Annotated in this window: 38 protein-coding genes, 1 tRNA gene, 1 rRNA gene and 1 riboswitch; of the genes, 38 read left to right on the forward strand and 2 right to left on the reverse strand. The window is 27.4% G+C overall.

The annotated features are described in order from the left end of the window. Nucleotides 1-55: 55 nt before the first annotated feature. The 29 genes from JWF52_RS03350 (at nucleotide 56) to JWF52_RS03490 (ending at nucleotide 41207) form a co-directional block, all read left to right on the forward strand. Nucleotides 56-129: transfer RNA gene (locus tag JWF52_RS03350), tRNA-Gly, on the forward strand. A 9-nt stretch (nucleotides 130-138) separates the two neighbouring features. Further along, nucleotides 139-255, forward strand: a 5S ribosomal RNA gene (gene rrf, locus JWF52_RS03355). A gap of 209 nt (nucleotides 256-464) precedes the next feature. Next, on the forward strand, nucleotides 465-3995 hold the full coding sequence (gene nifJ, locus JWF52_RS03360; protein ID WP_208331931.1) for a pyruvate:ferredoxin (flavodoxin) oxidoreductase: 3531 nt from the start codon (nucleotides 465-467) through the stop codon (nucleotides 3993-3995). Nucleotides 3996-4200: 205 nt separating this feature from the next. Further along, a complete protein-coding gene (gene murJ, locus JWF52_RS03365; RefSeq protein ID WP_208331932.1) occupies nucleotides 4201-5766 on the forward strand; it encodes a murein biosynthesis integral membrane protein MurJ in 1566 nt (521 codons plus the stop codon). A 493-nt stretch (nucleotides 5767-6259) separates the two neighbouring features. Next, the gene (locus JWF52_RS03370) at nucleotides 6260-6481 is read left to right on the forward strand and encodes a NifU family protein (RefSeq protein ID WP_208331933.1); all 222 of its coding nucleotides are present in this window, start codon (nucleotides 6260-6262) and stop codon (nucleotides 6479-6481) included. 170 nt (nucleotides 6482-6651) lie between these two features. Beyond that, complete coding sequence (locus JWF52_RS03375) at nucleotides 6652-9801, forward strand: sensor histidine kinase (protein WP_208331934.1); 3150 nt, start codon at nucleotides 6652-6654, stop codon at nucleotides 9799-9801. Between the two features lie 250 nt (nucleotides 9802-10051). After that, nucleotides 10052-10921: a YitT family protein gene (locus JWF52_RS03380; RefSeq protein ID WP_208331935.1), complete on the forward strand. Its 870-nt coding sequence runs from the start codon at nucleotides 10052-10054 to the stop codon at nucleotides 10919-10921. A 267-nt stretch (nucleotides 10922-11188) separates the two neighbouring features. Continuing rightward, nucleotides 11189-15367, forward strand: coding sequence for a hemoblobin-interacting domain-containing protein (locus tag JWF52_RS03385; protein ID WP_208331936.1), 4179 nt, complete (start codon nucleotides 11189-11191; stop codon nucleotides 15365-15367). A 78-nt stretch (nucleotides 15368-15445) separates the two neighbouring features. Further along, nucleotides 15446-16480: an FAD:protein FMN transferase gene (locus JWF52_RS03390; RefSeq protein WP_208331937.1), complete on the forward strand. Its 1035-nt coding sequence runs from the start codon at nucleotides 15446-15448 to the stop codon at nucleotides 16478-16480. Nucleotides 16481-16590: 110 nt separating this feature from the next. After that, nucleotides 16591-16772, forward strand: a riboswitch (cobalamin riboswitch). A gap of 137 nt (nucleotides 16773-16909) precedes the next feature. Then, the gene (locus tag JWF52_RS03395) at nucleotides 16910-17935 is read left to right on the forward strand and encodes an ABC transporter substrate-binding protein (protein WP_208331938.1); all 1026 of its coding nucleotides are present in this window, start codon (nucleotides 16910-16912) and stop codon (nucleotides 17933-17935) included. Nucleotides 17936-17945: 10 nt separating this feature from the next. Continuing rightward, nucleotides 17946-19037, forward strand: coding sequence for a FecCD family ABC transporter permease (locus JWF52_RS03400; protein ID WP_208331939.1), 1092 nt, complete (start codon nucleotides 17946-17948; stop codon nucleotides 19035-19037). After that, a complete protein-coding gene (locus tag JWF52_RS03405; protein WP_208331940.1) occupies nucleotides 19037-19807 on the forward strand; it encodes an ABC transporter ATP-binding protein in 771 nt (256 codons plus the stop codon). Before JWF52_RS03400 ends, JWF52_RS03405 begins: the two co-directional genes overlap by 1 nt. A gap of 86 nt (nucleotides 19808-19893) precedes the next feature. Continuing rightward, nucleotides 19894-20652, forward strand: coding sequence for a molybdate ABC transporter substrate-binding protein (modA, locus tag JWF52_RS03410; protein ID WP_208331941.1), 759 nt, complete (start codon nucleotides 19894-19896; stop codon nucleotides 20650-20652). Nucleotides 20653-20684: 32 nt separating this feature from the next. Then, nucleotides 20685-21362 carry a molybdate ABC transporter permease subunit gene (modB, locus tag JWF52_RS03415; protein ID WP_208331942.1) on the forward strand — a complete coding sequence of 226 codons (678 nt, stop codon included), beginning with the start codon at nucleotides 20685-20687 and terminating at the stop codon, nucleotides 21360-21362. Further along, nucleotides 21363-22400, forward strand: coding sequence for a sulfate/molybdate ABC transporter ATP-binding protein (locus JWF52_RS03420; protein ID WP_208331943.1), 1038 nt, complete (start codon nucleotides 21363-21365; stop codon nucleotides 22398-22400). A gap of 318 nt (nucleotides 22401-22718) precedes the next feature. Further along, nucleotides 22719-23144: an NfeD family protein gene (locus JWF52_RS03425; RefSeq protein WP_208331944.1), complete on the forward strand. Its 426-nt coding sequence runs from the start codon at nucleotides 22719-22721 to the stop codon at nucleotides 23142-23144. A 22-nt stretch (nucleotides 23145-23166) separates the two neighbouring features. After that, a complete protein-coding gene (locus tag JWF52_RS03430) occupies nucleotides 23167-24165 on the forward strand; it encodes an SPFH domain-containing protein (RefSeq protein ID WP_208331945.1) in 999 nt (332 codons plus the stop codon). A gap of 274 nt (nucleotides 24166-24439) precedes the next feature. Further along, nucleotides 24440-26458 (forward strand): 1,4-alpha-glucan branching protein GlgB, encoded by a 2019-nt coding sequence (glgB, locus tag JWF52_RS03435; RefSeq protein WP_208331946.1) that lies wholly within the window; start codon nucleotides 24440-24442, stop codon nucleotides 26456-26458. A gap of 68 nt (nucleotides 26459-26526) precedes the next feature. Further along, entirely contained in the window at nucleotides 26527-27669 is a 1143-nt protein-coding gene (locus JWF52_RS03440; protein WP_208331977.1) for a glucose-1-phosphate adenylyltransferase, read from the forward strand. Nucleotide 27670: 1 nt separating this feature from the next. Beyond that, complete coding sequence (gene glgD, locus JWF52_RS03445; protein ID WP_208331947.1) at nucleotides 27671-28798, forward strand: glucose-1-phosphate adenylyltransferase subunit GlgD; 1128 nt, start codon at nucleotides 27671-27673, stop codon at nucleotides 28796-28798. Nucleotides 28799-28814: 16 nt separating this feature from the next. Next, nucleotides 28815-30257 carry a glycogen synthase GlgA gene (gene glgA / locus JWF52_RS03450; RefSeq protein ID WP_208331948.1) on the forward strand — a complete coding sequence of 481 codons (1443 nt, stop codon included), beginning with the start codon at nucleotides 28815-28817 and terminating at the stop codon, nucleotides 30255-30257. Nucleotides 30258-30272: 15 nt separating this feature from the next. Further along, entirely contained in the window at nucleotides 30273-32723 is a 2451-nt protein-coding gene (locus JWF52_RS03455) for a glycogen/starch/alpha-glucan phosphorylase (RefSeq protein ID WP_208331949.1), read from the forward strand. Further along, nucleotides 32701-34554 carry a glycoside hydrolase family 13 protein gene (locus JWF52_RS03460; RefSeq protein WP_208331950.1) on the forward strand — a complete coding sequence of 618 codons (1854 nt, stop codon included), beginning with the start codon at nucleotides 32701-32703 and terminating at the stop codon, nucleotides 34552-34554. Before JWF52_RS03455 ends, JWF52_RS03460 begins: the two co-directional genes overlap by 23 nt. Nucleotides 34555-34703: 149 nt before the next feature. Continuing rightward, nucleotides 34704-35129, forward strand: coding sequence for a single-stranded DNA-binding protein (locus JWF52_RS03465; RefSeq protein ID WP_208331951.1), 426 nt, complete (start codon nucleotides 34704-34706; stop codon nucleotides 35127-35129). Nucleotides 35130-35420: 291 nt separating this feature from the next. Beyond that, nucleotides 35421-36689 carry a dicarboxylate/amino acid:cation symporter gene (locus tag JWF52_RS03470; protein WP_208331952.1) on the forward strand — a complete coding sequence of 423 codons (1269 nt, stop codon included), beginning with the start codon at nucleotides 35421-35423 and terminating at the stop codon, nucleotides 36687-36689. Between the two features lie 134 nt (nucleotides 36690-36823). Continuing rightward, the gene (locus JWF52_RS03475) at nucleotides 36824-37633 is read left to right on the forward strand and encodes a MerR family transcriptional regulator (protein ID WP_208331953.1); all 810 of its coding nucleotides are present in this window, start codon (nucleotides 36824-36826) and stop codon (nucleotides 37631-37633) included. Nucleotides 37634-37710: 77 nt separating this feature from the next. Beyond that, nucleotides 37711-39015 (forward strand): MATE family efflux transporter, encoded by a 1305-nt coding sequence (locus JWF52_RS03480; protein WP_208331954.1) that lies wholly within the window; start codon nucleotides 37711-37713, stop codon nucleotides 39013-39015. 151 nt (nucleotides 39016-39166) lie between these two features. Next, the gene (locus tag JWF52_RS03485; RefSeq protein ID WP_208331955.1) at nucleotides 39167-40279 is read left to right on the forward strand and encodes a YkvI family membrane protein; all 1113 of its coding nucleotides are present in this window, start codon (nucleotides 39167-39169) and stop codon (nucleotides 40277-40279) included. 58 nt (nucleotides 40280-40337) lie between these two features. Then, nucleotides 40338-41207, forward strand: coding sequence for a hypothetical protein (locus JWF52_RS03490; RefSeq protein ID WP_208331956.1), 870 nt, complete (start codon nucleotides 40338-40340; stop codon nucleotides 41205-41207). Between the two features lie 59 nt (nucleotides 41208-41266). Here the strand turns inward: JWF52_RS03490 and JWF52_RS03495 are convergent, their stop codons facing one another. Next, complete coding sequence (locus JWF52_RS03495; protein WP_208331957.1) at nucleotides 41267-42472, reverse strand: zinc dependent phospholipase C family protein; 1206 nt, start codon at nucleotides 42470-42472, stop codon at nucleotides 41267-41269. A gap of 254 nt (nucleotides 42473-42726) precedes the next feature. On the opposite strand from JWF52_RS03495, the gene JWF52_RS03500 reads away from it, so the two are divergent. The 5 genes from JWF52_RS03500 (at nucleotide 42727) to JWF52_RS03520 (ending at nucleotide 50254) form a co-directional block, all read left to right on the forward strand. Further along, on the forward strand, nucleotides 42727-43914 hold the full coding sequence (locus tag JWF52_RS03500; RefSeq protein WP_208331958.1) for a M20 metallopeptidase family protein: 1188 nt from the start codon (nucleotides 42727-42729) through the stop codon (nucleotides 43912-43914). 219 nt (nucleotides 43915-44133) lie between these two features. Then, a complete protein-coding gene (locus tag JWF52_RS03505) occupies nucleotides 44134-45156 on the forward strand; it encodes a BMP family lipoprotein (RefSeq protein ID WP_208331959.1) in 1023 nt (340 codons plus the stop codon). 222 nt (nucleotides 45157-45378) lie between these two features. Next, nucleotides 45379-47040 (forward strand): ribonuclease J, encoded by a 1662-nt coding sequence (locus JWF52_RS03510; protein ID WP_208331960.1) that lies wholly within the window; start codon nucleotides 45379-45381, stop codon nucleotides 47038-47040. 587 nt (nucleotides 47041-47627) lie between these two features. After that, nucleotides 47628-49043, forward strand: coding sequence for an MBOAT family O-acyltransferase (locus JWF52_RS03515; protein WP_208331961.1), 1416 nt, complete (start codon nucleotides 47628-47630; stop codon nucleotides 49041-49043). Nucleotides 49044-49057: 14 nt separating this feature from the next. Further along, entirely contained in the window at nucleotides 49058-50254 is a 1197-nt protein-coding gene (locus tag JWF52_RS03520; protein WP_208331962.1) for a DHHW family protein, read from the forward strand. A gap of 14 nt (nucleotides 50255-50268) precedes the next feature. Here the strand turns inward: JWF52_RS03520 and JWF52_RS03525 are convergent, their stop codons facing one another. Continuing rightward, nucleotides 50269-51024 (reverse strand): SGNH/GDSL hydrolase family protein, encoded by a 756-nt coding sequence (locus JWF52_RS03525; RefSeq protein WP_208331963.1) that lies wholly within the window; start codon nucleotides 51022-51024, stop codon nucleotides 50269-50271. A 493-nt stretch (nucleotides 51025-51517) separates the two neighbouring features. On the opposite strand from JWF52_RS03525, the gene JWF52_RS03530 reads away from it, so the two are divergent. From JWF52_RS03530 to JWF52_RS03545, 4 genes are all read left to right on the forward strand, one after another. Further along, on the forward strand, nucleotides 51518-52222 hold the full coding sequence (locus JWF52_RS03530; RefSeq protein WP_353654865.1) for an ABC transporter ATP-binding protein: 705 nt from the start codon (nucleotides 51518-51520) through the stop codon (nucleotides 52220-52222). A gap of 2 nt (nucleotides 52223-52224) precedes the next feature. After that, on the forward strand, nucleotides 52225-55473 hold the full coding sequence (locus tag JWF52_RS03535; protein WP_208331964.1) for an FtsX-like permease family protein: 3249 nt from the start codon (nucleotides 52225-52227) through the stop codon (nucleotides 55471-55473). Between the two features lie 110 nt (nucleotides 55474-55583). Further along, nucleotides 55584-55772 carry a hypothetical protein gene (locus JWF52_RS03540; protein WP_208331965.1) on the forward strand — a complete coding sequence of 63 codons (189 nt, stop codon included), beginning with the start codon at nucleotides 55584-55586 and terminating at the stop codon, nucleotides 55770-55772. Between the two features lie 332 nt (nucleotides 55773-56104). Further along, the gene (locus JWF52_RS03545; protein ID WP_208331966.1) at nucleotides 56105-57613 is read left to right on the forward strand and encodes a DUF1846 domain-containing protein; all 1509 of its coding nucleotides are present in this window, start codon (nucleotides 56105-56107) and stop codon (nucleotides 57611-57613) included. The last annotated feature ends 58 nt before the right edge of the window (nucleotides 57614-57671 follow it).

Raw genomic sequence — 57671 nt, forward strand, 5'->3', positions numbered from 1 at the left:
TTAAAATGATTAATTATTAAATGTTTGCAGTTTTCAGAGTATTAACTCTAAAATTGCGGGTGTAGCTCAATGGTAGAGTTCCGGCCTTCCAAGCCGGCTGTGAGGGTTCGATCCCCTTCACCCGCTCCATAAAGATTATGTGGTTATTATAGCAAAGAGGATACACCTGTTCCCATTCCGAACACAGAAGTTAAGCTCTTTAGCGCTGATGGTACTTGGTGGGCAACTGCCTGGGAGAGTAAGACATAGCCACGTAATCTTTTTTTATGTCTAAATTAAATATACAAAATCTGATATATAAGTTTATCAAGGGGATTTTTGTATATTTAAGAATTAGAAGTTATATTTGCAAAAAATTATAAATTAGTTTGGTAAAACATGAGTATTATATCGAATTTATGTAAAAAATAATTAGGATTTATATATTAAAAATAAATAAAATCTAAAATGAGAGGAGATATAATATGTCAAAAATAATGAAGACAGTTGATGGAAATACAGCTGCAGCTTATGTAGCGTATGCTTTCACAGATGTTGCATCAATATTTCCAATTACACCATCAACAACTATGGCTGAAATAGTAGATGAATGGGCAGCTCAAGGCTTAAAAAATATATTCAATCAAAAAGTAAATGTAGTAGAAATGCAATCTGAAGCAGGAGCAGCAGGTGCTTTCCATGGTTCATTACAAGGTGGAGCTCTTACAACTACTTTCACTGCATCACAAGGGTTGCTTCTTATGATACCAAATATGTATAAAGTTTCAGGAGAATTACTTCCAGGGGTATTCCATGTTAGTGCGCGTGCAATAGCAGCTCAAGCTTTATCAATATTTGGTGACCATCAAGATGTTATGGCAACAAGACAAACCGGATGTGTAATGTTAGCATCAGGCTCGGTACAAGAAGTTGCAGATATAGCTCCGGTTGCTCACTTAGCAGCTATAAAAGGAAGGTTACCATTTGTACATTTCTTTGATGGATTTAGAACATCACATGAAATTCAAAAAGTAGAAGTACTAGAATATAGAGATTATGAAAAATTATTAGATAAAAAAGCACTTCAAGAATTTAGAGATAGAGCCTTATCTCCAGATCACCCAGTTACTCGTGGTACGGCTCAAAACTCAGATATATATTTCCAAACTAGAGAAGCAAGTAATAAGTATTATAATCAAATAATACCAATAGTAGAAGATTATATGAAACAAATGAGCGAATTAACAGGAAGAAATCATAGTTTATTCAATTACTATGGAGCTGAAGATGCAAAAGAAATATTAGTTGCTATGGGATCAGTAACAGAAACTATAGAAGAAACAATAGATGAACTAAATTCTAAAGGAGCAAAATATGGATTAGTCAAAGTTCATTTATATAGACCATTCTCTAAAGAGCATTTATTTAATGTGATGCCTAAAACTGTTGAAAAAATATGTGTAATAGATAGAACTAAGGAACCAGGTGCAATAGGAGAGCCACTATATTTAGATGTTAGATCAGCTTTTTATAATAGAGAAAATGCACCTATGATAATAGGTGGAAGATACGGACTTGCATCAAAAGATGTAACACCTTCAGATATAAAAGCGATATTTGATAACTTAGTAAGTGAATCACCTAAAGACCAATTTACAGTTGGTATAAATGATGACGTAACTAATACATCTATCGAAGTTAAAGATGAGTTAAAATTAAGCCATGAAGGAACTATAAACTGTAAGTTCTGGGGATTAGGATCAGATGGTACAGTTGGAGCTAATAAGCAAGCAATAAAGATAATTGGAGACAATACGAAAAAATATGTACAAGCATATTTTGCATATGATTCTAAAAAATCAGGTGGTATAACTATGTCTCACTTAAGATTTGGAGACAGACCAATTAGATCAACTTATTTAATAGATAATGCCGATTATATAGCTTGTCATAACCAATCTTATGTAAATCAATATGACTTATTAAGAGGACTTAAAAAAGGTGGTATTTTTGTTTTAAATACTATATGGAATGATCAAGAATTAGATACTCATTTACCAGCAAAAATGAAAAATTACATAGCTAATAATGATATTAAATTCTATACAGTAAATGCTACTAAAATAGCTCAAGAAATAGGTCTTGGAAATAGAATAAATATGATAATGCAATCTGCATTCTTTAAATTAGCTAACATAATATCAGAAGAAGAAGCTACTGAATACCTAAAATCATCTATAAGTAAAGCTTATGGTAAAAAAGGTGAAAAAGTAGTTAATATGAACTATGAAGCAGTAGAGAAAGGGAAAAATTCAATAACAAAAATTGAAATTCCACAAAGTTGGACAAATGCAAATGATGAAGTAAAAGAAAGTAGCAATGAGCCCGAGTTTGTAAAAAATATATTAAGACCAATGAATGCGCAAGAAGGAGATGGATTACCTGTAAGTGCATTTAATGGAATCGAAGATGGTACATTCCCTAATGGGACAGCAGCATATGAAAAACGTGGTATAGGAGTTAATGTACCAGAGTGGATATTAGAAAACTGTATCCAATGTAATCAATGTTCATATATATGTCCTCATGCTACTATAAGACCATTCCTTGTAAATGAAGAAGAACTAGGAAAAGCACCAGAAGGATTTGGAACTAAAAAAGCTGTAGGTAAAGGATTTGAAGGATTACAATATAGGATACAAGTAGATACTATGGACTGTACAGGATGCGGAAACTGTGCAGATGTATGCCCGGCTAAAGAAAAGGCATTAGTTATGAAACCACTTCATACTCAAATAGAAAAAGAAATACCAAATTGGGAGTTTGCAGTAGCTGAAGTTTCATATAAAGGAGATTTAGTAGCTGGTAAAACAGTGAAGGATTCTCAATTTAGAACTCCTTTAATAGAATTCTCAGGTGCATGTGCAGGATGTGGAGAAACACCATATATTAAACTAGTTACTCAACTATTTGGAGAAAGAATGATAATAGCAAATGCGACAGGATGTTCATCAATATGGAGTGCATCAGCTCCAACTAGTCCATATACAATAAATCATGAAGGTAAGGGTCCAGCTTGGGCAAACTCATTATTTGAAGATAATGCAGAGTTTGGATATGGAATGTATTTAGCATCTAAGCAAATGAGAAGTAAAATAGAAGATGTAATGAATGAATTATTAACTATGGAAGGCACAGAAAGTTTAAAAGAAGCTTTTGAAGAATGGATAGCTAATAAGGAAAACGGTGAAGGATCTAAATCAAGTAGTAAAAAAGTACTACAAGTTATAGAAGGATATACGTTTAGCCCAGATGTACAAGTTTTAGTTGATGAGATAAAAGATAGAAAAGATTATCTAGTTAAGACATCTCAATGGATAGTAGGTGGAGATGGTTGGGCATATGATATAGGATATGGAGGCCTAGATCATGTAATTGCATCCGGAGAAAATGTTAATATATTAGTATTTGATACAGAAATATATTCTAACACTGGAGGACAATCATCTAAAGCTACACCAGTAGCTGCAATGGCTAAGTTTGCAGCGTCAGGAAAAAGATCTAAGAAAAAAGATCTAGGTATGATGGCAATAACATACTCAAATGTATATGTAGCGCAAGTATCTATGGGAGCAGACAAAAACCAGTTAATGAAGGCAATAATAGAAGCTGAAAGCTATGATGGACCATCATTAATAATAGCTTATGCACCATGTATAAGTCATGGTTTAAAAGAAGGTATGGGAAGAAGTATAGCTAATGAAGCTCAAGCAGTTTCATGTGGATATTGGCATTTATATAGATACAATCCTCAATTAAAGGAAGAAGGAAAGAATCCATTTATATTAGATTCTAAAGAGCCTAAAGAAAGCTTTAGAGATTTCTTAATGGGACAGGTGAGATACTCAGCAATTGCTAAACAATTCCCAGATATATCTGATGAATTATTTACATTAGCTGAAAAATATGCAAAAGAAAGATATGAAAGCTATAAAAGATTAGCAGAACAAATGTAGATTACAAAAGAGTGCATAGCTTATAAAACTATGCACTCTTTTTATATATTTATAATTATAAAACTTAATATAAAATAAGTCTAATTAGTAAAATATTATTTATGTAATTAAAATTTGATATAATTAGTATATAGTTGTACAATATTAGATAAAAATATTAAAATAATATAGAATATAATAGGTTTAGTAGAGAAGAGGATTATATATGGCAAAGAGAACTAAAAAGGCAGCAGTTATTCTTATGACTATAATACTAATATCAAAAATAACTGGCTTTCTAAGAGATATAGTATTAGCACAAACCTTTGGAGCTGGAGAAATAACAGATGCATATCTTACTGCGTTAAATATACCAGTAGTTTTATTTGATGGAATAAGTGCAGCTCTTGGAACAACATTTATACCTATGTTTTTTAAAGTTAAAGATAGTGATGGAGAAGAAGGAGTAAATAAATTTACTAGCAACGTATTGAATATAGTTGTAATGCTAAGTGTATTATTTATCATTGTAGGTATGATATTTGCCCCATACATAGTAAAATTATTTGCCATGGGATTTAGTGGAGAAGTATTAAATCTTACTGTAGAATATTTAAAAATATTATTATTCTCAATGATATTTATAGCAGCTAATGGGCTTATATCATCATATTTAGTAGCGTCAGGAGATGTTTACATATCAGGTCTTATAAGTATTCCATTTAATATATTTGTTATAGGAGCGATAATATTAGGATCTATAACAAACTCTTATGTTATGGTGTTTGGAACGTTAATTGCGTATATAGCTCAACTTTTATTCCAGTTACCATTTTTATTTAAAAAAGGATATAAGCATGGATTTAAAATAAACTTTAAAGATGAAAATATAAAGCAAGTAGTATATCTTGTTATACCAGTATTTTTTGGTTCATATGTAGGACAAATAAATTCAATAGTTAATAGAACTTTGGCATCTACCTTAGAAAAGGGAAGTATTACTGCACTAAACTATGCAAATAAACTAAGTATGTTTGCTGTAGGTGTAATAGTTGTAGCGCTATCTACAGTTATATATCCAGTTTTATCAAAATTAGCTAGTGAAAATAATATAAAAGGATTTAAAAGTAATTTATCTAAATCTATAAATATTATAGTGATACTAATGGTACCTATAATGATTATGATTATGGATTTTTCAACGCCTATAGTTAGAATTTTATTTGAAGAAGGATCATTTGATTCACATGCTACATACTTAACATCAACAGCGCTATCTTGCTACTCTGTAGGTATAGTAGCTTATGGACTTAGGGAAATTTTGGCTAAAGGGTTTTATTCATTACAAGATACTAAAACACCAGTTAAAAATGCTACTATATCAGTGGTTATAAATGTTGTTTTTTCTATAGTTTTAGTAAGGTATATGGGTATTGGAGGTTTAGCTTTAGCAAGTTCTATATCTGCAATATTAACTACCATGTTACTTTTTATATCTTTAAGGAAAAAAATTGGAAAGCTAGGATTTAAAAATATATTTATAACATTTATAAAAGTATCAATAGCATCAATTATTATGGGAATAACAATGAAGTTTATGTATAATAAGATACTAGGCTTAAGAAACATACTTACAATAGAAAATAGAAAATTTATAGGAGTGGACACTGTAGTTTCTGTATTTGTAGGATTAATTATTTATATAGTTTTAATATTACTATTTAATATTAAAGAAGTAAAAGAAATATCTGAAATTATTGTAAATAGAATAAGAAAATATATAAAAAAATAAAGTCTTAAAGACTTTATTTTTTATATATTTTTTATTTTAATTATTTATAAAATTTTATTTAAATAATAAATTTGTAGCAGTACCACCTACTAAAGCAGGGATTATTGATGACAATAAGCATAGTTTCATATTTATAAAGCTTATGTCTCCTTTAAAATTTAAACTATATAAAGCCACAAAAAGTATATACACAACTAAATATATAATTAATTTATTTATATACCTCATATATACTCATCTCCTTATAATAATTTATACTTTAATTATAAATTATTTTTATTAGGTCTGTAAACATTTTCCTGAGAAAAAATTATAATATTTAAAATATATAATTAAAAATAAGTTAATTGTATATAATATTTGTTTTTTATGCATAAAATGAGTTAATTAAAAATAAAATTATAAAAATGAAAAATGAGAAAAGGATATATAAATATAGCATAGAAACTTATGAATATATGCAATTATAAATTATTATTTTAGGGGGAAGTTTATGACAGATAAGGTGTCAGCAGTTATAGAAAGAATAAGGCCATTATTACAGAAAGAAGGTAAAGATTTAAGGTTGGTAGATGTAAACGATCAGGGGATTGTATTAGTAAGATTAGAAGGAGATTGCAAAAAATGCCCTGTGTCAGCAGCTACTTTAAAGTTAGTGGTAGAAAATTTATTAACTAAGGAAATTGAAGGTATTAATAAAGTAATAGGTATATAAAATCACTCATATATGAGTGTTTTTTTTATTTTTGTATATTAACCAAAATCTCTGAATATGGAAAAATATGTAAATATGTAGTATAATTTAAAAAAATGTAAAAACTTAGGGGTAACATAAGGGGAAGAGATGAAAAAATAAGCTTAATAAATATTTTAACTATTAATATTTTGAGCTTTATATTTTTTGTTATGAGTTTCTTTAATGTAAATGCATATGCACATGATATAAAGTTTAGAAATATTACCCATGAAGATGGGTTATCTCAAGCAACAGTAGAGACTATAATTCAAGATAGACAAGGATATATTTGGATAGGTACAAATGACGGACTTAATAGATATAATGGATATGATTTTAAGATATATAGACATGACCAAGATTCTGAAAATAGCATAACAAATAATTATATTGTTGATTTACAAGAGGATAAAGAAGGAAATATATGGGTAGGAACGGCTAATGGATTAAATAAAATAAATCATCAAGGTAAAATAACTAATTACTTCGCGGAAGAAGATAATGGAAACCTATCAAATAATAATATAGGTGATATATTAATAACTAAAGCAGGAGAGGTTATGGTTGCTACATCTAATGGGCTTAATGTTTATGATGAAGAGAAGAATGAATTTAAACGTATTTTAAGTGGAGAAAATGATATAACTAATCAGTTTATCCATACATTGAAGCAAGATGCCAATGGAGATATATGGATAGGAACTAAAAATGGATTAAATAAGTTAGATATTAAGAGCCAAAAAATTTATAAATTTTATAGTAATGAAACAGAAAATAGCATAAGTGGAAATAATATATATGGACTTTCATACGATGATGATGGATATATATGGATCGGAACTTTTAAAGAAGGATTAAACAGAATAGATATAAATACTCATGAAATAAAAAGGTATAAAAACGACCCCAAAGATATAAATTCACTTCCAGGAAATTACGTAAAAGATGTATATAAAGATAGCAATAATATACTATGGGTGGCTACAGATAGAGGATTAGCAAAGTATAATGATAAAAAAAATAACTTTACAACATATAAAAATAAAATATATGATGAAGATAGTTTAGTTGACGATGACTTATTTACAATTATAGAAGATAAAAGTGGATTAATATGGGTGGGTACTTATAATGGTATAAGTGTTTTTGATTCTAATAATAAAATGGAACATTATAAAAAAGACCCAACTAATAAAAACTCATTAAGTGATAATTTAATACATGGTATATATGAAGATAAGGATGGATTACTATGGGTAGGAACGAACTCTAAAGGTGTAAACGTAATAGATAGAAGAAGTGATAAAGTAACTCATATAAATAAGGACAGCACAAATGGGATTTTTGTTAATGATTCTATAAATGATATAACAGGAAAAGATAATATAATATATATTGGTACTAATAATGGTTTAGTAAAAATTGATAAAGATAAAAATATTATAGATACATACGATAAATCAAATGGAATATGTGAAGATAATGTAAGATGCTTATATCTAGACAGCAAAGGATATTTATGGATTGGAACTACAGATGGAGTAAGCATATTAAATACAAAAAATGATGAAGTAATAGACATTACTAAAATATTAAAGGATAATGGTATAGAAGATTTATTTGCTAGGGTAATATATGAAGATAAAGAAGGAATATATTGGATTGGAAGCTTTGTAGATGGAGGTTTAATAAGATTAGATCCAGTTAAAAAAACTATAAAGAACTATAAAAGAAAAACAAATGATAAGAGGACTATAAGTAGTGATACAGTAAGATCAATAGCAGAAGATAATAAAGGAAATTTATGGATAGGTACTAGTTATGGGCTGAATAAGTTCAATAGAAAATCAGAAACATTTACAAGGTATACAGTACATGATGGATTATCTAATGATACTGTATATGGAATATTAGTTGATAACGATGATGATTTATGGCTTAGTACTAATGAAGGTATTTCAAAGTTAGATACTGAGAGCAATAAGTTTGAAAAGTTTGGAGCAACAGATGGACTTCAAGGAAATGAATTTAATGGAAGTGCATATTATGAAAATAGTAAAGGTGAATTTTTCTTTGGAGGAACCAATGGGCTTAATATATTTAATCCAGATAAAGTAAAGAAAAATGATTATGTGCCAAATGTTGTTTTTGATGGATTTGAAGTTAATGGAAAAAGCTATAATAATATAGATGGATTAAAGTTTAAGCATAATGAAAACTTTATAAATATAAATATGTTTATATCAGATTATAGAAATATAGAAAACGTACAGTACAAATATATGATAGAAGGTGCAGATTCTGAGTGGCATATGCTAGATAGAAATAATATAAATTATAGCAATTTACCTCCAGGTAATTATACCCTTAAAGTAAAGGCAAGAAGTCATAATGGTAAAGTAACAGATGAAAATCATGTAAGTTTTACGATACTACCGCATCCATTAAAAAGTGATATAGCAATATTTATATATTTTCTACTTTTTATTTTGATAATATATTCGTATATAAACAGAATGAAATATTTAGATAAGTTAGTAACAAAAAAGACAGAGCAATTAAGTTATGAAATGGAAAAAAGTAATGAATTACTGAATAAAGTTATTCAGCTAGAAAGAAATAAAAATAATTATTTTATAAATTTATCTCATGAACTTAGAACTCCTTTAAATGTAATATATACGACGGAACAGCTTATAACAGAGTTTAATAAGTCTGAAAAAGGCATAGAGAAAGATAAATTGAGTGACTATATGAAGGTAATGAATAGGAATATAAAACGTTTGCTTAATTTAATAAATAATCTAATCGACACAACTAAAATAGATAATGGGAAATATAAGATTAATTTAAAAGAAGAAAATATAGTATATATAGTAGAAGAAGCGACGTTATCATTAAAAGAATATATAGAAAGTAAAGGAATTCAGTTAATAATTGATCCAGATATTGAAGAAAAAAATATAAAATGCGATGCATATGAGATAGAAAGATGTATAGTAAATCTAGTAGGAAATGCAGCGAAATTCACACCAAGTGGAGGTACCATCGAAGTCAGGATAAAAGAGTTAAACAATAGGGTGATTATAACTATAGAAGATAATGGTATAGGTATAGATCCTAAGTACCATAAATTAATATTTGATAGATTTAACCAAATAGTAGATGCTAATTCTGAGGTAAAGGGTGGAAGTGGTCTAGGTTTAACTATCACCAAGCATATTATAGAAATGCATAATGGAGAAATTTATGTTGAAGGAAATATAGGCAAAGGAGCTAAGTTTACAATTATATTATAAAGAAAAAATGCGAATATTTTATAAATATTCGCATTTTTCTTTATATAAATAAAATAAACTATAGAAGGGGAATATAAATAAAAACTTACAATCATATAAACAAACAAAAATGCAAATATTTAATATATATATATAAATAAAATATGATTTAATGCGAATATTATTAAAAACTATTGCTAAAACAAAGTGATAGAGTTACAATAAGATGTTGCAAATATACACATGTATTTATTAAAAAGGAGGAGAGTAAATGACAACAGCTAAATCTTTGAACATTGAAGATAATAAATTTTTACAATTTGGATTAATAATTATTGGTACTATACTTCAAGCTGTGGGAATCAACGCTTTTTTAGCACCAGCTAAGATGCTAAGTGGTGGATTAGCCGGTATATGTATAATTTTAAATCAGACATTAGGCCTTAACCAAGGTATGATGAGTTTCTTAATAAATATACCTATATTTATATTAGGTAGCAGATTTTTAGATAGAAAGTTTTTAGTTATAAGCTTTTTTAATATGATTTTATTCTCAGTTTCCCTGGGAGCTACGCAAGATTTATTCCAAGCATTTTATATGGATGACATTATGTTACAATGCATATTTGGTGGTGTATTAAATGGAATTGGTATGGGATTAGTTTTTAAAGCTAGAGCATCAGCAGGTGGGCTAGATATAATAGCAGCTATAATGAAAAGAAAATTTGGTATACCTTTAAAGAATACATATTTAACCGTAAACTTCTTTATTGTATGTGCTGGAGGATTCCTATTTGGTGCAAAGCCAGTAATGTATACTTTAATAGCAATGTATTTAACTTCAATAACAATGGATATGGCAAAAGACATATTAGATAAAAATAAATCAATACTTCTTATATCAGAAAAGTATGAAGAAATTGCAAAAGCTATAATGACTGAAATGGGGACTGGAGTAACATTCTTAGAAGCTGAAGGAGCATATACTAACAATAAAAAGAAAATAGTATACTGCATAGTTGCATCAGGGCAAGTTGCAAAACTTACAGAATTAATATATAGCAAAGATGAAAGTGCTTTTATATCTGTAAACCACGTAGAAGAAGTAAGAGGTGCTGGATTTAGAGAAAAATTCTTGTAAATTTAAAAATTAAAAATATATTATTAAAAATCTATGGATTTCAATACTATTTAAAGAGAATAGTTAGTTTCCATAGATTTTTTTATTAGAATGCAAAATTAAAAGTAAATTAAAAGTATAGATATTAAAATAATTTAACTAATTAATAATTAATATTAATTGAAAATAATTATCAATAATTATAGACAAGGTAATCAATGTGATATATATTATAGATAAAGGGAAATTTTCCCTAAACAAAAATTAATATGAGGGAGGGGGATCTCATTGAATAGAAAATTAATGAGCACAGCCGTAATATCACTAATAACAGCATCATCAATCTCAATAGGAGTAAATTTATCAAATAATAAATTAGACAGTACGGATAATAATAAATTTACAACAGAAAAAAAAGTATCTTCTAAAGAGGAGACAAACCATGAAGAAATAAATTTAAATTCAGATGAAATTAGTGATAAAGGTGATAGTAAAAAAATAGGAATTGGTAATTCAACAATAAAAGCAACTAGTCTATCTAGATCAGACAGTAAGATAAAAACAATAGATAATGTAGTAAAAGTAGATGAAATTGTTAAATCAGAGAAAGTAAATAATACAGATAAAATACCTAATCAAATTGTAAACCGAGGAAAAATAAACGATACAGATAAAATGGATGAGCAAATTATAGATAATGAAAAAGAAAATAATATGGATAAATTAGTTAATAAAATAACAAACATAGATAAAGTAAATGAAAAGGATAATATAGTTGAAAAAATTATAGCTCCTAAAAATATAAATAATACAAATAAAGTAAAAGAAAAAATTATAAAACAAGGAAAAGTAAATGATATAGTAGTTAATAAAGATGAGTCAGGGAAAAATTCAAATACAATAGAAACTAAAATCAACAATAAAGTTAGAAATAATATTAAATCTAGCGATATTTCAATTAGTGGATTAAAACAATTTGAAGAATCAGAGTTAAAGCCAGGAACAATAAAAAATAATTTAAAAGTAACTATTTCTAATGATACAAAAGCGACTTTTGCAAATAATATCGATGGGAATGTAGATGCGATAACGTCTGCAAGTGTGATGGGACTAAATAAAGGTCACTCACTTTATATAAAAAGGCAAGATGATAAAAATATAATTTTATCTATAAAAGGAAAATCATTAGAACATGATGCTAGCATAAATACTAATAAGAGAAATAATGACTTTAATAATAATAAAATTTATGGTGATATAAAGTTATTAATGCTACCAGAATTTTTTGCAAATATATCAGGAAAAGATAGCGTAGAAAATGGTGGAATATATGCTATAACAGATATAATATATAAAGATAATAAAAATGATGTAAATAGTGATTCTATTATAAATTCAGATAAAACAAAAATTATTAAGGTTGAAGGAAGTGCATATGCAGTAGTAACTTTATCTAAAGGAGATATAAATAACACAATATTTAAACTTAATAAAGTATCAATAAATCCAACTCCTGTTAATACTGAAGGTACAATAGTTAAATTTGAAGTTAATCCTAATGAAATAGCTGAAATTAATGTAACTCAAAATAGTGGAGAAGCTGAAAATATAACTCTTAATCAAGGTGGAAAATCATTTACAAAAATTATAAAAAATGAAGTACCAAATAAAATATTAGCATCTGGACCGATGAGTAAGTTTGATTATCATCAAGCTAATTACGATAAAAATGGAGAACGAATACTTACTCCAAATAAAACTACATTTAGTACAAAACATGATACTAATGAAGGGATTGATCCTACTTTACCAAAATTAAGTATAAGCAAAACAAAATTAGGTAAAGATGTTGTAATGACATTTGATAATAGTAGCCAGCAAGCTAAAGATTGGCAAAAAAATATTTATAAAATAGAAAGAGTACATAAAGATAGTAATGGTAAAGAAAGCTTACACTACTCAATACAAGATGGAAAAATAGTAATAGATAAAGACTCTGTAGCTATAAAAGATAGAAATGGAGTACATAACATAAGGATAAAATCAAAAGGATACAATGATTTAGATACAGCTATAGAGATAGTAAAACCAGCAAGAAAAGTAGAACTTTCAGGTGATTTTAATTTCTGGGCTAACAATGAACTTGTATTTAGATTAAAAGATTTTACTTATGCTATACAAAATCCAGTTTATGAAATTTTATTAGATGGAAAAGTTATAGAAGGAAATTGCATTGACTATCATGTAATATCAGATTTAATCAGATTAGAAAACGATGCTCTAGGTAGACTTACACCAGGTAAACATAGTATAACTATTAAAGCATACGGATATGAAGATTCTACTAAAGAATTTTACTTAGAAGAAGCTCCAGAAGGTAGTAGTAATCCGTCTATGAATCATGAAAAAGGAAATTCTAAATTAAGTGTAAATAATGCTTCTATATCAAGTATAGATACCATATCAAGTGCAAGTGGTGGAGGTGGTAGTACTGGAGGAAGCTTAATGATGCGAGCTAATGTAATATATGATTTTGACTTGATTTCAAATGCTATGATTCTTAGAAACTTAAGAATGGGTACAGACTATTCAAATGAAGTTTTATCTTGGTGGGCAGCTATGACAAAAGATGCTGTATTAACTAATGGATCTGAAAAAGTAATAAGCTATCAAAGCTATAAAAATGCTGTAAATGAAGCGGCTATGAAAGATAAGTATTTAACATTTAAAAGTTACTATGATAGCGTAAAAGAAAGTAATTACTTAAATGGACCATATCAAATTAAATACATGTTAGAAAATGGATTATTTGGAGATGTACAATTGTATTCGCAAGAAAATCTAAAAATAGCACCTAAACTATCTATTGAAGGTAATATTGAAGACGGTTTAAAAATTAATATTGATAATGATAATCAATATATTGAAAGTATAGAAAGAGTTTTAGTAGGCATGAATGAACTATCAAAAGATAGTTATAAAATTGAAAACTCAAAAATAACAATTACTGATACATCTAAATTTAGTAGGGATGAAAATATTATCAAGCTAGTAGCAAAAGGATACAAAGATAATATAATATCTGTAAACTTAAGAAATAAAGAAGTAGACTTAAAAGCTAGTAAAGATAATAATGGAAATATATTAATAAAATTTGATAAAGACTTTAAGAGTAATGTAGTAAACTTATCACTTAATGGAAAATCATTATTAAGTGATTCTCAAGTTGGTGGTAATGGCGATTATTACTATATAGGAGAAACTTTAGTTTTAAGAAATAAATTATTTGAAAATAAAGAAGATCAACAACAAACTATGATAGTGAAAGCGAATAAATATGATGATTCTAGCTTATCATTTATTCCTAAAAAATTAGAAATAAAAAGTGTAGAAAAGCTGGATATACCTAATTTTGTTAAGTTAAATGAATCAAATAAATTTAATAAAAATGAAAGTATATTAATAGATGTAGAAGATGTTACTGATGGAAAGTATAGAAAAGACATAACAAATATTTTAGTAAATGGTAAAAATGTAGAGTATACTGCATCTAAAGATAATTTCTATTCAATTGAAATAGCAGGTACAGTTTTTGATGAGGAAAATAATTATAAAATAACAATAAAAACTAATAATTATAAGGATTTTGTTATAAATAAAAGAATAGGTAAACAAGAAGATTCTAAACCAGAAATTACTGTAGATAGCAAAAAAATACCTGCTCCAGAAATAATATTTGAAAAAGATATGTTTAGAAAAAATATAATTAAATCTAATAATAAAGATTATTTAAATAGTATTGATAGTATAAAAATTAATGGAAAAAGCTTAACAAAAGCATCAAATTCATACAGCAGTGATGGTTGGATTTTAGACAAAGATAAAATTATAATATTTAATGAATTAATAGGAGGAAGTGAAATAACTCTAGAATCAAGTTTATATACCGATAACTCATATAAGGTGCCTAAAAAATCAGTAAAAAATATAAAATTATCTAAAAAGAATAATGGTAATTATGTATTTTCACATTCAGACTATAATTGGACTGAAAAAGTAGAAGTAAGTATAAATGGAAAAATATTAAAAAATAATAAAGAATTTAGATCTGATTACGGTCAAGTTACGGTATTAGTCCCATTATCTATAAATGATAATATACTTATAAAATCAGAAGGATATAATGACTACACATACAATGTTCAGTTAGTTGATAATAAAGTAAAATCTAATAAAAATACGTTCTCAGACAGTTACACATTTACTTCACCTAATAATGGGTGGAATGAATCTATAACTAGTGTGAAAATAAATGGGGTAGAAATTGAAAAAACATCAGAGATAAACCCGACTAAAGGATATAAGTTTAACTACTCAGGAGGAATAGATTTATATAATCAGCTAAATTCAGGTGATATAGTAACAATAAAATCAGATGGATATACTGACTATACTTATACATTTTAAAACTAAGTATTATATATAAATATAATAGTAATACGAAACCACATAGTTTCGTATTACTATTGATTATGAGAGGGAAGTATGAAAAAAATATATTTAATAGTTATATTATTATTAGGAGTATTATCTATAGGATGTGAGAAAAAAGAATATAGTAGCTATGATATGGATGTATTCGCTATGGGATCTTATATAAAAATTAGCATATATTCACAAGAAAAGGTAGATGATAAAATTTTTGAAAAAATGGAAAATGCTATAAGAGATGTAGATCATAAAATGTCTATCAATGACAAAAACGTAGAAAGTGAAGTCGACAAGATAAATGAGAAAGCTGGAACTGAATTTGTAAACGTTAGTAAAGAAACTTTTGAATTAATTGAGAGAGGCATAAAGTATAGTAAAGAAACTAATGAAAATTTAGATATAGCAATAGGTTCTGTAGTTAAATTATGGAATATTGGATTTGAAGATGCTAGTTTGCCAAATGATTTAGATATAAAAAATGCTTTAAGTTTAGTTGATATAGATAAAATATCATTAAATAAAAAAGAAAATTCTATTATGATAAAACAAAAAGGCATGATGATTGATTTAGGGTCAATAGCAAAAGGATATGTAGGAGAGAAATTAAAAAGTATTATTTTAGATAGTGGATATAAACATGCAGTTTTAAATATAGGTGGAAACATATTATGTATAGGAGAAAAAGTTGATTCTAGCCCATACAAGGTAGGAATAAGAGATGGAAAAAAATCTAAAAATGATGTCATAGGAGCATTAGATGTAGCAAATAAATCAGTAGTAACATCAGGAATATATGAACGAAATTTTGTAAATAATGGGAAACTATATCACCATATATTAGATAGAAAGACAGGATACCCTGTAGAAAATAATTTACAAAGTGTTTCTATTATATCGGATGATTCTACATATTGTGATGCATTATCGACAGCGATATTCTCTATGGGGCTTGATAAAGGTTTAGAATATGTAAATGATAAGAGTGACGTAGAAGCTATTTTTGTGACAAAGGATAATAAGGTTTATCTTACAAGTGGTATAAAAGGAAAGTTTAAATTAACTTCAGAAGAATATAATTTACAACCGTAAAAAATCTGACAATGTTTTCAATAAAAATACAATAATTAATTAAAATACCCAATAATATAGAAAAAAACATAAATTCTATTATAATTATATATAAAGTAATAAAATTATTACTATATATGGATAATATTGGTTTTAGTGTGAATTAAAAAGGAAGATGGATGAGATTTCCACACAGTGCCGCTACTGTAATTAAGGAGTGCTAACTTACTATGTCACTGAATTTATAATTTGGGAAGGCTAGTTAGTGCGATGATTTATAAGTCAGGAGACTTGCCAGTATTAAAATATCGATACTCTTCGGTACAAAGAGAGATATAAGACATAAATAAATATCAATAAAGTGTCATTACTGAGAGTGTCCTTATATTATATCTATAGACAGTTATAATTTTTTACAAATTATAATTTAGATACAAAATGGAGGATGACATGAAAAAAATTAAGCAAATGATGGTATTTTTATTAAGCTTCATATTTATAATTGGAGCTGTTGGATGTAGCCCAACAAATGAAAAAAAGGATGAAGGTAAAAGCAACTCAAAGGTGGAAGAATCAGCAAATAAAGATTCTCACTACCCAGTAACTATTACAACTTATAATTATAAAAAAGAGCCAGTTGAAATAACTTTTAATAAGGCTCCTGAAAAAGTTGTAGCTATATATCAAAATTCAATTGAAACAATGTTAGCATTAGGATTAGAAGATAAAATAGTTGCAGCAGCAGGGCTTGACCATGATGTAAAAGATGAATATAAAGAAGCATTTAAAAAAGTGAAATATTTAGAAGAATTTACACCATCAAAAGAAAGTATAATAATGGAAAAACCAGATTTTATATTAAGTTGGTACTCATTATTTGATGAAAAAAGATTAGGTGAAGTAGATTATTGGCACAAGAATAATATAAATACATATATGTCTTTAAATAGTGGTGTTAAAGATGAAAAAACAATAGAAAATGAAATAACTGACATATTAAATTTAGGAAAAATATTTAATGTAGAAGATAAAGCTAAAGAGTTAGTAGATAATATAAATAAAAAAGTTGAAGAAGTATCTAAATCAGTAAAAGGTAAAGAAAAACAAAGTACTTTAATTGTAGAATTCTATGATGATCAAATTACTACTTATGGAGCAAATTCATTAGGTGGAGATATGGTTAAAAAATTAGGTGCAGACTTATTAAATCCTCAAGGTAAGAAAATAAATGAAGAAGATTTAATAAACTTAAATCCAGATTCTATATTTGTTGTATATATGGATAGATCAGATGAAAATGTTCCTAAGCAAGAAGTAAATAAAATATTAGAAAATAAGGCGTTAAAAAGTTTAAATGCAGTTAAAAATAAAAGAGTGTATGCTATACCTTTAGGAGATATGTATTCTAGTGGTATAAGAACTATTGATGGTATAAATACTTTTGCAAAAGGATTATATCCAGACTTAAAAAACTAGGAGAGTCATAATGGAAAAAGAAATTTATATTAAAGATGGAAACTCTAATATATTTAAAGGAACACCTATTTATATAGGTGTTTCTATGTTTTTATTAATACTATTATTTATATCAATAGGACTTGCAGTTACACTTGGTTCTGTAGATATAAGTATAAAAGACGTATATAGTATTATTTTTTATAAGTTATTTAATATTGGTCAATCAGAGGTTTTAGGTAATGGTGCTATTCATGATGTTGTGTGGCTTATAAGGCTTCCGAGGATTATATTAGCAGTAGCAGTAGGTATGGGATTATCAGTAGTAGGTATAGTAATGCAAGCTATTGTGAAAAATCCATTAGCAGACCCTTATATACTAGGTGTATCGTCAGGTGCATCATTAGGTGCGACAGTAGCAGTTATACTTGGAGTAGGCTCAATATTTGGTAGTAACTCAATAGGTATTGCTGGGTTTATAGGAGCATTTATAGTATCTATACTAGTTCTTGCTATAGCAAATATTGGAGGAAGAGCAAATTCAGTAAAGCTTTTATTAGCGGGAGCTGCATTAAGTTCAGTTTGTAGTGCATTTTCAAGTTTTATAGTATATTTATCAGATGATGGAGATACTCTTAAGACTATAACATTTTGGCTTATGGGAAGTTTGGCAGGGGCTAAATGGGAAGAGTTAATTTTTATACTACCTATAATAATAATTGGAACTATATTTTTTATAACTCAATATAGAACATTAAACTTAATGTTATTAGGAGATGAAGTTTCTATTACTTTAGGAACTGATTTGCATAAGTATAGACATATGTATCTGATAATAACATCATTGATGATAGGAGTTTTAGTGTATGCATCTGGTATGATAGGATTTGTAGGCCTTGTCATACCTCATATAGTAAGAATGATATTTGGAACAGACCACAAGAAAATAATACCTATAGCTGCAATATTAGGAGCAATATTTTTAATATGGGCAGATGTATTATCTAGAATAATAATAAAAGGAACTGAAATCCCAATAGGTATATTAACTTCTATAATAGGAGCTCCATGTTTTATTTGGTTAATGATAAGAAATGCTTACGGATTTGGAGGGAAAAATTAATGCATATAAAAACATATGGAGTTAATGCTAAAATAGGTGATATAGATATTTTAACGAATATTAATATAGATGTAGATAATAAAGAATTTGTAGGAATAATAGGGCCAAATGGAAGTGGAAAATCAACATTTTTAAAATGTATTTATAGAACATTAAAACCACATGGAGGAACTATAAAATTAGATGAAGTAAATATAGATAAGCTATCTATAAAAGATACTGCTAAAAAAATGGCGGTTGTTTCTCAGCATAATTATTATGATTTTGATTTTACTGTAAAAGATATAGTATTAATGGGGAGATCTCCTCACAAAAAAATGATGGAAAGAGATACTGAAGATGATTATAAAATTATGTATGAATCTTTAGATAAGGTAAATATGTTAGATTTTAAGGATAGAATATTTTCTACTCTATCTGGAGGAGAGCAACAACGTATAATATTGGCAAGGGCTTTAGCTCAAAAAACATCATGCTTAATATTAGATGAACCAACTAACCACCTAGATATAAAATATCAATTACAATTAATGGATATAGTTAAAAATTTAAATATAGAAGTAGTAGCAGCAATACATGACTTAAATATTGCAGCTATGTACTGTGATAAGATATATGTATTAAAAAATGGAGAAATAGTCAAATACGGAACTCCAAAAGAAGTATTGACTAAAGAATTAATAAAAGCAGTATACGAAGTTGATGCAATAGTCAATGAAGACAGTGAAACTGGTTTAATTAATATACTTTTTAAAAGAAACTTAGCTTAAAAGTTACAGCGCCTATATTATTAGGCGCTATTTTAATGTAAAATTATATAGTATTAAGGAAAATATATTATAGGGGGTAAGAAAAAATGAAAAATATAATTAAGAAGCTGTACTTTATACTTCCAGTTTTTCTATTAGTGGTTGGATGCCAATCTAAAAACACAGTTGAAGAAATAAATATATCAGCTGCAGCTAGTTTAAAAGAAGTTATGGGCGAAATAAAAACTGAATATGAAAGTAAAAATAAAAATATAAATCTTACTATAAATTACGGAAGTTCAGGTTCTTTAAAGCAACAAATTGAACAGGGAGCTCCATGTGATATTTTTATATCAGCAGGACAAAGCCAAGTAGATGATTTAGATAAAGGTGGATTTTTAGTATCTGATACAGTTAAAGAATTTACAAGAAATAAGCTGGCTTTAATAGCTCCAAAGGATGGAACTTTAGGTAAAATAGATGACTTGACTACAGATAAAATAAAACATATAGGTGTTGGTTATCCTGATAGTGTACCAGCAGGGAAATATGCAGATGAAGTATTAAATAGTTTAAATTTAAAAGAGAAAATAAAAGATAAATTAACCTTTGGAAAAGATGTAAAAGAAGTATTAGCTTGGACAAGCTCAGGAAATGCGGATGCAGGATTTGTTTATATAAGTGATACTGTAAATAATGATAGCGTTAAAGTAATTGAAATTATAGATGAAAAAAATCATTCGCCAATAATTTATCCAATAGCAATTACAAAGAGTAGTAAAAGATATGAACAAAGCAAGAAGCTTGAAAAATTTCTACTTAGTGAAGATGTTAAAAAAATATTAAATAAATATGGATACAATTAAAGATTAGAAAGTATAGAAAGGAATTTAAAGTTATGGATTGGTCACCACTATATATATCTATAAAAACCTCTATTTTAGCTACTAGTATTACTTTTTTTATAGGGATATTGGTGTCTTATAAAATGGCAATGTATAAAGGAAAATTTAAGGGGTTAATTGATGGATTACTAACAATACCATTAATATTGCCACCTACAGTAATAGGTTTTTTTCTATTAATCATTTTAGGTAAGAATTCAATTTTAGGTAAATTACTTTTTTTATTTGATAAAAATATAATATTTACTTGGTCAGCAACAGTTATATCAGCAGTTGTTGTTTCATTTCCTATGATGTATAGGACGACTAGATCAGCATTTGAGCAAATTGATGATAATATTATTCTATCGGCAAGAACATTAGGTCTTAGTGAGTTAAAGATTTTTACAAAGATTGCTATTCCGCTAGCTTATCCTGGAATTATTGGAGGATGTGTATTAACATTTGCTAGAGCGCTGGGGGAATTTGGGGCAACTTTGATGATAGCAGGTAATATTCCAGGTAAAACTCAAACAATGCCAGTAGCTATTTTTTTTGCTGTTGAAAGTGGAGACATGAACAAGGCCATGACTTGGGTAATTATGATTATTTTAATATCATTTCTTATGATTATAATTCTAAATTACTGGTCTGATAAACAACAAAAAATAATAGGAAAGAGGCTAAAGTAAATGTCATTTTATATTGATATAGAAAAGAAGTTAGAATCCTTTAATTTAAAAGTTAAATTTGAACAAAATGGTAATGTTCTTGGTTTTTTAGGTGAATCTGGTTGTGGTAAAAGTATGACTTTAAAATGCATAGCGGGTATTGAAACTCCAACAAAAGGAAAAATAGTGTTAAATAATAGAATATTATTTGACTCAGAAAAGAAAATAAATTTATCAGTACAAGAAAGAAAAATTGGATTTCTATTTCAAAATTATGCACTTTTTCCACATATGACTGTAAGAGAAAACATAGAAATTGGATTATTTAATTTAGAAAAAAATAAAATAAAAGATATATCAAATAAATATATTCAGAAATTTAAATTAGTAGGATTAGAAAATAGACATCCTCATCAACTATCAGGAGGACAATCTCAAAGAGTTGCATTAGCCAGAGTTTTAGTTACAGAGCCGCAAATATTGCTTTTAGATGAACCATTCTCAGCGCTAGACTACCATCTTAGAAGTGACATGGAAATAGAGTTAATAAATATATTAAATGATTATAAAGGTGAAGTAATATTTGTAACTCATGATATAAAAGAAGCATATAGAGTTTGCGATGATATAGTTGTATACGATAAAGGGATATCTAAGGATAAAAAAAGCATAGAGGAGCTATTTAAAAGTCCAAATTCAATTGTAGAAGCTAAAATTACAGGTTGTAAAAATATATTAAAAATAGAAAAAACTAAGGGTCGTAATTTTTATATTTCAGACTTAAGCTTTGTAATTAATACTAATAAAGTTTTAGATGATAATATTAATTATATAGGAATTCGCCAAGAACATATTAATTTGAAAAAAGATATAAAAGGATTATTTAAAATAAAAAATATAATAAAAAATCCATTTGGATATACAATCTTTATTAAAAATAAAGAAAATAGAGAATGTAAACTTATTCAAGTGGACCTATATAAAGATAGTGTAGATTTTAATATTAATGATAGTGTAAATTTAAATATAAATGAAGATAAAATAATGTATCTAAAATAAATTATAATTTTAAAAATAATTAATTGTGAAAGATACATAATATTCATTAGATAGCTCCTGTACTTAGCAGGAGTTATTTTATATATAAGGAGATTATATTTTATCTGATTTGTGGGTATATATATTTAAATTTTATGCTTGTTTATACAGTCGTAATCTTTTTGTAATATATATAGCTTTAAATTATGGTAAACTGTATTTAAATAAGAGGGGGAATCTTATTTTTTAGTTAATAATTTTCTTTATAAACATATATTTAATAATAGAAGATTTAAAAGCTTAATAAATTTAAAATATAATATTAAATGAGGGATTGATATGAAGTTAATATGGTTAATAATAGCTATTGCGTTTGGGATAGCAGAGGCTATGACACCTAGTTTAACATTAATATGGTTTAGCATAGGTGCATTAGTAGTATTATTTTTAAGCAGCTTTATAGAGAGTATATTTATACAAATAGTACTATTTGCAATAATATCTACAGCTCTTTTATTTATAGCTACTAAAAAAATAGTAAAAAAAGATGAAAGTTATAAATACAATACTAACTTGCAGGCTATTATTTCAAAGAGAGGAACAGTGGAGTCAGAAATACTTCCGGGTCAAACTGGATTAGTAGTAGTTGATAGTGAAAAGTGGAGTGCTATATCTATTGATGGAAGAAAATTAGAAAAAGGCGATATAGTAGAAGTAGTTAAAATTGAGGGAGTTAAATTAGTTGTTAAAAAAATAAAAAAATAAATATAATGGGGGTATAATTTAAATGGTAGAATCAGTAATGCCGCTAATATTACCGATAGTATTAATAGTTATTGTTGTAATATTAGCCTTATCATGTGTTAGGGTAATAAAGCAGTCTAAAGTAGGAATAGTAATGAGACTTGGAAAGTTTTTAAAAGTAGCAGATACAGGAGTTCATTTTTTAGTACCATTTATAGATACTATGAGCTATGTAATTGATTTAAGAGAAAATGTAGTAGATTTTCCACCGCAACCAGTTATAACTAAGGATAATGTAACTATGCAAATAGATACTGTAGTTTATTATAGAGTTACAGATCCAGCTAGATATGTATTTGAAATAGCAAATCCAATAACAGCAATAGAAAATCTAACAGCTACAACTCTTAGAAATATAATAGGTGAATTAGATTTAGATGAAACTCTAACTTCTAGAGATATAATAAATACAAAAATGAGAGTTATATTAGATGAAGCAACAGATAAGTGGGGTATAAAAGTAAATAGAGTTGAACTTAAAAATATAATGCCACCACATGACATTCAAGTAGCAATGGAAAAACAAATGAGAGCTGAAAGAGAGAGAAGAGAATCTATCCTTCAAGCAGAAGGAAGCAAATCAGCATCTATCCTTCAAGCAGAAGGTGAAAAGCAATCTTCTATATTAAAAGCTGAAGCTAAAAAAGAATCTATGATTCGTGAAGCAGAAGGTCAAAAAGAAGCAGCTATACTAGGTGCACAAGGGGAAGCTGAGGCAATAAGACAAATAGCAATAGCTAAGGCACAAGGGGAAGCAGAAGTTATACTTAGAGTGCAAGAAGCTACAGCAAAAGGCTTAAGAGAAGTATTCTCTGCTATGAAAGAATCTGATGTGGATGATAACATATTAGCATTAAAATCTATAGAAGCCCTTGAAAAAGTCGCTAATGGAAATGCAACTAAACTTGTATTACCTTCAGATACTGTTAATTTCTTAGGTACATTTAAAGGAATAAAAGAGGTTTTAGGTGATGATAAGTAGTATTTATATATAATAAATTATTTTAAAGAAGTCTTATAATTTTATAAGACTTCTTTTTTAGATTCAATATTAATTGAATATTTAACACGAATAAACTCGATATATGAAAATAGGTTTATTAATATGGAATAACATACAATAAAATGACTGAATTTTTCTAAAACTTATTCGTAAAGTATATAATGTTTTACTATATAATTAATTAAAGCATAGAACATTTTACTATATAATTAATTACTATATGAGAGGTCAATAGGGGGAGGAAATTTTACATATGGCGTACAAAAAAAATATAAAATATGAAGATCTCATTAGCCAAGAAAATATTGATAGATTTAAAATGGGTCATTCATATGATAGCTATAAATTTATGGGAAGCCATATAGCTACGTGCAAAGGTAAAAAGGGGATATGTTTTAATGTATGGGCACCAAATGCGAAAAATGTGTATTTAGTAGGAGATTTCAATGATTGGAACAAAGAATCATATCCTATGGAAAATATTAATGATAGTGGAATATGGAGTATTTTTCTAACAAATGTAATAATAGGTCAATCATATAAATATAATGTAATAGGTTGGGATGGTATCAGTAGAATGAAATCGGATCCATATGCAGTATATTCTCAAAAAAGGCCAAATACTGCATCTATAGTATATAATCAAGACGATTATAAGTGGAAAGATCAAAAATGGTTAAAAAATAGAGAAAATAAAAAGTATGACAATGAGCCGATGAATATTTATGAGGTTCATTTAGGTTCATGGAAAAGAAAATGGGATGGGGAATTTTTTTCTTATGATGAACTATATGAAATGATAGATTATGTAAAAGATATGGGATATACACATATAGAAATACTTCCTATAACAGAGCATCCATTAGATGAATCTTGGGGATATCAAACTATAGGATATTATAGTAGCACTAGCAGGTATGGTAGACCAGATGAATTTAAAGCATTTATAGATAAGTGCCATGAAAGTGAAATTGGAGTAATAGTAGATTTTGCATATAGCCATTTTTGCAAAGATGAACATGGATTATATAAATTTGATGGGACTAATCAATTTGAATATAGTGATCCACTAAAGGCTGAAAATATAGGCTGGGGAACTGCTCATTTTGATTTAGGAAAATCAGAAGTTAATAGCTTTTTATTATCAAACGCCATTTATTGGTTTAATGAATTTCATATAGATGGAATGAGAGTAGATGCAGTATCCAGTATGTTGTATTTAGACTATGACATAGGTCAATGGAAACCGAATAAATATGGCGGAAGAGAAAATTTAGAAGCAATAGATTTCTTAAAACGATTTAATGAAACCATATATAGATATGTTGATAACCCTATAGTAGTAGCTGAAGAATCTACAGCATGGCCAATGGTAACAGGACCAACATATAAGGGAGCACTAGGTTTTACATATAAATGGAATATGGGTTGGATGAATGATACATTAAGATACATGGAAATGGATCCTATATATAGGAAATATCATCATGAATTAATAACTTTTTCTTTTATGTATGCCTTCTCGGAAAATTTCATACTACCCTTATCTCATGATGAAGTTGTCCATGGTAAAAAATCATTATTGGATAAAATGCCAGGGGATACATGGCAAAAATTTGCAAATCTTAGAGCTTTATATGCGTATTATATGATACACCCAGGAAAGAAACTTTTATTTATGGGATGCGAATTTGCTCAAGGATTAGAGTGGAGATATGCTTATGGATTAGAATGGGAGCTTTTAGAAATAGAGCCTCATATTAAGATGAAAGATTATATAAGAGATTTAAATAATTTATATAGAAGTGAAAAAGCCTTACATGAAATAGATAATAGCTATGAAGGTTTTGATTTTATTGATCCTCACAATAGTGAACAAAGTGTAGTAGTACTTATGAGAAAAGGGAAAAAGCCTAAAGATTTTATGATAGCAGTAATAAACTTCACTCCTATTGTTTACTATGACTATAAAGTAGGTGTTCCATATGAGGGTGTATATGAAGAAGCATTAAACTCTGACAATGATAAATATTTTGGATCAAACCAAACCATGAAAGGTGCTAAGTTAACTTCTACAAATGAAAAATGGCATAATAAAGACCACTATATAAAAATTAAAGTTCCTCCTTTAGGAGTAAGTTTTATTAAGGGAAAAGATATATTTTTAGATAAATTAGATATAAATAAAGAAGAGAAAATACTTATTGGTGGTAATAGTAAGAAAAGTGAAATTATAAATAAAAAAAGTATAATCAAAGTTCAGGAATTATAAAAATATAAAAAATATTTTAATAATAAATTAGTAATTAGTAATAAGGGGGATAACTAGTGAAAAAAGAAATGTTAGCTATGATTTTAGCAGGGGGACAAGGTTCAAGACTAGGAGTTTTTACAAAAAGAATTGCTAAGCCAGCAGTATCATTCGGTGGAAAGTATAGAATAATAGATTTTGTATTAAGCAATTGTTCTAATTCAGGTATAGATACAGTAGGTGTATTAACACAATATAGACCATTAATTTTAAATACTCATATAGGCATGGGAAGCCATTGGGATTTAGATAGAATAAATGGTGGAGTATATGTACTTCAACCATATATGAATGAAACAGAAGGAAATTGGTATAAAGGTACTGCAGATGCTATATATAAAAATATGGATTTTATAGATAATTATAACCCTGAATATGTATTAGTATTATCAGGTGATCATATATATAAAATGGATTATAATAAAATGCTATCATATCATAAAGAAAGAAATGCAAAAGCTACTATAGCTGTAATTGAAGTTCCATGGGATGAAGCTTCAAGATTTGGAATAATGAATACAAATAATGATGGAAGTATTTATGAATTTGATGAAAAACCTGAAAATCCTAAAAATAATTTAGCCTCTATGGGAGTTTATATATTTGATTGGAAAGTCTTAAAAAGTTACTTTAAACAGATTGAAACAGAAAATGTAAACTATGATGATTTTGGAAAAAATTTATTACCTCAAATGCTAGAAGACAATGTTGAAATGTTTGCATATCCGTTCACGGGATATTGGAGAGATGTAGGTACTATACAAAGCTTGTGGGAAGCTAATATGGATCTTATAAATTCAGAAGAAACATTAAAGTTAAATGATAATAAATGGAGAATATACACAAATACAAAGGCTATGCCTCCTCAATATGTTGGTTCAAATGCAAATTTAAGTAAATCAATGATAGCAGATGGTTGCATGGTACTAGGTAAAGTGGATCACTCTGTATTGTCTCATGGAGTAGAAATTGGAGAAGGCAGTATTATAAAAGATTCGGTAATAATGCCTAATGTTAAAATAGGTAAAAATGTAGTTATAGAAAAGGCTATGATTGGAGAAGGGGCAATAATAGAAAATAATTGCTATATAAAAAATGATAGAAATGAAATAAATGTAGTTTCTGAGTATGAAGTTATAAAAGCTGAAGCTGTATTAGAAGGAGGTCTGTAAAATGGCAAATAAGTGTATGGGATTAATAAATTTAAATAAAAAAGGGGAGCCAAATATAAGTAAACTTAATTATGGAAGACCCTTAGCATCAACGCCGATAGCAGGAAGATATAGAGTAATAGATTTCACTTTATCTAATATGGTAAACTCAGGAATTACTAATATAGGAATATATGCAAAAGAAAAATACAGATCTTTAACTGATCACATAGGAAGCGGAAAAGATTGGGATTTAAGTAGAAAAAAAGGTGGATTATATATATTTAGTCCAGAAGATACAGAGGTTCAAAATAAATATCCATATAGAAAAGGAGATATTTACAATATCTTATGCAATATTGGATACATAGAAAAGAGTGAAGAAGAATATATATTAATTTCACCAAGTTATATGATGTGTAATATGGATTATAGTGAAGCGATTAAATATCATATAAGATCTAAAAATGATATAACAATGGTATATAAACCAGTTGATAATGCAAATGAAGATTTTGATGGAAATTTGACTCTGGTGCTAGATGATAAAAAAGTAGTAAATATAGGTAGTAACTTAGGGGTATACTCTAATGCAAATATATGGATGGAAACATACATAATGAAAAGAGAAGATTTTATAAAAACTATATATATGTTAAGTAATACAGGAGAATATTTATATTTAGAAGATTACATATCTGAAAATGTAAATAATTTAAGAGTTGGAGCGTATGAATACAATGGATATTTAAAATGTATAAAAACAACTAAATCATACTTTGATATGAGTAAAGACTTATTAAATATAGATATAGCTAAGGAATTATTATATTCAGATAGAAGAATATTAACTAAAGAAAAAAATGAATCGCCTACAGTATATTCTGATAATGCAAATGTAGAGAATTCATTTATAGCTACAGGATGCGTAATAGAAGGAAATGTGAAAAATAGTATTATATTTAGAAAGGTACATATAAAAGAAGGTGCTAATATAGAAAACTGTGTAGTGATGCAAAACTGCATTATAGATAAAGGTGCATATTTACAAAATGTTATATTTGATAAAAATATAAATATGGGTGAAGGAAAAGAATTAAGAGGAGATGAAAATTATCCTATAGTCATAGAAAAAGATATAAGTATTTAGAGGGGGGAAATTTTTAGTGAAAGTTCTTTATGCAACATCAGAGTGTTGGCCATTTGCAAAAACAGGGGGATTAGGTGATGTAGCTTATGCATTACCTAAAGCATTAAAAAAAGAAGGTATTGATATTAGAGTAATACTTCCAAAGTATTCAAATATGCCAAATTATTTAAAAGAAAAATTAAAAGAAGTAGCTATATTTAATGTCAAGGTTGGATGGAGAAACCAATACTGTGGACTTTTAGAAATGGAATTAGATGGAGTTAAGTTTTACTTTATAGATAATGAATATTACTTTAAAAGGGAGGGTGAAATCGCATACCTTTATGGATATGATGATGATGCAGAAAGATATACTTTCTTTAGTAATGCTGCGTTAAAAGCTATATCAATACTTGATTTTTATCCGGATATAATTCATCTAAATGATTGGCATACAGGTATGATACCATTAACTTTAAATGAGAAGTATAGGAATTTACAAGGATATAAAGATATAAAAACTATATACACTATCCATAATTTACAATATCAAGGTGTATTTTCTAACTCGGTTTTAGGAGATGTACTAGATCTTCCTTATAAGTATCTTGAAAATGGAGATGTTGAATACTATGGCGGAGTTAGCTTTATGAAATCAGGTATAGTATTTAGTGATAAGGTAAGTACTGTAAGCCCTACTTATACAAATGAAATACAGACTGAGTTTTATGGAGAAAGTTTAGATGGATTATTAAGACATAATTCATCTAAATTAATCGGAATATTAAATGGAATAGATTATGATTTAAATAATCCTAAAAATGATAAAGATATATTTGTTAACTTTGATATTAATAGTATTGACAAAAAAGTTGAAAATAAACTTAAATTGCAAGAAATTTTAGGTCTTGAAGTGAACCATGATATACCACTAATAGGAATAGTTTCTAGATTAGTATCACAAAAAGGATTTGATTTAATATCTTATATTATGCCAGAACTTATAAGAGAAAATTTACAAATAGTAGTTCTAGGTACTGGAGAGCATCAATATCAATCAATGTTTAATTATTATGATTCGCATTTCCCTAATAAAGTATCTGCAAGAATAACATTTGATAGCGCATTAGCACAGCAAATATATGCAGCAAGTGATATATTCTTAATGCCATCATTATTTGAACCATGTGGAATTGGACAAATGTTAGCCATGAGATATGGAACACTTCCAATTGTTAGAGAAACTGGTGGTTTAAAAGATACAGTTAAGCCATATAACCAATATACTAAAGAGGGAAATGGATTTACATTTGCAAATTATAATGCTCATGAGATGCTTTATTGCATACAGAGAGCGGTAGGACTTTATAATGATAAAGATACTTGGAAAAAATTAATGTTTAATGCTATGGAAACTGATAGTAGCTGGAAGAAATCAGCTCAAGATTATATAAAGACCTATCAAGATATGCTAGATTAAAGGGGTGATTTGATTTTGGTCACAATTAGTAAAAAGAAATTTAAACAGCAATTTGAAACTAAGATGTATAGTCTGTATGCTCAGTCTATAAATGAAGCTAGTAATGAGCAATTATTAAATGTTTTATGTAGCGTTATAAAAGATATAATTGCAAAAAGATGGGTTGAAACTAAAGTAAGTTGTCAAAAAGAAGTATATTATTTTTGTATAGAGTTTTTAATAGGAAAACAGCTAAAATCTAATTTATTAAATCTAGACCTAGAAAAAACTATAAGAGATGGTTTAACAGATTTAGGAATTAGCTTAGATGACTTAATAGAAGAAGAAGTAGACCCAGCCCTAGGAAATGGTGGATTAGGACGACTAGCAGCATGTTTCTTAGATTCTATGGCATCATTAGATATAAGTGGTCATGGATACGGAATTAGATATAAGTATGGTCTTTTTGAGCAAAAATTTGTTAACGGTTATCAGGTAGAAGTTCCTGATAACTGGCTTACACAAGGAAATTATATATGGGAAACCGTAAGACCTAATAAGGCTGTAGTAGTTAAATTTGAAGGGGATGTAGAATTAATAGGTGATAATAAAAGGTTAAGAGTAGTTCATAAAAATTACATTCCAGTTATGGCTATGCCTTATGATATTCCTATTATAGGATATGAAAATGATGCTATAAATACATTAAGATTATTTAAAAGTGATATTGTAAGAAGAGATTTTGGTCCTACATCTTCTAATGCTAAAAATTATTCAGGAAGCTATGATGATGCACTAAAATATAAGTACTATGCAGAAGAAATATCACAAGTTTTATATCCAAATGACTCGAACTATGCAGGAAGATTACTTAGATTAAAGCAAGAATACTTCTTCGTTAGTGCAGGGATTCAAGATATAATAAGAAAATTTAAAAAGCATAAATCTAATATATTAGACCTACCTAAAAGTGTTGCTATTCATATAAATGATACACATCCAACACTTTGTATTCCAGAATTGATGAGAATATTATTAGATGAAGAAGGATTATCTTGGGATGAGGCTTGGGATATAACCCAAAATACAATATCTTATACAAATCATACAATAATGGCTGAGGCTATGGAAAAATGGCCTGCAGAAATGATGAAGAAATTACTTCCTAGAATATACATGATAATAGAAGAGATAGATAGAAGGTATAAGAATTATTTAAATGAAAAATATTATGGTGATATTAACAAGATCGACCATATGAGTATTATAAATTGTGAAAATATAAGTATGGCTCATTTATGCATAATGGGAAGTCATAGTGTAAATGGTGTAGCAAATCTTCATACTGAAATATTAAAAAATGAAGTGTTAAAAGATTTCTATGATGATGAACCAGAAAAGTTTAATAATAAGACAAATGGAATAGCTCATAGAAGATGGTTACTAAGCTGTAATCCGAAGCTAGCAAATCTTATCACAGAACTTATAGGAAGTGAATGGAAAAGAGATACTTCAAAACTAAAAGAGTTGGAAAAACATAAAGATGATTTAGATGTATTAAATGTATTAGATGAAATAAAAACAAATAATAAAAAAATATTATCCAATCATATAAAAGAAAAATATGATATAGATATAAATCCAAACTCTATATATGATGTTCAAATTAAGAGGTTACATGCGTATAAAAGGCAAATTTTAAATGTTTTCCATATACTTCATTTATATCATGAATTATTGGAAAATCCACATTTTGATATGGAGCCTAGAACGTTTATATTTGGTGCAAAAGCTGCACCTGGGTATCAATTAGCAAAATCGATAATTAAATTTATAAATTCAGTAGCATATAAAATTAATAATGATGAAAGGGTTAAAGATAAACTAAAGGTTGTTTTTGTTGAAAACTATAGTGTATCCTTAGCTGAAATAATAATACCGGCTGCTGATGTAAGTGAACAAATTTCAACAACTACAAAAGAAGCATCTGGAACGAGTAATATGAAATTTATGATGAATGGTGCAGTAACTATAGCAACATTGGATGGAGCAAATGTTGAAATACATGAGCAAGTTGGAGATGGAAATATTATATTATTCGGATTAAGTGCTAAACAAGTACTAGATTATAATAAATATGGTGGATACTCAGCACTAGATTTATATAAGTCTAATAGATATATAAAAAGAGTTGTAGATGACTTAATAAATGGATTTATACCTAATATAGAAAAAGAAGGTAGAGAAATTTATGATTCATTAATAACGTATAATGATGAGTATTTTGTATTAAGAGATATGGAAAATTATATAGAGGCACAGCAAAAAATAAATAAATTATATAAACAAAAAGAAAAGTGGAATAGTATATCTTTAGTCAATATAGCCAATTCAGGAATATTTTCTTCAGATAGAACTATATTAGAATATGCAAAAGATATTTGGTTTAAAGGGTGTGAGATAAATGGGGAAGATAATAAACTATAATTCTTGGGAAAATAAGGCTCCTTTTGGAGCCTTGAAAATCAATCAAGGTATGAAAATATCAATAAATGTAAATGAAGAGTCTAATATATCAAATATTGCCTGGGTAATATTTAGAGAAGATGTAGAATTAAGTAGAATTAACTTAGTAAAGGAAAGTGAAAATTGTTATAACGGAGAATGTAGTCCGTTTGAAGAAGCTGGTATTTACTTTTATTATTTTGAAATAGAACTAAATAATAATCAAAAATTGTTCTATGGAAAGAGTAGGGAAGATGGGCAGGCTTGTGAATACTCTTATTACGATATAAATAAATATCAAGTAACAGTGTATGAAGAATATGAAGTTCCTGCTTGGTATAAAGAAGGTATAGTGTATCAAATATTTGTAGATAGATTTAATAATGGTAATAAAACCAAAAAGCCTAGTAATCCTAAAGAAAATAGCTTTATATATGGAACTTGGCGTGATACGCCTATGTATATAAAGAATAAGGAAGGCGAAGTAATAAGATGGGATTTTCATGGTGGAAATTTAAAAGGTATAATAGATAAACTTACATATTTAAAAAAGCTAGGTGTAAGTATTATATACTTAAGTCCAATATTTGAATCTTCAAGTAATCACAAATACGATACAGGAAACTATGAAAATATAGATCCGATGTTTGGAGATGAAGAAATATTTGAAGATTTAATAAAAAAAGCAGAAAAAAAAGGTATAAATATAGTATTAGATGGAGTATTTAGCCATACTGGTGCAGATAGTAAATATTTTAATAAGTATGGAACATATGATGAAGTAGGAGCTTTTCAGTCACAAGAATCTAAATATAATTCTTGGTATAACTTTAAAAACTTCCCTCTAGAATATAAATGTTGGTGGGGGGTAAAAACATTACCAAATGTTAATGAATTAGATCCGGGATATATAGATTATATTATAAAAAGTAAAGATAGTATAATTAGAAAATGGACAAGTAAAGGTGCAAAAGGTTGGAGATTAGATGTAGCTGATGAACTTCCAACTAACTTTATAAAATTGTTAAAAGAAGAATTGAAAGATATAGATAATGAGGCCATCTTAGCAGGTGAAGTCTGGGAAGATGCATCTAATAAAGTAAGCTATGATGAAAGAAGAAGCTATCTTCTTGGAAATCAGTTAGATTCAGTTATGGGATATCCTTTTAGAAGCAATGTAATTTCATTTTTAAAAGGAGAAATAACATCTAAAGATCTTAGAAATAAGTTTATGGGGATTAAAGAGAATTATCCTAAGGAAGCTTTTAAATCAAATCTAAACCTAATAGGTAGCCATGATGTTACTAGAATAAAAACTGAATTAAATGAAGATAATGATATGGTTAAACTAGCTGTTTCTATACAAATGACATTTGAAGGAGTTCCATACATTTACTACGGAGATGAAGCAGGCCTTATAGGTAAAAAAGATCCAGATAATAGAAGAACGTATCCTTGGAACAATGAAGATGAGGATATGATAGAATTCTACAAAAATATAATATCAACAAGAAAAAAATTAAAGCCATTAGTTCATGGAGGTACTAAGTTTATAGATACTAAAAATGATGATGTATTTGGGTTTATAAGATTTACTGAAGATAATGAAAGAATTTTAGTTTTAGTAAATAGAAAAGATTATATTCAAGACATAAATATAAATTTAGATGGAGATATTTTGGAAGAAATAGATATAAACTATGGTGTTAAAAAATATGTAGAAAGCATATTTAAAGAAGATGATAATTTTAATATAGAATTAAATAAAAAATCATTTAGAATATTTAATATGAGAAAGATAATGGAAAACTAATATAATTAAAGATAACTTAGAAAAAAGAATGTAAATTTGCATTCTTTTTTTGAAATTTACTATAAAAAATCTAAATTTTGGAAAATGTGTATTATAGATGAAATCATTGTTCATAATTTAAATAAAATAAATTAAAGAGGATGATATTTATGAATAATGTTATTTTAGCAGGACGACTTACTAGGGATGCAGATATAGATTTTGTAGGAGATTCTCAAGTTGCGAGAGCGAGATTTACATTAGCAGTAGATAGAGATTATAAAGATAAATATGGTAATAGAGGAACAGATTTTATAAATATAGAGGCATGGGGTAATAGAGCTCAAGCTTTTGCTCCTAGATTAAAAAAAGGAGCATTTACATTAATACAAGGAAGTGTTGTAGTAGATAGGTATAAGACAGCAGATGATGAGAGTAGAGTTATAACTAAGATTTATGTAAACAGCTTTAAATATATCGAAACAAGGGATAAAATCAATGATATAAAGGAAGAAAGTAAGCAGTATGATGGTAGCAAATTATTTGAAAATGTAGGAGTGGATATTAACTCAATAGAAGAAGAATTGCCGTTTTAATTATAATATAAATAAGAAAATAAAAGGAGTATAAGTTGGAAAATATTAAGAAATCTAACTTACACTCCTTATTTATATATAATTAATGAATTTTCGAAGATATTATTTAATGAAAGTTGGTTAAATATCAAAATACTAATTTAATTAAACTAAAGACACTGATAACTTTACAAAATTAAAAATTCGACACCTAAAACATAGACGGACTTTATTTTTTTAATGAAAAAATAAAGGTAGTAGTGTATAATATAATATATAAAATGAAAAAAGTTCGAAGAGAGGAGAATGATTATGAAAAAAAAGATCACGTTGACGAGTAAAATTTTACTAGGTCTTCTGCTAGGATTCTTATTTGGATTACTATTAAAGCAGATGCCATCGAGTTATATAAAAGATACAGTAATTTTAGGAGTAGTATTTAAGATTTTTGGAAATGGATTTACTTCTGCTATAAAAATGATGGTTGTTCCATTAGTATTTGTTTCATTAATTTGCGGTTCGGCTTCTATGGGAGATGTTAATAAGTTAGGTAGAATAGGTGGAAAAACTATGTTATTTTATCTAGGAACTACTGCGATAGCAATAATAGTATCATTATTCTTAGGTAGTGTATTAAAACCAGGTTTAGGTCTTGACATGAGTAACTTAGTTTCAGGAGATGTTGCAATAGGAGAATCAAAATCGTTAGTTGAAATAATATTAAATATTATACCAAGTAATCCAATACAATCATTAGCAAATGGAGATATGTTACAAGTTATATTCTTTGCATTACTTATAGGGGTAGCTATAAATGTTGTTGGTAAAAAGGCAGAACCTATTAAAGTATTATTTGAAAGTGCAAATGAAGTTTGTATGAAAATGGTAAATATAATAATGTTATTTGCTCCATATGGAGTATTTGCATTAGTTGCTAATACATTTGCAACAGTTGGAACGGATGCAGTATTTGCATTATTAAAGTATGTAGCTGTTGTATTACTAGGACTATTAATACATGTAAGTGTAGTCTATGGTGGATTATTCAAAATATTTACAAAGCAAAAAATAAAGCCTTTTTTAAAAAAGTTTACACAAGTAGCAGCAGTAACTTTTTCTACTGCGTCAAGTAATGCTTCAGTACCAGTAAGCTTAGAGATAATGGAAGAATTAGGTGTTGGGAAAGCAACAAGATCATTTACAATACCGATGGGTGCAACTATAAATATGGACGGTACTGCTATAATGCAAGGAATAGCAGCATTATTTATAGCACAAATATATGGAGTAAATTTAGGATTAAATGATATGATGACAATTGTGCTTACTGCAACATTAGCATCTATAGGAACAGCGGGAGTTCCTGGTGTAGGTATGATAATGTTATCGATGGTTCTTCAGTCAGTAGGACTTCCACTTGAAGGTATAGGTCTTATAATGGGAGTTGAGAGAATTATAGATATGTTTAGAACTACAGTCAACGTTATGGGCGATAATGTTTGTACTTTAGTTATAGCAAATAGTGAGAAAGATTTAGATTTAGAACAATATAATAAAGATGCTAAATCTCAATTAGCATAATTATAAAAAAAGTACTAAGGTAATACTTAGTACTTTTTTATATATTAAAAATTATAATAATTATATAGTTTTAGAAAAAAGTAATGTATCATTAGTGTATTATTAAATATAATAATTTTTAAGAAGGTGGTAAAATGAGAACATACTTTACAATAGGAGAGATATCTAAGCTTTCTAATTTACCTATAAAGACACTTAGGTATTATGACCAAATAGGGATATTGAAACCTGCATATATAAATAAAGAAAATAATTACAGATATTATTCAATAGAGCAATTTATGCATATAGATATAATAAAATATTGCAAATTAATAGGAATGTCTTTAGAAGAAATAAAAAAACTTATAAACTCTGATGGAACCGTAGAGTCTATGTTAAATACATTAAAAAGACAGAGTAGCTTATTAGAGAAAAAAATTAAAGAGTTATCAGATGTTAAATCATATTTAGATGAATTAGAAGCAAATATAGAAGAAACAATAGACGCCCAAATGAATACAGTGATTATAAAATATAATAAAGAACGTAAATTTATAAAGTACGATTGTATAGCTAGTGAATTAGAAGAATTCGAGATGCATTTAAGAAAGGTTATTATCGATATTGAAAATAAGTACAATGAAACATATCCTCAACTTGGAGCAAGTGCATCTTATGATAAATTAGTTAGTGAGGGCAAGTTAGTATATACAGGAATCAAAAGTTTTTCTCAAAGAGAAAAGTATAAAAGAGAAGGTGTTTTACTGGAGGGAGAGTATATAACTATATTATTTGATGACAACTATAAAAATTATATAAAATACTATAAAAAAATAGTTAAATACATAAAAGAAAATAATATAGAGGTAGTTGGAGACTTTAATGAAAGGTGGATAATGCCAAGGATAGATAAGGATACAAAGGAAAAAACTTTAGTACAAATAGAAATATTAAAAAAATAATAAAAAAATATTGACACTCCACTAACTGTACACTTTACAATCTAAAAAGTAAATAATTTTTTAGGAGGTTGTAGTATATGTCAAAAGAATTTTTAAAATATGCTATACCATCAGCTTTAGCTATGTGTATAGCTTCATTTAATACAGTATTAGATGGAGTATTTTTAGGAAGAGGTGTTGGGGATTTAGCTCTTGCAGCTGTAAATATAGTTATGCCACTTACTATAATATTTTTTGGTCTTGCTACTATGGTAGCAGTTGGTGGTGGAGCTTTAGTTTCAAAAAACTTTGGAGCAAAAAATGATGAAAGAGCTATAAGTGTATTTAGACAGGTAATGAAGTTTTTAGTTATTATAAGTTTAACACTTAGCGTTGTATGTGTTATTTTTGCATCTCCAATAGTTAAATTAATGGGGGCTACAGAAAATCTTCAAGATTTATCTGCAGAATATTTAAGATACTATGCAATGTTTTGTATACCAAATTTATTAGGAATTGCACTTGGAAGTTTTGTAAGAAATGATAGTAGACCAAATCTTGCAATGATATCTACTATAGTAGGTACTATATGTAACATAGCATTAAACTATATATTTATATTTAAATTAGGATTAGGTATAAAAAGTGCAGCAGTAGCTACGGGCTTAGGCCAAATAGTAACAGTTTTAATAATAGTACCTCATTTTATAGGAAAAAGGGGTAAGCTTACATTTGGAAAATCTAAAATGGAAAAAGAAATTATAATGGAAGCTATAAAAGTTGGTTTCCCATCATTTATTGCAGAAGCAGCTTTTTCAGTAATGATACTTATTCATAATATTGCTATAACTTTTGTAATTGGAGAAATGGGACTTTCAGCTTATGCAGTAGTAAACTATATTACTACTAATATATACTTAGTATTATTAGGGGTAACTTTAGGTGCACAGCCTCTTATGAGTTATAATTTTGGAGCTAAAGATGCAGATAAAATAATAAATGTATATGGGTTAGCTGTTAAAACTAGTATGATAATTTCTACTGGATTTTTCCTTACATGTTTATTCTTTGGAAAGCCTATAATAGGAATATTTACATCAGATAAGGTAATAATTGATATGGCTTATATAGCGCTTAACATGACGAATTTAGCATATTTTTTAATAGGAAAGAATTTAACCACAACAGTATACTATCAAGCGATAGAATTTACTAAGTATTCAAATTTAATAGGAGCTCTACGTTCAATATTAGTTCTTCCTATTATACTAATTGTTTTATCTAAAATATTTGGGGCCAATGGTATATGGGTCAGTATGTTTGTAACAGAATTTATAACAATGATTATTATATCTAAAGTAGCAAATATACAAAAATATGCTTATAAAGCAGTATCAAATTAAATAATATAAATAATAAATATAGTGCTCTACTTTAAATAAAATTAACTTATTTGAAGTAGAGTTTTTATTTTTAAATAAAATGATATTAATAATATTGAACAAGCATATAGATAAATAAAGGGGAAAACTATTATTATAGGAGGGACTTTAGATGAGTAGGGGGAGTAACTTCAAAGAAATTATGAGATTTGCAGGAACCTATATATCTGTTTGTATAGGCTCGGGATTTGCAACAGGACAAGAAATTATGCAGTTTTTTTCAGCACATGGAATGATAAGTATACTATCAAATATAATATGTATGGTAGTTTTAGCTTATTGTGGGGCTAGTTTGTTAGAAATAGGAAAGAGTGCAAAATTAAGATCAAGTAATGATATTTTTACATATTTATGTGGCAACTTGATAGGAGGTTTTTTTAAACTTTTTATGCCTATATTTTTCTTTTTAAGTTTTGTAGTTATGATATCTGGTGCAGGTGCATCTATTAATCAGTACTACGGAATAGATAAAAATATAGGATCATTGATCCTTGCACTATTAGCTCTTGGATCAGTACTAATGGGGATGAATAAACTAATAGATATATTGGGCAATATAGGGCCTATGATTATAATAATATCAGTTGGTGTAGGTGTTGTTACAATTGCAAGAAATTATGAATCATTTCTTGCTGTAAATGAAATAATATCTACAATAAACGTTACTAAAGCAATTGATAGCTGGGCTATAACAGGTATTATTTATAGTGGTCTAAATTTAATTATAGCAACACCATTTTTAGTAGGAGTAGGCACTACAGCTAGAAATAGGAAAAATTGCATATGGGGTGGAATTTTAGGTGGTATAGCATTTATGATTGCGGCTATAACTTTAAATTTAGGAATAATGTCAGATATACAAAATATATATATGACAGAAATACCAACATTATATATGGCAGATAAAATAGGGCCAATAGTTGGAGTTATGTTTTCTTTAATGCTTATAGCTGGAATTTATACTACGGCAGTTCCACTACTTTGGAGTGTATGTAGTAGCTTTGCTAAAGAAAAAACATCTAAATTTGCAATAATAGCCATTTTATGTACTGTAGCAGGATTTATAGGAGGAAGATTACCTTTTGCGATGTTAGTTAACCTAATATATCCAATATCAGGTTTATTTGGAGTAGTTATATTAGTATCAATATTTATAAAAAAATCAGGCGTATTTAATAGGCGAGGTTGTAAAATTAATAGATTGCTAACTTGTAAAAAAGATTAGAATGATTAGGTAAAACTATGATAATATAATTACATAATTAAAACAAAGGAGAAATAATATGAATAAACAATTAGAGATAGACTATTCATTTGGTTACGTTTTTGATAAAAGTAAATTAATAGTAATGTATCCAGTGGGAACAAATGTAATAGATGAGCAAGAGTATGAAATGGAAGTTGAAGTAGCATTTTTAGAAGATGGTATAGAAGTAGCATTTGAAGAGAGTGATATAAAAGAAGCAAATGCAACGATAAAGCCATTAGAAATGTTTTTAATGAAACCTAATAAAATAATACCATTTGTAACTAGTATAAAGGACGCAAATACAAAAACTGAACTACCTAAATTAATTAAAGAATTTGATGAAGAGTATGAAATAAAAGAAAATTACATAAATAAAGGATATGAAATAAAAGATATATATCATGTTTTTCAAAATGTATCAAACTACATACCTAAAGAAAATATAGAAACATTAAATATATTAAAAGTAGAATCAGATAAGTTTGATATGGAAGGTTTTATAAATACTATAAAAGAAAACTTAGATGAGGCAGTGGATGAAAGTTTAATACCTGTTAATATGGTGAAAAGTAATTTAACAGACCGCTTATTTATAAAATCTGATGATAAAGATGCTAAAGCTAAGTATATAGTATTTGCTACAGATATAAGTACATATTCAAAAGGCATTTTATGTGGAAATAAAGAAATAGTAGAAGAATTAGACTTAGATATGGGTGATTTAGAAATATCTAATACTAAAGATGTAGGGTACTTAATTAATGAAGTAGATAGTTATATTACTTTTAAAATAGCAAACTTCAACTCACAAACAGAAAATAAAAACCAGGTAGCTCAAATAGTTGACTACAGTGGAATATTTAAACCTATGATGATAAATTTTGTTAATAAGTTTGTTAAGTAAAAAAGATAATAGTAGTTATATAAAAGGGGTTGTCTCAAAATATACATCCCCTTTATTGTTTATTTACCTATATAGTAAGTTTCATTTCCTGATAATACTTTATTTATATCTTTTTGAAGTATTACCTTTCCATTTGCTATTAATTTTAAATTACTTAGCTCCCAATCATCGCTTTCAACAGTCATATTATCTTTTCTAATCCAAAACGTAGTTATATTATTGGTATCAAATTTCAAATTATCTTTTGTTTTTAATAAATAGTTATCTACTTGATTTCTTTCAAAATCATCACCTGCATTATCTAATATCCATTCATTTTTTATTCCATCTTTTGTTTCAAATCCAAAATACACATTATCATTTGTTCCTGCATATTTATTGTCAGCAGTTTTTAATACTAAATTAAATTCACTAGCCATATTGCTATTTAAATCCGTAGATTTATCTTTAGATACCTCATCCATAAATCTATATAAGAAACCTGCTGTACACACTTGTGAATTTTTTACAGCTTCTCTTCCTGAGTAACCCCAATCTTCCCAACTATGATTCATAGTTGAATGGCTATAATATAAATCTTTAGCTTTTTTAGCGTATAAAATTGAGTTTTGAGTCATCCATTCATCATAATTTTTATTTTTAGATGCTTCTTTATATACGCCTGAAGTAGTATCTGTTCCAGTTGTGTTTAATGCATAATTTTCTTTTCTTTCTTCCACAAATGTTTCATACTTAACATGACCTGGACTATCTACAGCAGTTACATTAGACGCATGATAAGGAGTATTTAAATCGCCTAAATAGTGTAGCCCTTGACCTAATAAAAATGTAGCCTCTTGGTAATTACCTTTCTCCCACTCATTTTGTGCTAGAATTGTAAATTTTCTTACTTGAGTTTCAGCTGTATCATATATAGGTGATGCTACATACCACTTATTATCTAGTGTAAAGTTATTACCTGTATCAGGATCAAAGAAATGATCTTGATACAAATCATATGCGTTTGAATCATAATCAGGATAAGTTGATCCTACTTTTAAATCCTTAATATATTTATTTAATATTTCTATATTTTGTTTAACTATTGGTGATTCATTTTTACTTAAATCATTATTTAGCATAGTTAACCCCTGTTCTGCTATTAATGCATGTGTTCCTGTACCATCTTTTTTACCATCCCATGCATAAGATGTGCCTCCCATAATAGCACATAAACCTACGACACAAAATGCATTAATTGATTTTTTTAAAACTCTGTTTTTCATAACTGTTCCTCCATATAACCCCAAAAATTTTTAAAACTCCCTTTTGACTATGATATTATCATTTATTTTTTCTAAAATAATAATATTGGACTAAAATAGGAATATCGTGGACTGAAATGAGACATTTAACTAAATTTTATAAATTTTTGTTTTATTTTGAAAAGTTCCTTTTATTGCATAAATTGTAATATAAAAACTAACTAAGCATAAATATTATAATACTTTTAATTAAAATAATATGAGGAGAAATTGGTATGGATAAAGAGAAGTTAATTAAAGACTGTAAAAATATAAAACCCTGGCTTGTTAATATAAGAAGAGATCTTCATAAGACACCAGAATTGTCAGAAAAAGAATATGAAACTAAGAAAAAAATAATAAAATACCTAAAAGAAATAGGAATAGATTATATAGATTTTAAAGATCACAGTGGAATAATGGCATATATAATTAATGAAAATTCAAACCAAACAATAGCAATAAGAGCAGATATAGATGCACTTCCAATAAAAGAGCAAGTAGATTCCTTATACAAATCAATAAATGAAGGAGTAATGCATGCGTGTGGTCATGATGCTCATACATCAATACTACTAGGTGCATGTAAAGTACTTTATTCAATAAAAGATAAACTAAATATTAATGTTAAATTTTTATTTCAACCTGCAGAAGAAACTGTAGGTGGGGCTAGATTTCTGATAAAAGATAAATGTCTAGATAATCCAAAAGTAGATTATATATTTGGTCTTCATGTAATGCCAACTGTGGATACAGGAACTATAGAAACCAAATATAATACATTAAATGCAAGCACTGATACATTAAAGATTTCTATAAAGGGAAAGAAAGCGCATGGAGCATATCCAGAAAATGGAGCTGATGCTTTATTAGCAGCAGCGCATGTAGTAACAGCATTACAAAGTATAATAAGTAGAAATTTATCTCCACTTAATTCGGCAGTATTGACAATAGGACAGATATGTGGGGGAGAAGCACAAAATATTATATGTGATGAGATAAATATGAAAGCAACATTAAGAACATTAAATCAAGAAACTAGAGATTTTATGCTAAATAGAATAAAAACAATAATAGAAAATGTTTCATTAGCTTTTGGATGTAGTGGAGAATTAGACTTAGATGAATATGGATACCCAGCTGTTATAAACAATAAATTTTTAGTGGATATAGTAAAGAAAAATACTGAAGAATTACTAGGAAAAGATAAGTTTAGTATGAAGGAAAAACCATCTTTAGGGGGCGAGGATTTTTCTTTCTATACTAGAGAGTGTGAAGGTGTGTTCTTTAACTTAGGATGCGGGAACAAAGAAAAAGGTATAATAGAACCATTGCATACATCAAAATTTAATATTGATGAGGAATGTTTGTCGATTGGTGTTATGATACATGTTGCTAATGCATTGTATTTTAATAAAAATTAAAATAATAATTGATATAAAAGTAAAAATATATTGACAAATACTATATAAAATGTGATAATACTTAAGGAAAATTTATAAATAAATTACAAAAATAAACTTTAATTTGGTCCAGAGAGACTAAAAAGATATTTGAATAGTTAAAACATAGAAAAAAGCTAACTATCCTTTTATCATGATGATAAAAGGATTTTTTTTAGAAAAATATCAGGAGGTTAAAGCATGAAACTTAAAAAAATAGCAGCACTAGCAATGACAACAATATTATCAGCATCTATGTTAGTTGGATGTTCGGGAAAAACTAAAGAAAAAGATGATTCACAAATAACTATAGGTATGATAACAGACGTGGCTGGTGTAAACGACCAATCATTTAACCAAAGTGCGTGGGAAGGTCTTAAAAAAGCTGAAAAAGAATTAGGAATAAAAGTAAAATATTTAGAGTCTAAACAAGATTCTGATTATGCTAGTAATATAGAGACTTTAGCAGATGAAGAAGTAGATTTAATACTAGGAGTTGGAATGAAGTTATCGGGAGCTATAGAAGAGGGCGCTAAATTATATCCGGAACAAAAATTTGCATTAGTAGATGAGACTTATGAAAATATACCTAAAAATGTAGAAACTATACAATTTAATGCTGAACAATCTGCCTACTTAGTAGGATTAGTAGCAGGAAAGATGACAAAAACTAATAATGTAGGGTTTATAGGTGGTATGGAATTACCAGTTATAGAAACTTTCCAATATGGATTTATGGCAGGAGTAAAAGCTGTTAACCCAAGTATAGAAATACAAACACAATATGCTAACTCATTTACAGATCAAGCAAAGGGTAAAGCAATAGCTAATCAAATGTATTCAAAAGATGCAGATATATTATTTATAGCAGGTGGAGATGTTGGAACAGGTGCAATAGAAGCAGCTAAAGAAAATAATAAATTTGCTATAGGTGTTGATAGAGATCAAAGTGATTTAGCACCAAAGAATGTATTATCTTCAGCTATAAAAAGAGTTGATGTAGGTGTATTTGAATTAGCTAAAGGTTTAAAAGAAGGTAAATTCAAAGGTGGAGCTACTACTGTGTACGGACTTGATGAAAATGCAGTGGGAATACCTGAAACTACTAAAAACTTAGTACCTCAAGATATAATAGATTTCGTAAACGAACAAGCCGCTAAATTCAAAAAAGGAGAGTTAAAAGCTCCTAAAACTAAAGCGGAATACGAAGCTCTTGTAAAATAATACAAGCATAACACAAAAGCTATAGATTGCTCAATTAGAGTATCTATAGCTTTTTTTATATAAATTTCTCAAAAGATTATATTAAAAATGGAATTATTATACGTATTTAGAGAAAACTAATAATGACTAGTTAAAAATAAAATTGAAAACAAAGATATATTTAAATTTGAAATATGATAATAGTTTATATAAATTAAATAATTATAAAGGAGAAGTATTTATATGGAAAATAGTAAGCTAAGGATAATTCCTCTAGGAGGTCTTGGAGAAATAGGGAAAAATATTACGGGTATAGAATATGATAATGAAATTATAGTAATTGATTGTGGAATATCATTTCCAGATGAAGATATGTATGGAGTAGATTTAGTAATACCTGATGTAAAATATTTATTAGATAAAAAAGATAAAATAAAAGGATTGTTTTTAACACATGGACATGAAGATCATATAGGTGCAATTCCATATATTTTAAAGCAAATAAATATGCCTGTATATGGAACTAAACTTACATTAGGTCTAGTAGAAAATAAATTAAAAGAACATAATATGCTAGAGATATGTGATTTAAAATCTGTAAAATCAGGAGAAAAAATTAAATTAGAAAACTTAAAAATTGAATTTATAAAAGTAACTCATAGTATTGCAGATGCATGTGCCTTAGCTATACATACTCCAATAGGCGTTATATTACATACAGGAGATTTTAAGATAGATTATACACCAATAGATGGAAGAGTTACTGATTTAAGTAGAATGGCTACTTTAGGTAAAAAAGGAGTATTATTGTTAATGGCAGATAGTACTAATGTTGAAAGAAAAGGTCATTCGCTATCAGAAAAAACTATAGGTGAAGCTTTGACTAGATTATTCTCAAATGCAAAAGGTAGAGTTATAGTCGCTACTTTTGCATCAAATATTCATAGAATGCAACAAATTGCAAATGCTTCAGTTACACATAATAGAAAAGTAGCTTTTAGTGGAAGAAGTATGGAAAATATATCTCAAGTTGCTATAGATTTAGGATATCTTCATATACCACCAGAAAATATAATAGATATAGATGATATTAATAATTATCCACATGAGAATATAACTATAATAACAACGGGGAGTCAAGGAGAGCCTATGGCTGGACTTTCTAGAATAGCATATGGGTCTCATAGAAAAATATTAATAGAAAAAGATGATTTATTTATTATATCAGCATCTCCCATACCTGGAAATGACAAATTAGTATCTAGAGTTATAAATCAATTATTTAGAAAAGGTGTAGAGGTGATCTATGAAGATTTAGAAGAAATACATGTATCAGGACATGCTTATCAAGAAGAGTTAAAATTAATTCATACACTAGTTAAACCAAAATACTTTATGCCCGTTCATGGAGAATATAGACATTTAAAACACCATAGTGATTTAGCTATAAAGCTAGGAATGAAGCCATCGAATGTATTTACATTAGAAACAGGTCAAGTACTTGAAATTTCAAAAGAAGGTGCAAATAAAGCTAAAAAAGTTCATACAGGTGTAGTATTTGTAGATGGTCTTGGAGTTGGAGATGTAGGAAATATTGTATTAAGAGATAGAAGAGATTTAGCAAGAGATGGTATGGTTACTATTGTTGTAGCTATAAATAGACAAGATTATAGTATAGTTTCTGGTCCAGATATAATAACTAGAGGTTTTATATATGCAAGAGAATCAGAAGATTTAATAAATAAAATAAAAGAAGTGGCTAAAAATGAAATAGAGGAATGTTTAGAAAAACAAATTTTAGAGTGGCAAGTACTAAAAGTTCATGTAAGAAAATCAGTAGAACATCTTCTATATGATAAAACAAAAAGAAGACCAAGTGTGTTTACTATAATAATGGAAGTATAAATAAAAAATATTACAACAATAATAAGGTTATAGTTATAAATTAGAAGAACAATTATAAATGAATGAGTATGAATTATATATAATAATGTAAATATGAAAAGTTGAAGTCAAATAATACAAAATAACAATATATTTTTTTAAAATAGTTTACAGATTTAGACGCATTTAACCTTGATAATTGAGAGCAGCTTGGTATTTTAAATTCATACGTTACTTTAAGATGATTATTTTATTTTTCATCAAAATCTCTAAGGTTATCACATTCTGAAAGTTTTAAATTTTATGCATCGTAATAATTAGATTACTTTAACATTAAAAACTAATGTGTGATTTTTTATGAACATAAATTAATACAATTCAAATCATAGAGTAGAATTTATATAATTTTAAGGTAGATTTATGACAGTTGGGTCTATAAAATAATCAGTTGGGCCAAACGTATTGGTGAAAAAAATAAAGTATGTTATATTTTAGGGGGTATGAATATTTAAAGGTGAAATAAAAAATTGTAAAACTAAATGGATTAGTATATGTAAATTGAAAGGGGTGAGTATATCAATTTAATAAATTTAAATTGATATGACAATATGGTTTTTAGCAGTTTAGTATTTTTATTCTTGTTTTTACCGATAGTTTTTATATTTTATTATTTAGTTAATGATAGACTTAAAAACTTCGTGTTATTACTTGCAAGTCTGTTTTTTTATGCTTGGGGAGAACCAACGTATATATTCTTAATGCTTGGATCTATAGGGGTCAATTATATATTTGGGCTTAAAGTATCTTCAAGTGATAAGAAAAAAAATAAATTATGGTTAACACTATCTATAATTTTTAATATTTCAATATTAGTTATATTTAAATATAGTAACTTTTTTGTAGATAATTTGAACACTTTACTTAATGTTAAGATAAGTATTCCGGTTATAAATCTACCTTTAGGTATATCTTTTTTCACCTTCCAGATTATAAGCTATATAATTGATGTGTACAGAAAAGATGGAAAAGTTCAAAGAAATATATTTGACTTAGCACTATATATAAGTTTATTTCCTCAACTTGTAGCGGGGCCTATTGTTAGGTATCAAACAGTAGCTGATCAAATAAGCAGTAGAAAGCACTCTATAAATAAATTTGCATCTGGCGTTGACAGATTCATAATAGGGCTTGGTAAAAAAGTTATATTCTCAAATCAATTAGGTCTAATATCTGATGGAATCTTTGCAGTACAGTCATCGAATTTATCTACACTTGAAGCTTGGTTAGGGATAATATGTTACACACTTCAAATATATTTTGATTTTAGCGGGTATAGTGATATGGCAATAGGTTTAGGCAAAATGTTTGGATTTGAGTTTCTTGAAAACTTTAATTATCCATATATATCGCAATCTGTATCTGAATTTTGGAGAAGATGGCATATATCCTTAGGTAGTTGGTTTAGAGATTATGTATATATTCCTTTGGGTGGAAATAGAGTTTGTCCAATTAAGCAATATAGAAATCTATTTATAGTATGGTCTTTAACCGGAATATGGCATGGAGCTAATTGGACATTTATGGCATGGGGACTATATTATGGAGTATTAATTGGTATAGAAAAAGCTTTTTTAGATAAGTTACTAAAAAAGCTACCACAGGTATTCAGACATATATACTTATTACTAATAGTAATGATTGGATGGGTATTTTTTAGAGCAGAAAATATGGTACAAGCATCTGAATTTATACAAATTTTATTTGGAATTGGTTCAAATCCAGTATATAATAATTCATTTGTTCGTTATATAAGTGATTCTGGATATATTGTATTTTTAAGTATAATATTTGCAACACCTGTTATACCTAAACTGAAATCGATATTGAGATCAAAAAATAAAAAACTAGTGGGAAGTAATCTTATATATGGACTTTACTCAACTTGTTTAATGTCATTAATGTTTGTGGTAGTTGTAATATTGATAAATTCTACATATAATCCATTTTTATATTTCAGATTCTAGGGGAGGGCGTTAAATTGAATAATAAAAAAGCAAAATGGATAGCACTTCCTTTTATAACTATAATAATGGGAACTTTCTTTATCTCTGTAATAATTAAAGATAAAGAATATAGTGCATCTGAAAATAGAACATTGGCTCAAATGCCAACTTTAAAAGATGTTAAATCAGGAGAATATACAGGTAAATTTGAAAACTATTTTTCTGATCAATTTCCATTTAGAGAAGAGTTATCAGAATTATACTCTAAGGCAGAAATACTTCTTGGTAAAGATAAAGTTAAAAATTATTACTTACTAGATGATAACTGGATAATGCCAACACCATCAAAAAAAATGTCTGAAAAAGAATTGAAAGATGCTGCAAATGAAATAAATGAATTATCTAAGATAGCAGTAAATTCAAATAAAAAAGTTTATTATGTTTCTATACCACACAAAGAAAGTATGTTAACACATTTATATCCTAAGTATACTGATGGACTAGAAAATGCTATTGATAATAAAAATAATTTTAAACGTTATTTAGATTTAGAAAATATAAATTGTATAGATGTAGATGAGCATTTCTTAAAAGAGTTTAATGAGTCTCAACGAGAAAATTTATATTTTAAAACAGATCATCATTGGAATGGAATAGGAGCTTACGAAGGTTTTAAATCTATCATTGAAGATATGAATATAGTAAATAATATTTCTTGGGATAACTATACTCAGACTATGTTTGATAAAGGATATTTTCTAGGAAGTTATAATAAAAATTTAAATAATTTAGTAAAAGAAGATGAAACTATTCCATACGTTCATCTAAAAAATAGACCTAATTATGAATATTATAAATTTGATGGAAAAACAGAAACTAAATGCAAGGAAGAAGATGTTATAGGTACTCGTAGAAATGAAGAAGAAATTTTATACGGTGGTACATATATGTTTGGTAATGCTTGTTCTATCTTAAAAATTAGAAATGAAGATGCTTTATCTGATAAAAAATTACTTATCATAAGAGATTCATATCAAGCTCCTACATCATGGTTATTTGCTGATATATTTTCAGAAGTACAACTAGTAGATCCTCGATATATTGAAAGTATTGATTTATCTATTGATAATATTATAAGAAATAGTGATGCGGATATGGTTATGTTTATGTATAATACAACGGACTTTAAAACAATGATAGATGTAATCAAAGAACAAAGAGAGAATATTTAATATTCTCTCTTTTTTTATATATCTAATAAAAATCTATACATTTTTTCTGATATCCGTTCATATCCAACCTCATTTGGATGAAGCCCATCTCTTGTAAATGTATTCATATTTTCTTTTGTTATACCACCTTCAGAATATAAATCTAAGACAGGAAGTGAATACATCTCGCCTAATGTTTTTATAACAGATACATAATCTATCAGTTTACTTCCGGCTTCATTGGTAAAGCTAATATCATATCCATCATGAATTCTTTGAGGCGGAGTAATCAAAACTAAATCTATATAAGGATTTGATGATAAAATAGTCTCTATTAATAGTTGATATGCACCTGTAAATGTAGTTTTATCAAACCCACTACTTCCGCTTTCTTTGATTTTTCCTAGTTTTTTATTATATCTAAAGTCATTAGTTCCAATAAAAATTGTAGCCAAATCATATTCTTTATAATTAACTAATTTTCCAACTGTATATGTTGACTTATTTTTAGGTTGGTATGCCATTGTGTGTCCATTTTCACCAATATTATCAATTTTTGAAAATCCTAAGATATCCTTAAGTTTATGCTGATATCCATTAGCCTTTGTTATACTATCACCTAAAGTTATCCATGACTTACCTTTCCACTTATTGAAATATACCTCATTTAAAGGTAATTTATTTTGAGTGTCACTAAATGCAGATGATATGTTATTTGAGCTAAATAAATTATATATTCCAATACATATTATTAACGCTGGTAATATTAAATAGATAAATTTCCTTTTCATACGATAATCCTCCTATATGCTTTATTATATAGAAGTATAGATAAATTATTCATATAAAAGGATATGATATTTAATAGCAAAGGTTGATTTTAAAAAGTATCAATAGATGGCTATTTTTAACGGTTTAGTCATGAGTCTATTTTTTATTTATGTATAATAGCTTTGGGTTTTAAGGTATGATTAAAGAAATGATTGATAAAGGTATAAATAAAATAATATCTAATAATTTAATGATGTTCTATGTATATTTCTATAGTGTTTTCCGATACGTTTAAATAATGATAGTAGACTATTTAATATATGTATATACTATGAACTATAAAAATATTCAAATTGTCAAAATGTAAATAGTATATGCTAATATATAGACCTATGTGAAGTTTTAATTATCTCCTTTAATGTTTTTCTAATAAAATAATTAGAAAAGAAATAGAATGATTTAGTTATGATATAATATACTAAATTAAATTTAAATAAGAATAGAGGGGAACAAGTGAGCAAATTTATCGAATTTAAAAATGTTAAGAAGATATATAAAATGGGAGAGATTGAAATAAGTGCATTAAGTGGAGTAGACTTTTCTATAGATAAAGGTGAGTTTGTAGTAGTTGCAGGTGCTAGTGGTGCTGGTAAAAGTACAATCTTAAATATTTTAGGTGGAATGGATAGTTCTAGTAGTGGAGAAGTAATAGTAGATAATAAAAAAATAAATAATTTTTCAAATAAAGATTTAATAACATATAGAAGATTTGATATAGGATTTGTTTTTCAATTTTATAATTTAGTTCAAAATTTAACTGCACGTGAAAATGTTGAACTAGCAACACAGATTTGCAAAGATCCACTTGATATAGATAAAATCATGAAAGCTGTTGGGCTAGAAAATAGAAAAGGAAATTTCCCAGCTCAATTGTCTGGAGGAGAGCAGCAAAGAGTAGCAATAGCAAGAGCTCTTGCTAAAAATCCCAAATTATTATTATGTGATGAACCAACAGGAGCATTAGACTATAATACAGGAAAATCAATTCTTAAATTGCTACAAGATACTTGCAGAAAAATGGGTATGACAGTTATAATAATCACTCATAACTTAGCTTTAACTCCTATGGGTGATAAAGTAATAAAAGTTAAAAATGGTAAGATAGAAAATGTTACTATTAATGAAAATCCGGTTGAAGTAGAAAGGATTGAGTGGTAGTAATGAAAAGTATTTTAAATAAAGATATTATAATGGACATAAGAAAATCTAAAGGTAGATTTTTATCCATATTATTTATAGTAGCCTTGGGTGTCGCGTTTTTTTCAGGAATAAAAGTTTCACCAATAGTTATGAAAAATACATCGGATAAATACTATGATGATTATAATCTTATGGATATAAAACTTATATCTACATTAGGGCTTACTGATGATGATATATCTGAAATAAAAAAGATTAAAGGGGTTAAAGGTATTTTTCCGACATACTCTATGGATGTTTTAACGGAGTATAAATCTAATCAACAAGTTTTAAAAGTGCACTCATTAGAATTGAATAATATGGAAAATAATAATGATGATTACATAAATAGAGTAAAACTTGTAGAAGGAAGATTGCCACAAAAATCTGGAGAATGTGTAATAGAAAGAAATAAAATAGAGAAATTAAAAATACCTTTAGGTACTAAAATAAAATTAAAATCAGGAACTGATAAAAACATTAGTGATAGCTTAAAAAATACAGAATATACAGTAGTTGGATATATTGAAACTCCTTACTATCTTTCTTATGAAAAAGGAAGTAGTAGTATAGGAAGTGGAGCAATAAATAAAATAGTAATGATTCCACAAGAAGACTTTAAAATAGAAGCATATACGGAGGCGTTTTTAACTGTAGATGGAGCTAAAGGCGAAGATTCTTACAGTGATAAGTATTTTGATAAGGTAAATGAAGTTACTGATAAATTAGATAACATATCAAAATCTAGAATAGATAAAAGATACAATGAAGTAATTGATGCAGCTAATGAAGAACTTCAAAAAGGTAAAAAAGAATTTGAAGATAAACAAAATGAAGTAAATAATGAATTAAAAAAAGCTGAAAGTGATATAAATACATATAGTAAACAAATAGAAAGTGGAGAAAATCGGTTAAAAAATAAAAAGAATGAAGTATCTCTGAAAATATCAAATGGAAAGAATCAAATAAGTTTAGGAGAAAGAGAGCTTAAAAATGGATACAAACAGTATGAAAATCACTTAAACGAATTTAATGAAAATAAAAATTTAGCTCAGCAAGGTTTTATAGATGCACAAAATAAGTTAGAAGAATTAAATAAACAAATACATTACTTAAATAATTTAAATTCATCACTAGAAGAAAAACTAAATCAAGAAAATTTAAGTGAAGAAGAAAAAAATAAATTAACTCAGGAATTAAGTAAAAATAATTTAGTATTACAGACATTAAACAGCTCATATAAAAATGGAAAAAATGAATTAGAAAATAAAAAACAACAGTTTAAAGATATAGAAAATAAGCTTTCAAGTACTAAGGCTACATTAGATAGTAATAAAGAAAAATTATCTAAAGAAAAAGAAAATATTATTAATATGGAAGCTAAATCAAAATTAGAATTTGATAAAGCTGAAAATGAGTTAAAAAAACAAAAACAAAAAATAGAAAAATCAAAAGAAAAATTAAACGAATCTAAAATAAAAGCAAATGATGAATTAATAAAAGCTGAAAATAAGATAAAAGATTCAGAAGATGATATAAAGAAAATAGAAAAGCCACAGTGGTATATTCTGGATAGAAATAGTCATTATTCTTATGCAGAATATGCAGGATGTGCAAATAGTATAGACGCTCTAGCAAAGATATTTCCAGTATTTTTCTTTTCAGTTGCAGCATTAGTATGCTTAACTACTATGACTAGAATGGTAGATGAACAAAGAATAAATATAGGTACATTAAAGGGGCTTGGGTATACAACAGGTCAAATAGCTAAAAAATATATACTTTATGCATTGAGTGCAAGTCTTTTAGGGAGTATTTTAGGATTAATGATAGGATATACAGTATTTCCTATAATAGTATTCAATTCTTATGGAATAATGTATACATTACCACCTGTAGATTTAGTATTTGACGTAAGATTAGCAGTAGGTGTTACTTTAACAGCGATACTTATAACTACTATAGCAGCATACTCAGCATGTTTTAAAGAACTTAGGGAGACTCCATCGGTTTTAATGAGACCAAGAGCACCTAAAAATGGAAAGAGAATAATGTTAGAAAGAATTCCATTTATATGGAATAAAATAGGTTTTATAGGTAAGGTGACTATAAGAAATATATTTAGATATAAAAAGCGATTTTTAATGACGGTACTTGGCATTTCAGGGTGTAGTGCTTTAATATTATCGGGACTTGGGATACAAGACTCTATACAAATGATAGTAGATGGTCAGTATGGAAGTATATTTAAATATGATATGAGTGTTAATTTGGATAATAATATAAAAAATAGTGAATTGATAAATGTAGAAAAATATATCAAAGAAGAAAATGATATATCAAACTATCAATTTATAAACAATCAAAATGGTAAAATATCTGTAGGCAAAAGTGAGAAATCTATAAATATAGTTATACCTAAAAATAGTAATGAATTTAAAAATTTTGTAAGGCTTAAAGATAGAAAATCACAAAAGAAAATAGAGTTAAATAATAAAGGGATAGTACTAAGTGAGAAAGCGGCTAGAGATTTAAATATAAAAGTAGGAGATAGTATAGATATTGTAAACAATAAAGATAAGAAGGCTAGAGTTAAAGTACTAGGTATAGCTGAAAATTATATATCACATTATGCTTATATTTCAAAAGAATATTATAAAGAAGTATTTAAAAGAGATGTAGATTATAATAGAGTAATTGGTATTTTAAATAATGAATCAAAATCAGCTGAAGATAATATTTCTAAAAAACTTATAAGCCAATCTGGAGTAAATGGAATAAGCTTTAACACAGGTCTTAAGGAAAATTTTGAAACTACAATAGAAAATTTAAACTATGTAGTTTTAATAATGACTATATCAGCAGGAGCGTTAGCATTTGTTGTGTTATACAATCTTACAAATGTAAATATTTCAGAGAGAATAAGAGAAATAGCAACTATAAAAGTTCTAGGATTTTATGATAATGAAGTTTCAGCATATATTTATAGAGAAAATATAATACTTACTGTAATAGGTACTATAACAGGATTAGGTATAGGAAAATTACTACACCAATTTATAATGGTAACTGTAGAAATAGAAAGTATGATGTTTGGTAGAATTATAGAAAGTAGTAGTTATTTAATTGCAGCGGTTCTTACAATCACATTAGGTTTAATAGTTAACCTAGCTATGTACTATAAACTAAAGAATGTAGAAATGGTAGAGTCCTTAAAATCTGTAGATTAAGACTATAAATCTTTTATATTCTAAAAAAGTAATGTCAAAAATCAAAAAACTCTCATAGTATAAATTAGGAGTAAAACTCCAAAGAATTAAATACAACAGGGGGTAGCAAAATGTTAGACAGATTATTTGGCGGATGTGATTGTGCAGGAGGAATTTGGATAATAGTACTATTCTTCTTATTCTTAGTATTCCAAGATACATGGGCAGAATTTGATATATGTGATTGGATACCATTCTTAATATTATTATTAATAGTTTGTGGAATGGGTGGTATATTTGACGACGGTTGTGGTTGTTAATAATTAAAAAAGTAGACTGTCATTAGACAGTCTACTTTTTTACATATAAAGAAATTATATTTATGTATGATTCATAAATAAAAATTATGATTGATAAACTTTAGCAATAGACTTGGATTATAGGCATCTGCATATATGAATATAGCTAATTTTTACTTAAAATCGTCTTGAAATATAGCTAGCTTAACTGTATAATATAGTCTTAAAGTGAAAAATAATTGAAAAAAATACCGCTAGAGTATTAAGTAAATTATAGGGATTTTTACTTTAAACCAATAAAATAAATATAAATATACGGCTAACAAAACAAAATAATTTAGTGAGGTGGAAATATGAAAATAGGATTTGATCACAAAAAGTATTTAGAGGAACAATCTAAGTACATATTAGAAAGAGTTAATAACTTTGATAAGTTATATCTAGAATTCGGTGGAAAACTAATAGGTGATTTACATGCTAAAAGAATTTTACCAGGATTTGATGAGAATGCAAAAATAAAAGTACTACAACATATGAAAGAAAAAGTTGAAGTTGTTATATGTGTTTATGCAGGAGATATAGAAAGAAATAAAATAAGAGGCGATTACGGAATAACTTATGATATGGAAGTTCTAAGATTAATAGATGACTTAAGAACTTATGAACTAGACGTAAATAGTGTAGTAATTACTAGATTTGAAGGACAACCTGCTACAACAGTATTTATAAATAAATTAGAGAGAAGGGGTATAAAAGTTTATAAACATGCTCCAACTAAAGGATACCCAAGTGATGTTGATACAATAGTAAGTGATGAAGGATATGGAGCTAATCCATATATAGAAACTACTAAGCCAATAGTTGTAGTAACAGCTCCAGGACCAAATAGTGGAAAGCTTGGAACTTGTTTAAGTCAGTTATATCATGAAAATAAAAGAGGAAATAGTGTTGGATACTCAAAGTTTGAAACTTTCCCAGTATGGAATTTACCGCTTAAACATCCAGTAAATATAGCCTATGAAGCAGCAACTGTTGATTTAAAAGATGTTAACATGATAGACTCATTCCATTTAGAAAAATATGGTGAAATGTCAGTAAACTATAACAGAGATTTAGAATTATTCCCCGTTCTTAAAAAAATAATAGAAAAAATAACAGGAAAAGAATCTATATTCCAATCACCAACAGATATGGGTGTTAATAGGGTAGGATTTGGTATAGTAGATGATGAAGTAGTTAAAGAAGCTTCTAGACAAGAAATAATAAGAAGATACTTTAAAACTGCTTGTGAATATAAAAAAGGTCAATTTGATAAAGGTGCTTTTGATACTATTCAATTAATAATGAGTGAAGTAGGATTAAAGCCAGAAGATAGAAGTGTAGTTAAGCCTGCTAGAGAATACAGTGCTAAATTAAAAGAAACTGCTAGCAAAGATAATGCTTGTCCAGTAGTAGCGTTAGAATTAAATGATGGCACAATACTTACAGGTAAAGGCTCAAACTTAATGAATGCAAGTGCAGCAGTTATATTAAATGCTATAAAGCACTTAGCGAATATATCTGATGATATACATTTATTATCACCAGCTATTGTTGAACCAATTGTAAATTTAAAAACTAAAACATTAGCAAGTAGAACACCAGAGTTAAGTTGTGAAGAGGTTTTAACTACATTAAGTATATGTGCAGTTACAAATCCAACAGCTCATGCAGTTCTTGAAACATTACCTATGTTAAAAGGAGCACAAGCTCATTCAACAACTATATTAAGTAAGAATGATGAACAAACATTTAGAGAACTTGGAATAGATGTTACAAGTGATCCAGAATATCCATCAAGAAACCTTTATTACGCTAACTAATAAAAAATAGAAAATATAAGACCATATTACAACGGATGTAGTATGGTCTTTCTTATAT

This window comes from Clostridium sp. CCUG 7971, assembly GCF_017590215.1.
Classification (GTDB): domain Bacteria; phylum Bacillota; class Clostridia; order Peptostreptococcales; family Peptostreptococcaceae; genus Faecalimicrobium.

Excerpts from the sequence above, each read along its gene's own strand:
- JWF52_RS03485 (WP_208331955.1), top strand. The coding sequence starts at position 39,167 with ATGAGTAGGGGGAGTAACTTCAAAGAAATTATGAGATTTGCAGGAACC.
- nifJ (WP_208331931.1), top strand. The coding sequence starts at position 465 with ATGTCAAAAATAATGAAGACAGTTGATGGAAATACAGCTGCAGCTTAT.
- JWF52_RS03545 (WP_208331966.1), top strand. The coding sequence starts at position 56,105 with ATGAAAATAGGATTTGATCACAAAAAGTATTTAGAGGAACAATCTAAG.
- JWF52_RS03495 (WP_208331957.1), bottom strand. The coding sequence starts at position 42,472 with ATGAAAAACAGAGTTTTAAAAAAATCAATTAATGCATTTTGTGTCGTA.
- JWF52_RS03490 (WP_208331956.1), top strand. The coding sequence starts at position 40,338 with ATGAATAAACAATTAGAGATAGACTATTCATTTGGTTACGTTTTTGAT.
- JWF52_RS03535 (WP_208331964.1), top strand. The coding sequence starts at position 52,225 with ATGAAAAGTATTTTAAATAAAGATATTATAATGGACATAAGAAAATCT.
- JWF52_RS03405 (WP_208331940.1), top strand. The coding sequence starts at position 19,037 with ATGCATATAAAAACATATGGAGTTAATGCTAAAATAGGTGATATAGAT.
- modB (WP_208331942.1), top strand. The coding sequence starts at position 20,685 with ATGGATTGGTCACCACTATATATATCTATAAAAACCTCTATTTTAGCT.
- JWF52_RS03515 (WP_208331961.1), top strand. The coding sequence starts at position 47,628 with ATGGTTTTTAGCAGTTTAGTATTTTTATTCTTGTTTTTACCGATAGTT.
- JWF52_RS03540 (WP_208331965.1), top strand. The coding sequence starts at position 55,584 with ATGTTAGACAGATTATTTGGCGGATGTGATTGTGCAGGAGGAATTTGG.
- JWF52_RS03480 (WP_208331954.1), top strand. The coding sequence starts at position 37,711 with ATGTCAAAAGAATTTTTAAAATATGCTATACCATCAGCTTTAGCTATG.
- JWF52_RS03470 (WP_208331952.1), top strand. The coding sequence starts at position 35,421 with ATGAAAAAAAAGATCACGTTGACGAGTAAAATTTTACTAGGTCTTCTG.
- JWF52_RS03425 (WP_208331944.1), top strand. The coding sequence starts at position 22,719 with ATGAAGTTAATATGGTTAATAATAGCTATTGCGTTTGGGATAGCAGAG.
- JWF52_RS03390 (WP_208331937.1), top strand. The coding sequence starts at position 15,446 with ATGAAAAAAATATATTTAATAGTTATATTATTATTAGGAGTATTATCT.
- glgB (WP_208331946.1), top strand. The coding sequence starts at position 24,440 with ATGGCGTACAAAAAAAATATAAAATATGAAGATCTCATTAGCCAAGAA.
- JWF52_RS03465 (WP_208331951.1), top strand. The coding sequence starts at position 34,704 with ATGAATAATGTTATTTTAGCAGGACGACTTACTAGGGATGCAGATATA.
- JWF52_RS03395 (WP_208331938.1), top strand. The coding sequence starts at position 16,910 with ATGAAAAAAATTAAGCAAATGATGGTATTTTTATTAAGCTTCATATTT.
- glgD (WP_208331947.1), top strand. The coding sequence starts at position 27,671 with ATGGCAAATAAGTGTATGGGATTAATAAATTTAAATAAAAAAGGGGAG.
- modA (WP_208331941.1), top strand. The coding sequence starts at position 19,894 with ATGAAAAATATAATTAAGAAGCTGTACTTTATACTTCCAGTTTTTCTA.
- JWF52_RS03440 (WP_208331977.1), top strand. The coding sequence starts at position 26,527 with ATGTTAGCTATGATTTTAGCAGGGGGACAAGGTTCAAGACTAGGAGTT.
- JWF52_RS03380 (WP_208331935.1), top strand. The coding sequence starts at position 10,052 with ATGACAACAGCTAAATCTTTGAACATTGAAGATAATAAATTTTTACAA.
- JWF52_RS03525 (WP_208331963.1), bottom strand. The coding sequence starts at position 51,024 with ATGAAAAGGAAATTTATCTATTTAATATTACCAGCGTTAATAATATGT.
- JWF52_RS03420 (WP_208331943.1), top strand. The coding sequence starts at position 21,363 with ATGTCATTTTATATTGATATAGAAAAGAAGTTAGAATCCTTTAATTTA.
- JWF52_RS03505 (WP_208331959.1), top strand. The coding sequence starts at position 44,134 with ATGAAACTTAAAAAAATAGCAGCACTAGCAATGACAACAATATTATCA.
- JWF52_RS03460 (WP_208331950.1), top strand. The coding sequence starts at position 32,701 with ATGGGGAAGATAATAAACTATAATTCTTGGGAAAATAAGGCTCCTTTT.
- JWF52_RS03475 (WP_208331953.1), top strand. The coding sequence starts at position 36,824 with ATGAGAACATACTTTACAATAGGAGAGATATCTAAGCTTTCTAATTTA.
- JWF52_RS03430 (WP_208331945.1), top strand. The coding sequence starts at position 23,167 with ATGGTAGAATCAGTAATGCCGCTAATATTACCGATAGTATTAATAGTT.
- JWF52_RS03510 (WP_208331960.1), top strand. The coding sequence starts at position 45,379 with ATGGAAAATAGTAAGCTAAGGATAATTCCTCTAGGAGGTCTTGGAGAA.
- JWF52_RS03370 (WP_208331933.1), top strand. The coding sequence starts at position 6,260 with ATGACAGATAAGGTGTCAGCAGTTATAGAAAGAATAAGGCCATTATTA.
- JWF52_RS03500 (WP_208331958.1), top strand. The coding sequence starts at position 42,727 with ATGGATAAAGAGAAGTTAATTAAAGACTGTAAAAATATAAAACCCTGG.
- murJ (WP_208331932.1), top strand. The coding sequence starts at position 4,201 with ATGGCAAAGAGAACTAAAAAGGCAGCAGTTATTCTTATGACTATAATA.
- JWF52_RS03400 (WP_208331939.1), top strand. The coding sequence starts at position 17,946 with ATGGAAAAAGAAATTTATATTAAAGATGGAAACTCTAATATATTTAAA.